This is a genomic window from Fluviispira sanaruensis (assembly GCF_004295685.1).
GTDB lineage: Bacteria > Bdellovibrionota_B > Oligoflexia > Silvanigrellales > Silvanigrellaceae > Silvanigrella > Silvanigrella sanaruensis.
Genome location: NZ_AP019368.1, coordinates 1,873,061 through 1,930,731 on the forward strand (window position 1 = coordinate 1,873,061; position 57,671 = coordinate 1,930,731).

A 57,671-nucleotide genomic window follows, 5' to 3' on the forward strand; every position below is an offset into this window, starting at 1 on the left:
CTAATTTCACTATGGACCGACCTTCTGGTGTGTCATCAAAAGTCGAAGCGATCAGTGCAGCAAGGCCAAGATCATCTACAGTGACCCCTTCGGCGGGGAAAAACTCACTGGCCATTCGATTCCCTACGGTTATGGTACCCGTCTTGTCGAGCAACAAAACATCAATATCACCCGCAGCTTCGACAGCTCTACCAGACATTGCAAGAACATTTCTTTGTAAAACCCGATCCATGCCAGCAATCCCAATGGCTGATAGCAGCCCACCAATTGTGGTTGGGATAAGACAAACAAGGAGAGCAACCAACACCACAACCGAAATATTGAGATTTTGATATATTGCAAAAGGCTTTAAGGTAACAACGGCCAATAGAAAAACTGCTGTTAATCCAAATAAAAGAATATTTAAAGCAATTTCATTGGGAGTTTTCTTACGTTCTGCACCTTCAACAAGGGCAATCATTTTATCTAGAAAAGATTTTCCTGGCTCTGCCGTGACTTGAATAACGATACGATCGGAGAGCACCATCGTACCACCTGTCACAGCGGAACGATCACCACCCGACTCGCGAATAACAGGCGCGGATTCACCTGTAATAGCCGATTCATCAATTGAAGCCATTCCTTCCACAACAGTGCCATCGGCAGGTATCACTTCACCTGCAACAACAACAACTCTGTCATCTTTTAATAAATTCGAGGCAGAGACAATTTCATATTCGTTACTTTGTTTATTGAGGCGTTTTGCTTGAGTATCTCTTCTGGTTTTTTTTAAATTTTCTGCCTGTGCTTTCCCCCTACCCTCTGCCAGTGCTTCAGCAAAGTTTGCAAAGAGAACGGTGAACCAGAGCCAGATAGATATTTGCAGAGAAAAATTTACTGAACTCATATCATTTAAAATAAAATCATTTGCTGTAGCAATTGTGGTGATAATGGCGCCCAAACCCACGATAAATAGCACAGGATTTTTATAAAGACTAAATGGATTTAACTTAACAAATGATTCTTTAATTGCCGAAAAAACAAGTTCATTTGAAACAAAAACATTATTTTCTTTCATAATTATTCACCACCTATTGAAAGAAATTTTCCATTGAGCATTTGCATATTTTCTATTATTGGCCCGACTGACAATGCAGGTAAATAAACTAAAAGGCCAAGAATAAGTATCGTCCCAATAAGTAACAATAAAAAAACGGAACCATATACTTGAAAATTATTTTCGGTTATGGGTTTCTTTATTTTCTGTGCGAGCGACCCTGCTATGGCAAGAAGTGGTATGAGATTTAAATAACGTCCTGCCAACATAGCAAATGAAGTTGTATAATTCCAAAAAGGTGTGTTGGTATTTAATGAGCCAAATGCACTGCCATTATTTTGCGCGGCAGAGGTATATGCGTAAAACATTTCTGTAAATCCATGGGATCCTGGATTCCCAATCGAAGAAAAACCTATTGCCAACGAGGAAGAGATTGCGAGCAAAAGCAAAATCACAGTGGAAACACCAATGATAGGAAACATGGCAATTTTTATTTCTCTTGCTTCTATCTTTTTCCCTAAATATTCAGGAGTTCTGCCTACCATAAGCCCCGCAATAAACACAGCAAGCAAAACAAATAAAATCATACCATATAAGCCAGAGCCAACACCGCCATAAATAACTTCATTTAAAAGCATATTAATAATTGCAAACATTCCACCCATTGGGGTCAAACTGCTGTGAGAATTTGCCACCGCACCACAAGAAGCAGCTGTTGTTACACTTGAAAAAAGAGAAGATGCAAAAATACCAAAACGTGTTTCTTTACCTTCCATATTGATTGAGCTTGCTAAGCCCAATTTATCTATAAAATTTGGATTCCCTTGGTATTCAAAATAAGCAATGAGCAAAACAGATGCTATAAATAAAATAGCCATACTCAGCCAAATTGTGACTGCATGTTTCATATAATTTGTCATTTTTCCAAAAGTAAAAACAAGTGCACTTGGCACTAAAAAAATTGAAATCATTTGAAAAAAATGCGACCAAGCGGTTGGATTTTCATAGGGGTGAGCAGCATTGGCATTGAAAAAACCACCGCCATTCACACCCAAAAGTTTAATCGCAACCTGTGAAGCGACTGGACCTTGAGGCAAAATTTGTTCACCGCCTTCCAAAGGTTTAATCTGAATATATGCTTGAAAATTTTGTATCATACCTTGGGAAATATAAAAAACTGCGAAAATAAAAGACAAAGGAAGAAGTACATAAAGAGAAGAACGAGTTAAATCAACCCAGAAATTACCAAGACCATTTGCTTTCTCTTGATTGAGTCCACGAATAATAGCGATACAGGCAGCAAAGCCGATTGCAGCTGATAAGAAATTGTTTGAAGCCAACGCCACCATTTGGGAGAAATAACTCATAGTTGTTTCGCCTGAATAAGCTTGCCAATTTGTATTTGTTAAAAAACTCACGGCGGTATTGATCGCAAGATCTGTCGGTAAACCCTGAAAGTTTTGTGGATTTAATGGTAAAATATGTTGAAATTTCAAAATTAAAAATGTGATTGAAAATAATAGAATGCTAAAGAGAACGACTTCAAGCGTATATTTCCGCCATGTTTGACTTTCATCCACATCCACTTTTGCAATTTTATAAATTTGTTTTTCGATGGGATAAAGAATGAAATGGAGAAATGTTTTTTCTCCTTGCATAATTTTCTTAATAAATATACCCAGAGGGTATGAAAGAATAAATAAGACAAACACAAAGAAAAATAAGAGATAGAAATCTTGAGCATTCATAAACAAAAATCCTTAACTTATTTAAAAGTTTAATTTCATGACTTATACATTTAAAAAATAAAATTCTCAATAGTTGAATACTTTATTTATAATAAATTGAAATAAGATCTTCTTATGGATTGTGAATTTTTAAAACCTTCGTGTTAATATAATACAAAGGAATGTGCAGCTCTAAAGTCGCACAGTGAATGGAGTTTAAAATGAATGAAACACAATTGAGCGAAAAAAGCTTCTACCAAAGTAAAATCAACTTAACAGACGATGAAAATCAAGAAAACATGGAGAGTTTTACTATCAGCGTAGAAGAAGCCGCTAAAATCCTCGGCGTCAATCGCTCCCGTCTGTCGCAATTGACGAGTAAGGGTGTATTTCCTTATGAAAAAAGAAAAATAGAAACCAGAAATCGGTTGTTCTATCGCTTAAATGATCTTTTACAACACCAACGAGCACAAATGCTTGGAAGTGCGTATGAGTTTATTCAAACACACGCTGCAGAAGAAGAGCTTCGAACACCAGCAATGCGTGAAATAAATATAGATTTTTTGCAGGAAAAGTCCGAACAAGAAAAAAAACAACTTCGCACTCCAATTAAACACAGCAAAAAAAATAAAACTCTTCTTAAACCATGCGCGACTGCGTTATTCGAACAAGAGAAAAAATTAGAGAATGATAAAAAAATATTGGCGGATGTTGAATTCATAAAGCAAAAAATATTAGCGCAAGGAGAAGAGTTAATTTGTCAAAAGGAGTTTTTCAAAAAAGAAGAATTTATTTTGCAACAAAAATTAACAGAAAATAATTGCTCAATAAATAAACTAAATTATGCTGTTTTTGCAATACAAAATAAATTAACAGAACTATCTTATGAAAATAAAAAATTAAAAGAACATATAGATAAATATATTATGAGCATGCAAAAATCTAAAAATTGGTCGCAAAAAAAACCAAAATACCGAGTTTCTCGTTCAACAGCGAGTCGCTAAATACAATTGTGTTCCCATTTGCCTTACAAGTTCAAGCTGCTGGCCTGTATAATTGATATGAGCTGTCTGCATAAGAACAATCTTTTCAGTTATCTGCCGAACGTCGATATTTTGATTTGCAATATTTGATAATTTAAGAGCAACTTCTTTACAACTATCGGCCATTTCACGATCACTCACAAATATCTCTTCGACAGTTTGTCCAATATTGAGTTTATTTATATTTTGTAAATCAAAATTGATTTCAGCACTGAGCATTCTTAAAATAAGAGAGTCTAAATGGTCAGAAACATCCTCTCGATGGGAAGAGATTTTATCAAATAATTTCTGATACCCCCACAGTTTACAAATATTTCTATGCACACGTAATTGCTGCAGTATTGTCGCATGCACTTGCACAAGAGCAGCCAAACCCATAGCCAACTCACCGGTGATTTTCATAACTATATTCTCCAAAAAAATAACTATACCTAATAGTGCGACTCAATCACTCTATCACACAGAAAAAAAAGCCACATACAATTTTAGATTGCATGTGGCCTTATCTTTAGAAAGTCAAGAGAATTACTTATTCTCAGCGGCTCTCTTTGCTTTATATTTAGCAACCATATCTTCTTGAACGTTGCGTGGAACAGCAGCGTACTTAGCAAATTCCATAGAGAATTCGCCTTTACCTTGAGTTCCCGAACGTAAGTCAGTTGAGAAACCAAACATTTCAGTGAGTGGAACTTCTGCTTCGATTTGACAGTAACCACCATTTCCAGCAGTTCCCATGATAACACCACGACGTTGGTTGATAAGACCCATCATTGTTCCTTGGAACTCTTCTGGCCCTTCAATACCAACCTTCATAATAGGTTCTAGAATAACAGGCTTAGCGCTCATATAAGATTCACGGAATCCTGTCATCGCACAAGTTTTGAAGGCCATTTCGTTTGAGTCAACTGGGTGATGTAAACCATCATTTACAACCAATTTCACACCAACAATTTGCGCTCCGATGAGCAGACCATTTTTCAACTGTTCAGCAAAACCTTTTTCACAAGCAGGAATAAACTGTCTTGGAATGGATCCACCAACGGTTTCATCTTCAAATTCATAGATTTTGTCGCCAGCATCCGCCAAAGGTTCCATATAACCAATAATACGTGCAAACTGCCCAGAACCACCGGATTGTTTTTTGTGAGTGTAGTTGATTTCTGCACGTGAAGTGAGAGCTTCGCGGAAGTTAACTTGTGGTTTTCCAACGATTGTTTCGCAACCGAATTCACGTTTCATACGTTCAACATAAATTTCAAGGTGAAGCTCACCCATCCCAGCAATGATAGTTTCACCGGATTCTTCATCACGGGAAACGCGGAAAGTTGGATCTTCTTTAGTAAACTTATTCAAAGCTTTCGAAAAGTTTGTTTGTGCTGTTTTGTCTTTTGGTGCGATTGCTAATGTAATAACGGCATTTGGAACGTACATAGAAGCCATTGTTACGTTTAACTTACCATCTGTGAATGTATCGCCAGAAGCACAGTCAACACCAAAGAGAGCAACGATGTCGCCTGCTGAAGCTTCTTCAATATCTTCCATGTCATCGGAGTGAAGACGAACGATGCGTGGAACTTTAACACGTTTTTCAGAAGACATATTGGTGATCATCTCACCTTTTTTAGCTGTCCCTTGATAAATACGCATAAATGTAAGCTGACCATAACGTGTTTCGTCAAGCTTGAATGCAAGCATAACAAGTGGAAGGTCTGGATCTGCTTTCAAAGGAACGCGTTCTTCGTTATTTGTCTGGTCAAGAGCTTCGTTAGAAACTTCATTTGGCGCAGGCAAATAAGCCGTAACAGCGTCTAAAAGCACTTGAACGCCTTTGTTTTTGAACGCAGAACCACAGAAAACAGGAGTAAACTGAAGGCTAATAACTGCCTTACGCATAGCCTTAGCACCTTCTTCCGCCGTAACGAATTCGTCAGAAAGGAATTTTTCAGCGACACCATCGTCAAAGTCAGCAAGAGCGCCAATGAGGTCGCTACGGCGTGATTTTGCTTCGTCCATCATGTCAACTGGAACGTCTTCTTCACGGACATTTTCACCGTTTGCGCCATCAAAATAGAAAGCTTTCATAGAAAGAAGATCAACAACACCTTGGAAACGATCTTCTGCGCCGATTGGCATTTGCGCCATCCAAGCATTGTGATTTAATTTTTCACGTAATTGTTGGCAAACACGGTATGGGTTTGCTCCAGGGCGGTCCATTTTGTTTACAAATGCAATGCGTGGAACGCGGTAACGACGCATTTGGCGGTCAACTGTGATGGACTGTGACTGAACGCCAGCAACAGAACAAAGCACAAGAATAGCACCGTCAAGAACGCGCAGAGAGCGCTCAACTTCAACTGTAAAGTCAACGTGGCCGGGGGTGTCGATAAGGTTAATCCAAGTATCTTTCCACTGGCAAAATGTAGCCGCAGACTGAATTGTAATGCCTTTTTCACGCTCAAGATCCATATGATCCATAGTCGCGCCAACGCCAGATTTGCCCTTTACTTCCTCAATTTTGTGAATTTTACCGGTATAAAAAAGAATACGCTCGGAAAGAGTGGTCTTTCCAGAGTCGATATGAGCAGAAATACCAATATTTCTAACGCGGGAGAGGTCTTTGATTGTCATATTTGATCCAACTCAACATAAAAATGGTTAAAACTTCAGTCCAAACCAGAGGACGGGAAACACGCTCTGTGCTATCTGATTTTGAATTGAATTTCAATAGCCTTTTTTATGCTTTTGTTGGGAGAAGCTTCTAAATTGAGGCTCTTATCCCATACTGACTTTTTGCCACCCATTTGCGTCGCTCATAAGCCTGCTCAATCACATCTTCGATCCAAACTTTTCCAACAATGCCTTCTTGCTCCCAGAGTTTTGGAAACATACTTATGGATGTTAAGCCTGGAAGTGTATTTATCTCATTGAAAACAAACCGATTGGGGTCTTGACAGTTCCAAAAGTCAATCCGACACAATCCAGAAATTCCAGTCACTTGCGCAACTTTTTTTGCAATATTTTTTAGCTCATTCATTCTGTCAGCGCTGATACTTGCTGGTATTTTGGTTGTTGCCTCAGAAACACTCGAATACTTTTCTTCATATGAATAGAAATCCTTCGTAACAATCTCCCCAGCTATCGTTATTTTTGGAAAGGCAGACGTTCCTAAAAAAGCGCATTCGACTTCAGTGCCTTGCATAGGTTCCTCAACCAATACTTTTTGATCGAAGGCAAGTGCCTCTTTTAAAAGAATTATCAGATCTTCCCGGTTTTTTGCCCGCCCTGTCCCTACAGCAGACCCCAAAGAGTTGGGTTTCACGAAGCAAGGATAACCTATTGATATTTCTACTCTCTCAAGAGTTTCATCGGGATTTTTCGTATAAGCCTCTCCTTCAATCAGCTCATATTTTGCAATCGAGATTCCTGCATCGCGTACAAGTCGCTTAGCGATATCTTTATCGATCCCCACTGCACTGGCACGAAGATCGCAACCAGCATAAGCCACCTCTGCCAACTCAAAAAGCCCTTGTAAACGTCCATCTTCTCCGTTTTGCCCATGCAAGATAGGAAAAAAACAGGATGCTTCTAAATTGAGAATACGATAAGGGAATGATTTAAAATCCTTTTCAATCTCATCGTGCAAATAAGGTAAAAGTACACATTTTAGATTTTTACGTTCAGGCATTTGCTTAAGAACCTGCCCATTTATAATTGCCGCAAGATCTTCAATCGTAATGTCAGAAAAATCCTTTGCTTTAAAGGTTCCTTCTAAACTAAAATAATTCCCTTTTTTATTGATCCCAACGGGAATAATATTATATTTTTCAGGAATATTTTTAAAAACATAAACTGCAGAGCGTAGAGATATTTCATGCTCACTTGAACGCCCACCAAAAAGAACAGCAATAGTATTTTCAGAACTTTGATTTTGAGTCATCTAACTTTCTCCAATAACGACCGGGTAGGAAAATACACGAGCTTCACTTGAATTGAAACTGAACAAGGGCTATGAAAGAATAGACAGTACAAATGTATGGTAGCTCTTCTATTTGGAAGAGTCTATATACGATTATGGGTTGCACGATTTCTGAACACATATCTTTATCTAACCACGTGCAACATATCTTTGCAATAAAAGGAGACTCTCATGTCAGCTGCAGATACAAACATCAATAAATTTAAAGCCCTAGAAACTCTTTTCCAATCTGTTGAAAAGCAATTTGGCAAGGGCACAATCATGCGCCTTTCCGATGATTCTAAAATTGCACAAGAAATTCAAGTTATTCCATCGGGCTCTATCAGTCTTGACGTTGCTTTAGGGGTAGGAGGTTTACCCAAAGGACGGGTGGTTGAAATTTATGGAACAGAATCAAGTGGTAAAACCACTTTAACTTTACACGCCATTGCGGAATGCCAGAAAAAAGGAGGCATTGCTGCCTTTATCGATGCTGAACACGCTCTCGATGTCAGCTATGCGCGTAAAATTGGGGTGAACACCTCAGACCTTCTTGTTTCCCAACCGGACAACGGCGAACAGGCACTTGAAATTGTAGACATGTTAGTACGAAGCGGCGCCGTGGACCTCATTGTTGTGGACTCCGTTGCGGCCCTCACGCCAAAGGCTGAAATTGAAGGGGAAATGGGTGACAGCCATATGGGTCTACAGGCACGCCTTATGAGCCAAGCTCTGCGCAAGCTGACAGGAAGCATTTCAAAAACCAATTGCTGTGTCATTTTTATCAACCAAGTGCGTATGAAAATTGGTATTGTTTTTGGCAATCCTGAAACCACAACAGGAGGGCAGGCTCTCAAGTTTTACTCTTCTGTGCGCCTTGAAGTGCGCAGGGCTGCCGCTATCAAAAACTCCAACGACACCATTGGTCATCGTACGAAAGTCAAAGTTGTTAAAAACAAAGTAGCAGCTCCCTTTAAGGAAGTAGAATTCGACATTATGTTTGGTCAGGGCATTAGCAAAGAAGGAGACATTCTCGATCTTGCTTCTGCCCCTGAAGCCGAAATCATTCAAAAAAGCGGAACATGGTTCACTTACAATGGCGAACGCCTTGGCCAAGGACGCGAAAATGCAAAAGAGTATTTGCGTGAGCATCCAGAAACCATGGCAAAGATCGAAGCGGCTGTGCGCGCCCGGGCTAATCTCATCCGCACTCCAGCTAACACAACAGATGAAGCCAGCGAAGACTCTATCAAGTCTTTGCCAGGTGCAAGCCAAGCTTTGCCAAGCACTCCAACTAAGCCAGGCCGGCGCAGCGCAGCCGCTTCGGTGTCTGCAGAATAAAAATTAAGAGAATACGGTTATTTGGAGTACATATCAGTATGGAAGAATGGGATCTCGTTGTCATTGGTGGCGGCGCAGCAGGATATTTTGGAGCAATTGCATGCGCTGAAGCTTTTCCAGGGGCACGCGTTCTTATACTCGAAGCCACAGCAAGAGTTTTAACAAAAGTCAAAGTTTCTGGTGGAGGGCGCTGCAACGTCACTCACAATCTTTATGAGCCTAAACAGCTTATTTCTTTTTACCCAAGAGGACAAAAAGAATTGATTGGATCCTTCCACAAATTTCAACCCAAAGACACTGTGGAATGGTTTCAGGCGCATGGCGTCGAGCTTAAAGCTGAGAGTGATGGACGCATGTTCCCGACAACCAATGATTCACAGACTGTTGTTGACTGCCTTTTGGGGGCAGCCCGTGACTCGGGCGTTGAACTTAGAAAAAACAAACTAGTCCAAAAAATTCTTCCCAGTGCAGAGGGCTTTGAAATTCACAGCAAAGCCTCTGACCCCGTCAAAGCGCGATTTATCCTGCTTGCTACAGGCAGTATGCCCTATGGTGTCAGTCTTGCGAGCAATGTGGGACACAAACTCATAGCACCTGTTCCATCCCTTTTTACCTTTGAAATTAAAAATCCACTGCTCAAAGATTTAGCCGGAATCAGTTTTACCGAGGTGACAGCAACCTTAAAAGTAGAAGGAGCCTCTCAGGATTTTATCCAAAAGGGTCCTTGTCTTATCACCCACTGGGGGCTCAGTGGGCCTGCAATCTTAAAACTCTCGGCATTTGCTGCAAGAGAACTGCACGCCAGCGCATATAAAGCAACTTTAATCCTGAACTGGACTCAATCCCTCAAACAACACGAAGCTCTCGCACTGCTTGAGACCTGCAAAACTCAATCTCCTAAGAAAAAAGTGAGTAATGAAAACCCTTTTCCCTGCGTAAAAAGATTTTGGGACGCAATTTTACGGGAATCGGGTCTGAACGAAGCCCTCACCTATGGCGAAGTGACAAAAAAGCAATTGCAAGAGATTGCGCAACGTATGACTCAATACGAATTCAACGTAAAAGGTAAAGGTGAATTTAAAGAAGAATTCGTCACAGCAGGCGGTATAGCGCGAGAAGAAATTGACTTCCGCACTATGGAAAGCAAACTCCACCCAGGCCTTTATTTTGCAGGCGAAGCGACTGATGTGGACGGTGTTACGGGTGGATTTAATTTTCAAAATGCTTGGACAGGGGCATGGCTTTGTGGACAAGATATTGCCAAAAAATTGAAACACTAAGCTAAAAATTTATAAAATCATTAAATTTAAAACAACTTATTGATTTTATAGATTTTTCTATTTTTAGACCACTCAAATCATTGATAAAAAGCAAAAATATTGATAGCAAAAAGCAAATAATAATTTAAGTAATTATTATTATTTGCTTTTTGAAAGGCCAAAATTTTGCATAATAATAATCAGTTAAAATATCGCTCCGATATCGATGGATTGAGAGCATTTGCCGTTCTATTTGTTGTTATTTATCATTTATTTCCCAATATCCTGCCTGGAGGATTTATTGGGGTGGATATTTTTTTTGTTATTTCTGGTTTTTTAATATCATCTATTATTTTCCAAAAAATAGAAAATCGTTCATTCAGTCTCAAAGAATTCTATGCACGCAGAGTCATACGAATTTTTCCAGCACTTTTAATTGTATTAGTATTCACTTACACGCTTGGTTGGTTGCTATTATTTGATCGCGAATTTATTTCTCTTGGCAAAGCCATAGCAGGTGGAATTGCATTTATAGCCAATGAGCTTTTTTGGAGAGCAGACATTGATTATTTCTCTTCGGAAAAAAGCCCCTTGCTCAATCTCTGGTCACTCGGCGTTGAGGAGCAATTCTATCTCTTTTGGCCTTTTCTTGCTCTTTTATGCTTTAAATTTAAAAAATATTATTTAAGAATAATCTTTTCACTGTTAATTATATCATTTGCAGCAAATATTATATTACTTTATCAGCTTGAAAGAGTCAGTGAAGCTTATCTTATGAGTATATCCCGCATATGGGAAATATCTGCAGGAACTTTATTAGGCTATTGTAAAATATATAAAAATAAAATTTTTCGTGAAAATATATATAGTGAAAATATACAATCCTTTGTTGGTTTTTTCCTTATTTTTTCCTCAATCATTATTATAAGCAGCGAAAAAATGTTCCCTGGATTTTGGGGGCTTATGCCCGTTATAGGTACTTTCCTGATTATAAACTCTGGGGAAAACTCATTTCTCAATCGCACACTATTATCAAATAAATTTTTAGTTTATATCGGTCTAATAAGCTATCCCATATATCTTTGGCATTGGCCTTTGCTGATATATAATAATTATTTGTCCTCAGGTAATCCCTCGCAAAAAAGTTTAATTACTGTTTTTATTTTGACAATCATTTTATCGATCCTGACTTACCATATACTAGAAAAACCAATTAAAAAAGCAAACCGAAGAATAATAATCTATTCATTATCTACCATAAGTATAATATTTTTTATAACAGGAATAATAACTTATAAAGGGTTATTAAAACCTTATTCAAATCAATTCAATTTACAAGAATTAAACTCTGCAGCGACTGACTGGGATTTTCCAACAAAGAATTTGCATAAAGAATTTTATAAAAATTCATCCCTATATATGAATAAAAAATCCGCGAATAAAATATTATTTATCGGTGATAGCAATATGATTCATTATGCGCCCAGAATCGAACAGGTCGTAAATGAGCATAAAAATCTCAAAATCAATACAATTTTTTATACGATGGGTGGCTGCATGCCTATAAAACATATTATCAGAAAAGGCCAAACAAAATGTCCAATATTTATGAATGATGCTTATTCTTATGCAGAGGATCCAGATATCAAAAAAATAGTGATAGCAGCAGATTGGCTTGGCTATTTGCAAAAAGACGCAAAAACTTATTATATCGGTGAAAGCTCAAAAGAATTTTTAAGTGAATCACCCACTGCTATTAGTAAAATACTAAACGAACTTTCTTCTGATATAAAGAAATTAGTGAGTTTAAATAAATCTATATATATTGTTTTAAATATACCAAGAGGAGACGAACTTTCTCCTTTAAAAAGTATTCAGCGTTCCTTGAGGCATGAAAAATTTATTTATCACGCTAAAAGTATCAATAAAAATAATCTGCTCAAGTCCAATGATTCCTTTTTACTTAAACTAAAGGAAACAGTCAGTCAAGCTGGCGCACATGTGATCGATCCTTTGGATTATTTATATGATAACAATTCAGTATGTCCAAGTTTATATCAAAATAAACCCATTTATACCGATGCAAATCACTTGCGCGCGACATTCTCCAGAGAGCATGTCAAATATCTAGATTTTTTATTACTCGAAATGGATCCGAATAGAGATTTAGTAACAAGTGATATGCATTGACGACGTTTAAGCTCACTTACACAAGAAACAGAACTATGAAAAGAATCATTGTTTTTATTGATGGAGATTGTACATTTTGCACGCGCTTCTCAATGCTCTGCTTAAAATTTGAACGCGATGGTGCAAATATCTATTTTTCTGATCTCAATTTAGAATTAAGTAAAGAGTTTTTAAACAAAATAAACTATTTTGGCGGAAATAAAAGCATTGTCTTATTTGAAGATGGAAAGCTATTCAGTCAATTCGATGCCATCATTGAATTGGCGAAATATTTAAAATTCCCACTCAGTCTATTTCATCTTTTAGTATACACTCCAAAAATAATACACAATTATATATATGATATATTCAGTAAAAATAGATATCTTTTCGGAAAGAAAGAAAGCTGTCAGCTTCTTCCAGATAAATTTCAAGAGAGATTTATAACAAAAAAAAGCGATTTTCATTTCTAATATTATATTACAAATTAATTAAACCCTCGTTCTAAAAAACTAAACACACTTGGAAAATCGTAGCAATTCAGACACAATTTATTTTTCAAATAAAACACAATTTATTCTTGCTTTAAAATTAAAATCGTAATAAATAAAAATGAAATCAATTAATTTTTACGAACTAAATCTTTGTATAAGAGAACGAAACATGACACCTTTAAAAGTTTCTCCATTTCAAAAAACTTTTTATTTTGAATGGAAATTAAATCCAAATAATTCTGATTATCATATGGTTATTGACCAAATTATTGATGGAGAACTTGACATCAATAGATTAAATCGATCACTTAAAAAAATGATTTCAGAACAATATATTTTCAATTCACATATCGAGGAAATAGACAATGAATATTACTGGATATTAAACAAATCATTAAAAGATTTAAAGATATATAAAAAAACATATAACCCAGATTCAATAAAAAAAGTAATAGCAGAACCTTTCGATCTTGAAATTGGTCCACTATTTAGATACAGCATATTTAAACTTTCCGAAAATAAGCATCGATTTATTTTTGTCATGCACCACGCCATTATTGATGGAGCTTCAGGCCCTGAAATTTATCTCGAACTCTCAAATTATTATAATAACCCATCATACGAATATAATCTCAGTTTAACAGAACAAATTAATAAATTTAATAATATGAGAGAGAAATTGGAAGATGAGATTGATAAAAATAATAGCGAAAATGAAATATTTTGGAATGAAAAACTTAAAAATCACTCTATTCTTGATACTTCTTTTCTAGAGGATCCTTTCTTCAAAAAATCTTACTTAACAAATAATTGCCAAGAACTCACCAATCAAGACTTGTTAGGAATTAATGAAATTTACATATCAATTAAAAGTGAAAATATAAATAGATTAAAGAAAAAATTCACTATAACTCCTTATCTATTTTCAAAAATCGTGTTTGCAGTAACTCTATTTAAGTTTTCAAGAACAGAAAAATTTTTAGTAGCTTATCCTATATCAATTAAAGAAGGTATGAGTTTGCACTTTGGAGCTAATGTTAATGTGAATTTGCTTCCATTTTATATACATGATGATATAATGATTGAAGAAATAATACTTAACACCAAAAATTTCTTAAAATCACTTAAAGAAGACAATAAAAGACGATCATATTTTCCCCTCTATAAAATAAATATAGAACCAAAAGAAAAATTAACTTCAATTAGCTTTACAAGTGCTTTCTTACAAAATATAAGTTTTGAATTTGAAAATATAAAATCCAAAACTATAACAAGATCAAATATAGCCTTGACCCATGACTTCATCTTTGAGTATCAACAAGCAGAAAATGAAATAAATATTAGAGTAGACTATAAAAGAGAAAAAATTTCTGAAGAGTTAATCAATAATTTTTGTCAATACTACAAAGATATATATCAAGAAATAACGACTTATCTTTTAAGTGATTCTCCTGATAAATCAAAAAAATTTATAAAAGATTTTCACACATTAAAAGTTAATAATTTTAGCGATAATGAAATTAAAAAAAATTCAGAAAATATAATAAAATTATTTGAAAATTCAGTAAAAAGAAATCCTGACAAAACAGCAGTAATTTTTAAAAACAAAATAATAACCTATAAGCAGCTTGATGAATATAGTAATAAGCTTGCTAATTATATTTTACAAAAATTTGCAATATCAGAAAATACACTCATTGGAATTTCTTTAAATAGAAGTGAAAAAATTATAATATCTATTTTAGCAATAATAAAAGCTGGTGCTGCATATATCCCAATAGACACTAAATTACCAATTGATAGAGTCAAATACATTTTAAATGATGCTAATCCTATAACTATTTTAACAGACAATCAAAATCTAAATACAATCAAAAATTTATTTAAAAAAGAAATTATTTACCTTGATTCTATAGACACAGAATATGAAATTATTGAGCAATCACAAACGAGCGTGCAAAAAACACGGTCACTAAATGATCTCATATATATACTTTATACATCAGGAACGACAGGGAAACCTAAGGGAGTTATGATGGATCACGCAAGCTGCGTGAACCGAATTCAATACATGATAGAGCAAAATGAAATGAGCAATGAAGATTCATATTTATTTAAAACAAATATAACGTTCGATGTTTCATTCTCAGATATATTTACCACGCTCCTTTCAGGAGCAAAATTAGTAATAACAGAAGAAATCTTTAATCTATCTGAAATAAAGCAATTATTAATCGAGCACAAAATAAGCATTTGCCATTTTGTACCCTCACAGTTTAAAATATTCTCTGAAGAACTGAATCTCGAAATGTTTAAAAATCTTAAAAAATTTCAATTCAGTGGTGAAGCACTTGATACCAGTATAATTGAACAATATGTAGATAATGAAAGAATATTTCTAAATTACTATGGACCTACCGAGACAGGAGAAGTAACCCTTAAAAAATATACTTCATCAATAGAACATAAATTAACTAAATCAATTATTGGAAAAAAATTTCCAAATACAAATTTATATATTTTAGATAAGAATCTAAAAGCTCTACCAACTGGTGCATCAGGAGAATTATTTGTAGGGGGAATCAGCTTATCGCGCGGCTATTTAAATATGCCTGAATTAACTCATGAAAAATTTATAAAGAATCCATATCAGACAGAATTTGAAAAAGAAAAAAGGATTAATGCGCATTTGTATAAAACAGGAGATTATGTCCGTTTACTTCCAAATAATGAACTTGAATATATTGGTCGAAATGACAATCAAATTAAGATTCGTGGACATAGGATAGAGCTCTCAGAAATTGAAAAGTCAATAAATGAGTTTAAAGGTATAAAACAATCATTAGTTATGGGAAAAATTCTTGAAAAATCTCAAGATCAAGTATTGATATGCTATTATATATCTTTACAAAAAATCGACCCGAATGAAATTATAGAATTTATATCTTCAAGCCTACCTGACTATATGATACCTGGTTTATTTATACATTTAACTGAAATACCATTAAACTCTAACGGTAAACTTGATCAAAATAAACTTCCGATGCCAACAATTGAAAAAAATATAAATCATATTAGTCCAAGAAATGAATTAGAAAATAATATGACTATTCTTTGGCAAAATATTTTGGGTATCTCATATGAAAATATAAGCATGAATGACAGTTTCTTTACATTAGGTGGAAACAGCATAAATGCTATAAAGCTTGTAAATAAGATAAAAAAAGATCTTAAATTAAATATTTCCCTTCAAGATGTTTTGAAATATAAAAGCATAGAAAAAATAATTGAAATTTCAAAGAAAAATAATTGCAATGAAAACTCCATAAAAAAATTATGCAGAGATCATACAACAAAATATTATCTTTCATTTGCGCAAGAACGCCTTTGGTTTATTGATAAAATAAATAGTGGATTAAATAGCTATAACATTCCCATGGTCTATAATCTAGATAAAAATTTCAACTCTGAATCGCTTAAAAAGTCCGCACAAAGGATAATTAATAGACATGAAATATTAAGAACTATAATAAAAGAAACCGAAAATGGCGATCCCTACCAAGAAGTTTTAAGTGAGTATGATTTATTAGTGCCGATAAAAAAGTGTACCTCAAAGACTGAGCTTGAAAAATTAATAGAAATCGAATTAAATTATACCTTTGAAATAAGCAGAGAAATACCAATTAGAATATCAATTTTACAACTAGAAAAATGCAATGAAATTGAAGACAGCTATTTGTGCATTGCAGCCCATCACATAGCATTTGATGGCTGGTCTAATGAAATATTTCTTAAAGAATTGAATACATATTATAATTATTTTGAAAACATAATTTCTAAAGAAGAACTTGACGAACTAATACCAACTCTCAATATCCAATATTTAGATTTCTCATATTGGCAGAAAGAAAATATTAATAAAAATATTTTAGACGATCAAAAAAACTATTGGAAAGGAAAACTTGATAACGCCGAGTCACTAGATATTCACCCAGATTTAGTTCGACCAAAATATTTCAATTATCAAGGAAAAAATTTATTCCATAAAATTGATCAAAAACTATCTGAAGATATTGCACTCGCTACTAAAAAGCTTGATGTGACTCAATTTAGTTTTTTCTTATCATCCTACTACATAATGCTCAGTCTAATCAGTGGACAAAAAGATATTTTAATAGGCACTCCTATATCAAATCGACACTATCATCAGATTTCGGATCTCATAGGATTTTTTGTAAACCTCATTCCCTTACGCTCCCAAATTGAAGCTGAAATGGAAATTGATCATTTTATAAAATCAGTCCATAGCGAATTGATTGAGGCTCAAAAAAACCAAGATATACCATTTGAAAAATTAGTAGAAGAAATCTCAACAAATAGAGACCAAAGTAAGCATCCAATATTTCAAGTAATCTTCGGTATGCAAGATTTTAGTGATAATAAAATAGAAGAAAATAGATCAAATTTATTTACAAAAGAACAAAACTCATTTTATCAATTCAATCATTTATTTTCTCCTGCAAAATTCGACTTAAGTCTATTTATAGAGAAAAGTAAAGATGGATTTTTAGTCTGTTTTAATTATCCTGTTAATTTATTCTATGATGCAACTATAAAAAATTATATCGAAATTTATATTCATATTCTTAAAGAATTATCAAACAATGAAATCAAAAATTTAAATAAGAATTTAAGACTTAAAGATCTTAATTGCGTCCCAAATGAACAGCAGAAAATAATATCTCAAATTTGGCACAAACCAGTCAAATTAGAATGCAAAAAAAATACAATTCAGAAAATATTTGAGTTAATAGCTCAAAATAATCCAGAAAGAATTGCTCTTATTTGTGGAGAAAATGCCTTAACTTATTCTGAATTGAATCAGCGCACAAATAAACTAGCAAATTTCTTAAGAGCTCATTATAAGATAGAAGCTGACTCTCTTATTGCACTTTGTTTAGATAGAGATGTAAATATGACCATATGCATCCTCGCAGTTCTTAAGGCAGGAGGTGCTTATGTCCCTATTGATCCAGAATCGCCAAAAGAGAGGATCAAATTTATATTGGAAGATACAAATACAAAATTATTATTAACAAATGAAATGCATAAAAATATTTTTACGAATGAAATTTTACCATCACTCGACAGTTCATTAGAGCAATTAAACACTGTTTACCTAGAATCATTTGAAGTAATAGAAAAACTATCCAGATGTGCATCCGATAATTTAGAAATAATTCAGGAAAGCAACAACTTAGCATATGTCATATATACATCTGGGACAACTGGAAAACCAAAAGGAGTTCTCATAGAGCACGCTGCAGTCATAAATTTAATTGTAAATCTAAACGATTTTTTATTTAATGAATTTGGCGTTAAAAATATTAATGTATTATCTATCATGAATTTTGCTTTTGATGGACATGTACTAGAATTATCATGTAGTATTTTCCAAGGAAACTGCTTACACCTTATTCCAAATGAATTGCGAAAAGACTATTATAATCTTAATAATTATGCAATGAATAACAATATAAATCTAGCTATATTTCCACCAGCATTTCTTATGAATACAGAATTATTCTCCTCTGATTTAATAATGATTGGGGGAGAGAAAATAAATAAAAACATTTTATCATATTATTTAAATAATAAAAGAAAATTGGTAAATGCTTATGGTCCAACAGAAATATGTGTTATGAATACATTTCATGAGTACACCAATCAAGATGAAATTAACTGCATAGGTTATCCATTTCTAAATACTACAGGATATGTATTAAATGATTCTTTACAGCTATTACCTATCGGGGCCGTAGGTGAGTTGTATATAGGCGGAAATGGAGTTGCAAGAGGATACTTAAATAGAGACTCAATGACTCAAGAGAAGTTCGTATCAAATCCATTCCAAACCAGCGTAGCAAATAAAAATTCTATAAATTCACGTCTCTATAAAACAGGAGATCTTGTTAAAATATTACCAAATTATGAACTTGAATACATTGGTAGAAATGATGCACAAGTAAAAATTCGTGGATATAGAATTGAATTAGGTGAAATTGAAAGTTCATTACTAGAGCTCAGTGAGATCGAACAAGCAGTTGTTATTATAAAAGAACTAAAAGATAATAAATTTTTATGCTGCTATTATAAATCTAGAACTCAAATATCAAGCGAAGAAATTATTAAACATTTATCTAAGAGACTTCCCGAGTACATGATTCCAATTAAATACTTGCGTTTAGAAGAGTTTCCTTTAAACACAAGTGGAAAGATCAATACAAAAGCGCTGCCATTTAACTTTACAGAAGATCGTTATATTACAGATAATACTTGTAAATACATTCCACCACAAAATGAGGTAGAAAAAAATATTTGTGAAATTTGGGAAGAAATATTAGGGTTAGATAGAAATACCATCGGCATAAAAGATGATTACTTTAACTTGGGCGGAAATAGTTTGACCGCTATAAAAATTATTAATAGAATCAATAATAAATACTCTGCAAATCTTAAAATTTCTGATTTGTTTACATATAAATGTATCGAAGAAATTGTTAAAGTTATAAATGATAAGACTGCTCAATCAGAAATTCTCATCGAATTAAACAATGCCATTAAAAAACCCGCACTCTTTATGATCCACCCCGCTCGTGCTGGATGCGAAGTTTATACAAAAATTGCAAAAAGTTTTAGCAACGATTTTCACTGTTTTGGTATAGACTCATATAACATGCTTCATTGCAAAAAAATTGAGAATTTAAATTCTCTTGCTACATATTATCTGGAGCAAATCAAAAAGAAATCGTTGCAAAATCCAAACCAAAGTTACTATTTATTTGGGTGGTCCTTGGGGGGTTATATTTGCCTAGAAATTGCTAGTATATTAGAAATGCAAGGTATTAAAAATATTTCTATATACCTATTGGATACTTTTTATCCTGATAATTTTATGTTAAATAATAGCATTGATATCCATATTTTTAAGAAAGAATTTATGAAAGAAATGTCTCAAAAAATTGATGATATACAGATGGATAAAATGTTAAGCAATTATCAAATAGAAAATAATATTCTAAAGCAAGAAATAAGTAATAAATTAGCTTATTCAAAAGTTCTCTTATTTAAGGCAAATCAGTTCCGCAAAAATACTGAGTACGATGCAATTAATAATTTAAACGAATACACAACAAGTCTTCCTAATAATAATATTTTAAATGCATTAATTTATAAAGAACAACTTAAGGTAATATATTGCGAAAATGATACTCATTTTTCAATCATAGAAAATGAAAAATTTATTATTAACGAGATTTACAATTTTGAGAGAAATAATCAAATTAGGAATAATTCAAATTCAAGAGCAATTTACAATCACTCTTGAATTTTTAGAGATTATTCTTTTCTATCTTACTCAATCGTTACGCTCAATGGCTCTATTTGACAATGCTTGGATAGGGCGAGCATTCATTTTAAAAATACTTTGGAATTTTTTGATTTGTTCTGCAGACACTTCTATTTGTTCTTTAAGCACATACCATGTCACAATTTGTGAACATGGGGGCGTTGTTAAAGAGCCTTTATAAGTAAAATATTTACTTCCTTTTGGGATGACATCTTCGGCTTCAAAGTTAACTAAGTTAACATTGACCGAGGTTCCTTCTTTTTTAGGCATATTGTCAAAAATTGAAGCGAGGGCATTATTTTTCTTACCTTTATTCATTAATACCCCAATAACAGCAAGGCTTCCATCTTCATTTTGATTCACAAAGTGAACTTCCATTGCAGATTTCTTCCCATCGAGTGCGTGTTCACTCGGTGTGTGAAAATGGAATTGAAGCAATCCATATTGCTTACGGCCAACTTCTAATTTGCTTCCCTTTGGATAATTTACTTGAATTGTGTGTCCATTGTTCAAAACAGTAAGAGGAATTCCTGAATAAGAGAAATCTAATTTTGCTAAAGACTCATTTTCTTTCGCTTGTGTCTTTTGGATATTAATTGGAGATTGATTTATCCCCATAGAACATATTTTATAAGACTCATCAAGTTTACCCCAATTTTCTGCTCCATTTTCTCCAGTATATCCCCAGTGTGGCTTCTTAGTAGAACCACTGTCTGAAAAAGCAGCATTGTTTTGGGATAAGAGCAATGATAAAAGAACTATTTTAAAAATAGTTTGCATAAAACTCATAAATCCTCCTGCATATTAGAACTTTTCTTCTAATACCAATCTTTTGATCGAGTTATTTTAATTTTTTCTTTAATATGCAATTATCTATCTATATATTCATATACTTATAAAATATTGTTTTTCATAATTGGAGCCCAAATGACGAAGAATTATGCTTTTTATTCAAACCTTTTAAGTAGATCAGAAACCTGCGAAACCGTTGGCATTTCTCGAAAAATAAAGCCAAAATCAGTAAAATATTGAGATTGCTCAACACATACCTGAATTTCCTTATCTTTTAGGAGGGATTTAACCACGCCAAGCATAAGATTGGACTGATTATTTTTTTCTAAACTGTGAATTCTTTGGATTAAAGCTTTCTTATGCCAAGGATGAAATAATTCAATATAAACTTTTCTATCGCACTTTTTAAATTCATAGTCAGGAAAATAATAATACAAACCATCAAAAAATATTTCATCTAAATAAAGAGAAATATTCCACTCTGTATTTTTTTTCGTAAAAAGATCGGAAAATAATTTAAACTCTTCTGGAACAAATGCACTAAAATTTTTATAATGGGATACTAAATTATTTTTATGTGATAATTTTAGTTCACCTTTACTCCACTCAGATTGACTTAATTCTATAAATGCAAATAAATCCCATTCTGTTAGAAGAACGAGAGAAGGAAAAAAAGAGGCTAAATTGAGGCCATATTTTTGTGTGTGGACAAAAAGTGATAGAGGTCCATCTAAAATAATTTCATAATAGTCTTTTACAATCTGGATATTAGCAACCAGTTGAAAAAATCGCATTTGTTTTAATAAGTATCTAATTTCTAATTTAGCTTGTTCTTTAATTGGAATTTTAATTTGAATACCTGCACTGTAAAATAATAAACCTTGTATGAGAGACAAATTATAAAAATTTAAAAACTCCCTTACAGCCATTGCTTTGAAATTAACCGCTACATGAAATTCTGGGAGATCAGAGTATAATTGAGTTTTAATATCAGAGATAGGAAGTTGCATTTCATGGGCAATACTTTCTAAGTATTCGTCCAAATCCAGAGGTTTTTTTGAATTAAAATAGTCACTGGATTTTTGAAATATTTTATTTCTTAATACAGAAGTTTCATCTCCAAGCGTGGATTTAAATTCAAGCTTATCAAATAAAAGTTTTGTAAAACCTTTTTGCAATTCAACTGGGAGATCATATGCTGTGTTTAAATGCGAAATTTCATCTTCAATTTCTTTTCTTTTTTTATCGACAGCGTTTAGAAAAATATTTATAAGATCCTCAGCATATTCATTTAACAAAATATCATTAACATCGATAAATTGAGGTATAATTTTACCTTTACTTTTCTTATAACGGAGTAGTTCTTTTTTCGTAAGCACTGTGCTGTTTCCTTCTTTGATTGACAAAATATTCTCCGGTGCCTTCGGAAATCAATTCATAAAGAATTGCTCTTTTCCCCTCTTTTGCCCGTAATATTCTTCCAAGCCTTTGTACATGCTCTCTAACAGTGCCGCTGCCTGACACAATAATTGCAACATTTGCATCTGGCACATCAACTCCTTCATTGAGAACTTTGGAAGTCACAAGAATATTATATTCGCCACTTTTAAATGCAGTTAAAAAATGCTCTCTTTCTTTCACTTTGGTATGATGAGTGATGACAGGTAAGAAAAATCTTGTTCCTAAATTATAAGCTGTTTCATTATCTTGAGTGAATATTAATATTCTATCGCTTCTATGTTTACTGAGTATTTCCCAAACTATGTGCGCTTTATTAGATGATGCTTGTGATAGTTTTTTCTGCTTTAAATACGCTTGAAAAGCCTCTTTTCCAGTGGGGGTTTTATGGGCGATTCTTAAAAACTGCTGCCAACCATTGCTTTGGGAAAATTGAATATTGTTCGCTCGTACAAACTCTAAATATTTTGCTCTGTTTTCGTCATAAAGAATTTTTTCTTCTTCTGATAAAGCAATTTCTTTAGTAACAATTTCATATGGAGATAACGTAACACCTTCAAGTTGACGAATTTCTGCTTGGTAGCAGATGGGACCACAGATATTATACAAAATATTTTCTTTGCCATCGGAGCGCTCAGGAGTTGCAGTCAAACCGAGACGAAAAGGAGCGATTGAGCTAATAGCCGTGAACTGCAATTGCTCACCAGGTAAATGATGACATTCGTCGAATATGATAAAACCAAAATCATTTCCCCTAAAAGGAACATGCAACAGAGCAGAATCATAAGTGGCTACGGTTATGGTTTGCAAATTGTGATAACCCCCTCCTAATAATCCGATTTCAATTTTAAAAAAACGAGTTAAAACTTGGTACCATTGATGCATAAGGTCGATTGTAGGAACATGAATTAACGTTGGTCTGCCAATTCTTTCGATTGCTAAAATCGCTAAAATAGTTTTCCCTGCTCCGGTTGGTAAAGTAACAACTCCACGAGAACCGCATTGAATCCAATTTTCCAAAGCTTCGACTTGATAATCTCGTGGTATAATCTTTTCGTGCAAAATAAATGAACACGGAAAAAAATTTTTCGCATGGTCGATATATGAGATCTTCTTCTCCCGCAATGATAAGATCAACTCACGGTAGTGATATGCGCATGCTCGATACTTCTGAATGCGTTCGTCCCACTTGAAAAATTTAAAATATTTGTTAAATTCACCAATGCATTGTTCAGCAATCAGAGTTCCTTTGTCAAAAAAAATTTCTAACAAGACATATCCTCCTAGTAAGATGTGTTAATATACATAAAAGTAATAATCTTTCAAAAAGGCAGATCAAATGATCGAGTTTAAAGGTGTTCACAAATGGTTTAAAAAACTCCACGTCTTAAACAACATCGATCTTCTTGTAAAAAAAGGAGAAGTTGTTGTGGTCTGTGGTCCGTCTGGTTCTGGAAAATCGACTCTCATTCGTACAGTGAATGCACTAGAGCCAATTAGTGATGGAATCCTTACTGTTGATGGAGTCAAAGTTTCAGATCCAAAAACAGATATCAACAAGCTTCGTACCGAAGTTGGTTTTGTTTTTCAACAGTTTAATCTTTATCCACACTTAAATGTACTTGACAATGTTACCTTAGCGCCGCGTAAAGTTAAAAATATTCCAAAAAAACAAGCTGAAGACTTTGCAATGGAACTTTTAACAAAAGTTGGGATGGAAAATAAAAAAAATTCTCACCCCTCACAACTTTCAGGAGGTCAACAGCAACGCGTAGCAATTGCAAGAGGACTTGCCATGCAACCTAAAATCATGTTGTTTGATGAACCAACATCAGCACTTGACCCTGAAATGATTGGTGAAGTCTTAAAAGTAATGAAGGATTTAGCTGTGGGTGACATCACTATGATGGTCGTGACTCATGAAATGGGTTTTGCCCGTGAAGTTGCTGATCGCGTTATTTTTATTGATCAAGGGAGCATAGTTGAAGAAGCTCCACCTGAAGATTTTTTCAATCATCCAAAGTCAGATCGCGCACAAAAATTCTTGAAACAAGTTCTTACCCCCATGCAGTTCGAATGAAAGGATTCACATATGAAAATGAACAGAAGGTTTTTTTTACTTGCACTTTCTTCTCTCGCATTTCTTAACTTTACAAATTCAGCGCAAGCAGATGTTGCGGAGATTAAGAAAAAAGGAACAATAGTAATTGGTGTTAAAGATTCATTGTACCCGTTTGGCTTTGTCGATGAAAAGTCTCGCAAGCTCAAAGGCTATGATATTGATTTCGGTAACGAAATTGCCAAAAAACTCGGTGTAAAAGTAGAACTCAAAGCTGTTACTTCTGCCAATCGCATACCTTTATTAACTGAACAAAATGTAGATTTATTAATCTGCACAATGACAATCACCCCAGAAAGAGCAAAAGAAATTGATTTCAGTTATCCATATTTTATTTCTAAGCAAAAGTTTATTGTTAAAAAAGGATCTGTAAAAGATTTAAAGGATTTAGATAATAAAAAAATCGGTACCACTAAGGGATCAACTTCTGAAAAAAATGCGGCAGCAGCGCTGCCAAATGCAAAAATAATTTCATATGATGATTATCCTCAAGCATTTTTAGCAATGCAGCAAGATAAAGTCTTTGCCATCACAACAGATGAATCTATCCTTGCAGGAATATTATCGAGATCAACCAAAAAGAAAGAATTTGAATTATCTTCTTTCGATATTTCGAAAGAGCCATATGGGATAGGCGTGAATAAAAAGAATCCTGAATTACTTAAAGTAGTAAATACCACTCTGCTGGAAATGGAAAAAAATGGCAAAGCTAAAGAAGCTTTTAGCAATTGGTTTGGCCCAAAATCACAAGTGCCTCTCGTACGTGATTTTAAAATTGCACCTTAATTTTGCTAAATAGAGATCCATTCAGGAGAATTGAATGTCTGCAACTCAATTTGACCTTTCCGTTGTTCTGCAAGGTAAATATGCAGAATGGTTATTGGAAGGTTTAAAAACAACCATTGAGCTTTCGAGTATATCATGTGTATTGGCATTTTTTTTGGGTCTTAATATTGCCATTATGAGAATGTCAGGTTTTTCTCCTGTGCGTTGGTTTGCGCAGTGTTACCTTGAGTTTTTTAGAAACACTCCACTCATAGTCCAACTTTTCTTTTGGTACTTCGGCTCATATCAAATACTCCCAAAACCTGTGAACGCTTTTTTGAACAATTATAATTTTGAATTTGTTGCTGCAGTGATAGCTTTGACATTTTATACATCGGCTTTTATTGCTGAAGATATTCGCTCTGGCATCACTGCCATTCCAAAAGAGCAGATGGAAGCGTCACGCAGCAGTGGTTTTTCATACATACGTTCCATGCATTATATTATTTTGCCGCAAGCAGTGCGTCATACGATCCCCCCCCTCATCAATCAATTTCTGAACTTAACAAAAAACTCATCCATGGCCATGGTGATTGGGGTCGGTGAACTCACTTATCAGGCTCGCCAGATTGAAAGTCAGGCATTTAAAAGTTTCGAAGCATTCTTTGCCGCCACTTTTATTTATGTTTGTATTTCATTTTTTATAACAATTCTTGTGACTTGGTATGATAGAAAAGTTCTTAATCCACTCGGAAAAGGAACACATTAAAATGGATAATCTTTTTGATTTCTCAGTTATTTCTAACAACTTTTTACAACTCTTAATCGGGCGTTATCCCCACGGCCCCTTAGGCGGTCTTGCTCTCACACTTATTTTAGCTTTTATTTCAGTGATTCTATCCATTTTTGGCGGCCTTATTCTTGGATTACTTTGTATCTCAAGAAATAAATTGATAAGTTTACCAGTTACAGCCGTTGTGAACACTGTTCGTGCCATGCCTCTTTTAATGGTGATCTTTTGGATGTTTTTTATTCTTCCCTCCCTCTCAGGAGGGAAAGTTCCTGAAAATACCACTGTGATCTGTGCTCTCAGTATTTTCACCTCCTGTTATATTTCACAAATCGTTGTGGCCGGGATAGCGAGTATCCCAAAAGGGCAGTCGGAAGCCTCCATGTCGACAGGACTGACCTACTGGCAAAGTATGCGTTACATCATATTGCCCCAAGGTTTGCGCAATATGATCCCATCATTCGTGAATCAATTCGTTTCATTGATTAAAGATACCTCACTTGGGTACATTGTTGGTGTGTCGGAAATCACGCAAGTTGCCATGCAAATAAACAACCGCACGCAAATATACTCTGCAGAAATATTTATATTTTTAGCCTTTATTTATTTTATTATTTGCTTTGCATTTACAAGTTTAAGCCGATGGTTGGAGAGCAGCTTATCTTGGCGGAAGTCAATCTAAGTAACGTCACATCTTAAACTCTCCGGAATCGATTTTTTTCTGCCAAATTTCTAAACATTGTTTAATTTTGTCGACTGTCGGAACAAGTGCTAAGCGGAAATTCCGTTCACATGAGTTACCAAATGCTTCCCCAGGTGTCGCCATTATTCCTGTAGTGCTCATAAGTGTATGAATGAAATCACGTCCCGATTGATAAATTTCGGGTATTTCTCCCCAAACATAAAAAGTGGCATTACTGGGAAGCACTTTGATCTTATTTTTATGCAAAAAGGCATCGACCCATTTTCTTTTTTCAGCAAATATTCGGTTTCTTTCATAAACATGCTCTGTGTCTCCCCACGCAGCAATAGCTGCCGATTGGACAAAATCGGGAGTACCAAGACCTACATTGAGGCGATATTTTGCAAATTGAGCAATGAAATCAGCCTGTCCTGCAACAAATCCGGAACGATATCCTGTCATACCACTGCGTTTGCTCAATGAGAAAAAGGCAAGAACATTTTTGAATTGATTGTCTTTGGCTATTTCTAAAAACGAAATTGGCACCTCTTTACCTTCATAATACATATCCATATAGCATTCATCGGAGAGAAGCATGATGTCATATTTGAGAGCCCATTCGTATATCTTTTGCATTTCATTGCGCTTTATGACTGCCCCCGTGGGGTTGTGAGGGTAACACAACCAAACGGCTGCCACTTGAGAGAGTAGTTCAGTTGGAATTTCTTGAGGATCGAAGACATAATTTTTTTCGATCTTCAAAGGGTTTTCATACGGAATGCCTCCTGCTAACTGAGTTCCAGCTTTGTAAACAGGATAACCAGGTTCGGGAAATATAACAATTCTTCTGGAAGATGAAGAATTTAGCAGCACTTGAGGAATATGAAAAACAGCTTCTTTGCTACCATTTGAAGATATGATCTCTGTTTGAAAGTCTAATTCAACGTTGAGCCGCTTTTTAGCCCATGTGGCACAAGCTCTGCGCAATGTAGGTGAGCCAGGATTTTGCGGGTATTGACTGACATCAGCGACACCCTTTATAAGCGCCTGCTTAATAAATTCAGGGGTGGGTTCTTTTGGATCCCCTAATGTGAAATCGAAAACCTCAATCCCCTGAGCGGTAAGCTTTTCAATAATGTCTTCATTTTTTGTCAAAGCAAATGGTTTAAGTGTAAGTAACCAGGAGTTTAATTCAGTATTTTTCATTTATAAGACCTCACAAAGAATACACTTTTTGGAACATTTAGGTATAGCTTGAGAGATTATGTGAGACAAGAATGAAGTAGGGGTTATTTTTTCCGCTTTTTTGAAAGTTTGCTTAAAAAAAAGAGATAACTATCTGGGTTATGATTAAATTCAAGCTTGTTTTTGCATTTTTGACAGAATTTTTCCGGCCCATCAAGATAACTCTTTAAGCCCGGTTCTATATCATAACCGACAACTAATGTGAAAATTTGTGTATTGTTGCACGTTTCACATACATATTCAGCATCAAAAGATTCTACAGAGCACTTTTTCCCAATAAACTCTGGAACCATTGAGAGCTGATCCACCACGGGACAGGCACAGTTGATATAATGCAATTCCACATCTTCAAGTTTTTCGATTGCATTCACCCATTTACGCACACCACTGCTATTAATCCGATTAATATCTTTTAAATCAATATAAAGAATGTCTGTTCTTCTACTGAGTAAAGCATCAAAATTTGCATGTTCATCAATAGTTCCCGAAATAGATACGTAATCATCTCGTTTCCACTGTATTGATAAATCTTTTGTCATGCAGGTTCACCTGTTTCGCGTCTTGAATTCATTCTTTCAATAATATGGCAACAAAACTCGGAGAGTTCAACCGACTTATCGGAACATGAGATGAGAGTTCCCAGTCTGTGGGCAAGAATTGCAGCAATTTCATCGGGAGGGAGGGAGTCATTAATAGCACCTTTGGTGATTAAATCATCAATTTCCATAGAGAAACGCCAAAGTTTTACTGTGAGCGCATCAGGCTTATTTAATAGTTCTTGCTCTTTCTTCTTTTGCATCTGTATCTTTTTATGAGATAAATTTACTACATTATTCATAAAGACCTCTTATGGTTTATCTATCTCTATTCTACCATAGTAATTTATCGACTTCTTTCTCGATATTCTTATAAATCCATGCTTGAGCGGATTCTTTAGCAAATTTATCCTTTGCCTCTTTGGCAATTTTCTGATAAATTCCTTGAACTTCAACATCTTGAGCACTTCGCACCCTTTCTAAGCGCTGTACATAGCGCAACCACTCTTCCGATCCATTCGCAACCCCTTTTTTTTCGAGATAAGGTAAAAAGATTGATTTATCTCGTAAAAGTGTTGGGCGCGTGATGGAGACGGCTAAAAGTGTTTTGGCAAAGGTTGCGTCACACAAATGACTTTTTTGCTCTTTTTCATTAAAAATTAGATTAATCCATTGTTCCGTAGTCTTAGCTGTTGCAATAGTGTCCCATTCCTCATCGTTGAACTGATCTTTCATTCTCAACATCCAATTGCAAAAAACTTGAGTCTCAAATATTTTATCGGGTCGACTCAATAAATCACGTGAAATAACAGAATTAATAATAGTTTTTACCGAAACAGACGAGACAAATTCATATTTTAATAATTTTTGTAACGTTAAAAGTTCCCAAAAATCCTTTCTTTCCGTCATTTCAAAGGCGGATCCTTCATAAAACTTCACTTTTTTACCCCAATCCGCACTGGTAGATTTGAGCATTTGGTATCCTTCAATTGCTTTTTCAACCGAAGGATGGGTGGTTAAACTGTAAAATATTTCATGCATTGCATTTCCATCATGACCAATATTTGTCTTGCGCATTTCTTTCCATATTTTTAAATCTGCTAAAAATGCGCTACAACGTAACAATTTTGTTTTATCCAGATCATCCCATTTTAAACCAGAGACATATTCGTGATTATTTTTTTCTAAAGCGAGGAGTTTTTTTCTATTTTTATTATAATAATCAATAAGTTTTATACACTCGTTTTTTTCTGCCAGAAGTGTACCTTCTGCGAGTTCAAGCTCTTTTAAACGTTGAGAGAAAAGAATTAAAAATTCACTATCTGGAAATTCATTTCGATAGATATCTATTCTATCTTTCTGTTCCTTGGCCTTTTCTACCACAGTTTTTTTCTTTTCCTCCTTCGACTTTTCCGTCATATCAACTAAATCTGAATTTAATAAACAAGCTTTCGCCTGTTTTTTTAAGACATCTCTACCATCTTTTATTTTGTCTAAAACTTTTTTGTACTCTACTTTTTTAACATTGCGCGTAAGTTTCTTTTCATACATACAAAAAAGTCTCACCTGCGCATCTTGAGAAGCGGGATGTCGATCAAAATTTTTTAAAATAACTTCATAAATAGTTCTTGCTAAATCCATATTTTTATTTAATTCAGCAATTTCTGCAATTCTCAAACGTGCCCAAGGTCCAAATTCAGGATCACCGACGGATTTGATAAACCGCTCATATCCTCTTTTTGCTATATCATATTGACCTTGCCAATACGCACTTTCTGCACCAAAAAATATTGAAGCTGGAGCTTTTTCAATAAAATCTTTATTATAAAGTTCAGACCAAGAATAGGATCTTCTTGCCCATCTCAATATATCTAAATCAAAATAAATATCTCCTGATAACGTAAACAATAACGAAACAAGATCAGGGTGACATTTTCTAGAAATACCACTGGCAATATATTCGATAGCTTTTGTAGGATCTTTAGAAGAAACCATTGCAACTGCTCTGAATAAATCGATCGTTGCTAAAAGATCGGTATTATTCTTAGGAGCCATAAAGATTTCTGTTTTCGCTGTCACATTTTTTGCCACCACGAGAGGGGATGATATATCAGGGGAGGGATAATTAAATTTTTTAATAAATTCTTCCATTTTTCCAGCGGAAGTGAAGGCTCTTTGCCATATTAACCAACCTTGATTCATGGCCATTGCATCGGCATAAACAACCGGCATAACAGTTCGGATCCAAGCAAGCGGCTCCACGGGTTCAGGCAATAAAGAAACTGTTACCTTTTCTCCAGAAATTTTTGCCAAAAGTTTAAAATAAGTTGGAGAATCAAAAATACTTTTATAGATTGGATCAATCACATCTTCTTTGTTTTTTGGAAAGTAAATTGTATCGTCTAATCGTGTTGTTATATAAGAAAATAAATTACGTGCAATGGAATAATGATCTCCATCGGTGTATTCTCTTTCCGATGGAGGAACTGTGTTTGCATTCCATATATGAAGATTTGTTTCGTCATTTGATGATAAAAATATGAGAAAAAAACCATGCAAGATATTTACATTTATACGTATAATCGATTCAATCGAAACTTTATCTGTTGCCAGTTCCATTTGCAAAAAGAAAAAACAATCATAAGCATTTTGCAAACGATTTTGTAGCCAAAATTCTTGGCACATATTCAATTTTGAAGTATATTTATCATCGGCTTTAAAATATGCCAATTTAGTTAAATTATAAACTGGAAAATGAATTTTTACAGTGGGTCTTTTTATAGTGGGCGGAAATCCAACAATCAGCGATTGAGCAGGATTTTTATGCGAATCAAACCAATTTCTTGGTTCTTCAGCTTTAATACTACTTGAAAAATCAGCAATAAAATAAAATGAATCGAATATTTTTTTCCGTACATCGGCTTCTTCCATTTTTTTAAAATCATACGGAGTTATATTTTTATTTTTTTTCAAATCTGCTGCATTTAATGGAATGAAATCTTCGTTATCGAAAAGACTAGGCCATTTCTGGGCAAATCCCATGAAATGATATGTTATAATAAATAAAATGAATAAATATTTTAATTTTAATAAATGATTCAGACTTAAATATTTGAACACACTTTGCCTCCTTTTAAACTTATCGACCTAAGTTTAAAAGGAGAAAGTGCAAAAAATGGTTATAATTTACCTGACATTTCATTAAAATTTGATTGGGGTTCTATTCGTAGATCATTTTTTAGTTTGAGTTCCATTTTTTCCACAATATCAACGATGCGTTCGCGCACAAGCAAGCGTGCACCGTTCAAAAACGTGATTGTGGTATCTGGTAAATTCTCCATCCATTGGATATTATTTTCATTTATATAAACATCTGAACCATCAAGCCGAGTCACTCGTATCATAACAAGAACCTCCGCAAAAACCAAAGCTATATTGCATGGCTGAGAATTTAGATCTATTGTGCACAGCATAGATTGTAACAGCTTTTTTCAACCTATAACAATCCGAGTTTTTTGGAATATTTATATGTCACAAAATATTGAATCCGTTCGAAAGAAAATATTGCTTTCTGTTTTCTTAATTATTTTTATCGATCTGCTCGGATTTGGTATGTTCATTCCAATCATGCCGCAAATTGCGCGCACTTTTCATGCATCCGACTCACAGATAACATTGCTTTCCACTTGGTTTTCTTTGGCGACAGTTCTTTCTGTTGTTTTTATTGGTCATCTTTCGGATCGCTATGGTCGGAGAAAAGTTCTTATCTCTACAGTAGCTATCTCATCTATTGCTCAATTGCTCACTGGTTTTTCCACTTCATACCTCCTATTGGTCGGAGCAAGGGTTTTAGCAGGTTTCGCCAGTGGTAATTTGTCTGCAGCCCAAGCATGTATCGCGGACATCACAGAGAAAAAGGAAAGAGCTAAGTTCATGGTCATTATTGGTTTGGCTTTCGGCGGCGGATTTTCTTTTGGACCGGCTATAGGTACACTTGTAATTTTTTTGTGCGATACACTCCAGATTTTTGCCAACAGTCACTTTAAGGCGATTGGAATCGCAGCGTGTGCTTTAAATTGTCTCAATTTGATTTTACTTCTGAAACTTCAACCTGAAACTCACCCAAACTTTGCTAAAAATAACATTCGCAACCTTTTTGCAATGATTCATAAATCTTCTGCCCAAAAAGAACCCGCAATTGAACAAGTTCTCACAATTAAGCAAAACTTAAAAATTTATGCGCAAAATCGACCTTTTATAGGAGTTATGGTTTGTATGTTGTTACAAATATTTGCCTTTGCGGGTGTGGAAACACTTCTCCCTATACTTTTAAATGATGCTTATCATTTTAAAGAAACAATGATTTATAAAAGTTACATATTCATTGGTATTATTACATTGTTAGGCAATGCATTTTTAGCACGCTTTGTACTCAAACGATTTGGGGAAATTGTTACTTTACAATTTGGCCAACTCAGTCTGACACTTGGCATCATATTGATACCTATCCTAGCTCCCAACCCTTATGTTCTCTTTATGGCCCTCACTTTTTTATGTATTGGCACAAGCATCTCTAATCCCTCAATAAATGCTCTCGTAAGCCGTCTTTCACCCACTTCTTCACAGGGATTTGCCTTTGGTTTATCACAATCTATAGGTGCATTTTCAAGAATTATTGGACCGGCATTTATGGGCATTGCCTATGAGAGTGGTTTTTTTATTCCCGCATTAAAAGGTGAAAAATCTCTTTACATCTCTGCCTTTATTCTTTTTACTGGAATCATTGTGAGTTTTGAAGCTCTCCGTAAAATTCGCCGATCATTCATTTTACCTAAAGAAAACAAGGTATAAAGAGGAAAAGGAAAAGAAAAGGATGAAAAAATCCATTGCAATCAACATTGCAAAAATTGGACAAAATTTAAATATTACGTTTGGTAGACCTCCATCTAACAACCTAAATTCAATACATTTTAATGACATTTTAACTGAGTGGACCCAAGAGTTTCTTAAATCGACATCTTTGACAACTCTAGAAGAACAATGCGCAAATATCAAAGCACAACTGAAAATCTCAAAAGAACATAATATGTACAGGGTCGAAGGGGAAATTGAATTTTCCCCATTGCTTGAATGTGTTCGTTCCCTTACATTATTTAGAGAAAAAATCACGACTCAGGTCAATGCTTTTTTTGTCCAAGATACTTCTTCTGCATATAAAAATTCAAATATTTCTAGATACTTAAACAATTCTGAACCAAATGATGAAGTTGAATTATCGGAAAGCGATTTGGAAACATACTCTTTTAGTAATAATTTTATTGAGCTCGATGAGTTTATTATTGATTCTCTCTATTTAGCTCTTCCTGAACTTCCACTCTGCCGCGAAGACTGCAAAGGCCTATGCCCAAGCTGTGGTACAGAATTAAACGAAGTTCAGATAGAAGGCCAACTCATCCGTCCAAATCATGCGCAAAAGTGTACATATAGCAGTCACTAAATTGCTCACAAATTCCCTTTATACATTTGATATAGTAGGGAATTTTTTAATTCAGCAGAAATCCAAAATCTTTTAACAAATCAATTTTAAATAATTTTTAATATTTAGTTAATAAACTCTAAAAATCAATCCGAAAGAATGACAGATACATTCATGGTTATGAAGGAGATCGACCTAAATGAGGGTTATTCAGTCTTCCTTCTTGAGAACAATAGTCAAACTATTTGTTGTAACGATTTGTTTAATTAAAAGTTTTTCACTGTTTTCTCAAGAACTCAAATTTGATGAATATAAAGTGCAAGCCAATGACACCCTCATTCACATCCTAAAGAGGCATTCTTTACGTCCTGTTTTCGGGCCAAATGGTTCACTTGCAGAAACGCTTGAGTTAAATCCTGAAAAAAAGAAGCACAATGGTGATTTAATATACATTGGAGAGATTATAAAGCTGCCCAATTTTGATAATTGGAAAAACACAAAGATCATAAAAGAGCAAAAAAATGTAAACGAAGAGTATACAAATAACGATCCAACTCATAAAAAACCAAAGAGTCCACCTGAGGGTCTTGCTGCAGACACTCTAAAAGAGAGAAAACCTGAAGAACAAAAAAAGAAAAGGACTGTTGACAAGCCTGCGGTGCAAAAACCAGAGCAATCAACACCAATAAAAACAATACCGCCTCCACAAAAAACAAAACCTGTGGTAGAAACACCAACTCCACAAAAAACAAAACCTGTGGTAGAAACACCAACTCCACAAAAAACAAAACCTGTGGTAGAAACACCAACTCCACAAAAAACAAAACCTGTGGTAGAAACACCAATTCCACAAAAAAGTAACGAAACACAAAACACCTTTATTGATAAAAATAATTCAACAAAAGTTGAAAAAAAAGAGCAAAGTAATTTTCTAAGTGAAAGCAGAGTTCCTCAAAAGCCAGAAACAATTCCTACTACTGAAAATAAAGCCTCCGTCACTCCTGAAACTCAAGAAAAAGTTAACATAATTGTACAAAGTGATAGTCAAGCAGATAATAATTTAAGTCCATTTATTACTTATAAAGATAATTTTTCTGAAATGCCAAGTTTTGAATTCTTTAAAGAATCTTTAAAATATTGCATCACGGTTCCTGCATGTAAAATTGGCTTTCAAGAGCCTGATTTAAAATGTTGCAAAAAACCTAAACCACTTTTTTATGCAAACCCTCCTGATTCTTTCTAAAAACTTATTGGTTTTATAGAACAAAAATTACATTAATGATACAAAAAGAATAATTCTTAATTCTGATTCTTGCTAAAACCTTTCTATTAAATATAAAATGAGATATATTGTCACCGTCTTTGTTTTATGTTTCACTCTAGCAAAAAATGGCCACAATATGCTGCAAACCAAGAAAATATCCACACTTTTATTTTTTATTTTACTAATAATATCCTGTAAAACTGTTCAAGAAAAAGATAAATATTATTTTAAAAAAGAAGATTGGGAAGACGTTCCTATCAATGAAGGAGAAAATAAAAAAGAAACTCTCATCACTTCACTTGAAAATAATATAAAATGGCTTTCTAAAAAAAGTAACAACTCTTATTTTCAATTAAAAGATATTAAATTCACTACTGAAAGTTATTTATGCTCAAGCAAAAAGCTACTTGAGTCACTCCAAAATAGTGAAAATATACTTATCTCTCTAAAAAATAATTTTGATATCTATAAAGTTTATTCTAATGATAACCAAGATATTTTATACACTGGTTATTATATTCCAATTGCTGAAGCCTCAGAAAAGCATTCAAAAATATATCAAACGCCTGTGTATAAAACACCACAGGATTTAGTTTCAGTCTACTTGCAAGATTTTAACCCTATTTATAAAGGAAAAATATTAAGAGGGCGCGTTCTTAAAAATCAACTTATTCCCTATTGGACGAGAGAAGAAATTGTTGATAAGCAAGTTTTGTCACGAAAAAATCTAGAAATTGCATGGGTTAAAAACAAAGTTGATCTATTTTTTATAGAAATCCAAGGTTCAGGCTTATTGACGTACGAGAATGGCAAGAAAAAATACATTCATTATTCATCACAAAATGGAAGAGACTACAGCCCTATTGGGGCTTTATTATTTAAAGAAGGGCATTTAGAAAAATCTAAAATTACTATGCAGAGCATTCGAGAATGGCTTGAAAGAAATCCAAACGAAAAAAGCCGTGTGCTAAATTATAATAAATCTTTTGTCTTTTTTAATTTAGAAAATGATGGACCATTTGGCAATATCAATGTAAAACTCACAGAAGAAAGAAGCATAGCAGCTGATCAAAGCATTTTCCCTGCTGGTACTTTAACTTTGCTCGATTTTAAAATGCCACCATCATTAAAAGCGGAAACAAACTTACAAGATCTCCAACCAGAGCAATTTAGACAATTAGCATTTGTTCAAGATACCGGCGGAGCGATTAAAGGAGCTCAACGAATTGATGTCTTCTGGGGGGAAGGCAGCAGTGCAGGAGAAATTGCAGGAGTTACTCAACAAAATGGAAATATGTTTATTTTAGTACCGAAAAATGTATGCAATCCATAATAGAGAAATTAAGTTTTAAATTACTATTAGTGCAAGCGCTGTGTAATAAAACCAAACCATCCCTGAATTTGTTCCCACATCGTTAAAGAATTCTCTTTAGAAGTAATATGTAATCCAATAAAAATAGCTAATAAAATAAGACACCAGAATAATATAAAGTTACTATATTTTTTAAGTAAAGAAAATAAAAATTTCTTTCGTACCTTTTGAAACTCAAGTTCAAGCCAATTATTAAGAGATGACCAGCCCGCAATATAGTCAACAAAAACTTTTTGTTCGAGTGTATTAAAATAATGTTGTGCAGCTTTGGAATCTAAACCAGAAAGATCAGCAACATTGCACTGTGTGAGCAACCAGCCCGTTCTTAAAAGCTTCACTTCACAGATGGCTTGCGGGACAAATCTTTTTTTAAAATAATGAAAAGAAAGTAAGGTAAAGAATCTTTGATATGAAATTTTAGAACTTTGAGTCAGTGATTTTTTTAAAATATCGAGAAAAACATCATCGACATCAGATGAACCAGAAGGAACACCTACATATAAAGCAATTTTAAAAAGTGCATTGGTACCAATGTCAAAAGCCTCAACCTCACTTCCCAATATGTCAGAAGTGATCGTTGCTTGCATTTGACTTTTTTTGCTATTTATATCGAAAGATGTGTTCACAAAAGATCTATCTCACTAAAGTTACCCATTCCACTCACTTCAGGCAAATACTCTATATCATTCTTAGGCACAAGCACTTGCCGCTCACCACCTCTAGTATGTGCAAGATACCTTGGACAAGTTTTATGCGAACTTTCTGTAAATGGGGCAAAGGGGCAAGCTGCACCACATGCTGATTTTACACCACAGACTTCGCTCAGAACGAGTTTCCCATGCGCATCGACCAAACCTTGTTTGACATGATAAGGACAACGACTCTCCTTCATTCTTTACCCTCCTTAGCTAAAAAACACAAACAGAAGCTAAATGTGTAAATTTTTTAAACACATAGAAAATGACAGTTATTTAAGCTTTCATGGCTTTAAACAGAGTAAATCATATTGCATATCACCAGTCAAATATTTTCCTACGTAATTTGGGAAGCTTATCTTATTACTTATATGTCATATTTTTGAAAGAGTCAAAATTATGGATTCTTTCAGAAAAAATTAATTTTTTATATTTTTATAAATTATAAAATAATTAAAATGAAATTTAAAAATATGAATGCTTTATAATATTCTCAGTTTTGTAAGAGCACTTTCATCCTCTTGTCACTTTTTAGTGCACTTTTTTAAAGTAATTTCAATGAATTAAAAACCAAAAGCGCAAATATAATATAAAGATATAATATTACTAAATATATTAAGATTATTTATGAATTGATGCAATGCATTGATTCCTCTAAATTCTAATGAATATGGAACTGCGGTTCTATATTAAATAAACACGTAAATGCAAGATAAGAGAATTTACACATTTATTAATCTGCATTTTCCAAGGTTTGAGGATCAAATTATATTTTTTTGTTTTATTTTTATCAACACTGATTATTGCTTTTTCGCTTTTATATGAGTCAAAGCTTGAAGCAGATTTAACCATGAACTTAAACAACGATATTGTTTAGACAACAGAACTTGATAACAAAACTAGTAATTCCATTATTTTTAAATGTGACTTAACGGAAAAGAAATGTATAAAATTAAAGACAAAAATGAATTTTGCTGGCCTTCTAATTCATCCAATTCGATTGCAAAAACGAAAAAGTCTCTATATAGGTGCACGTTTATCAAATTATAATGGTTATGGTAATGTTTATATTTGTGACCTATATGCTGACAATTGTAAAGCAATAGAGCTTACAAATAGCCCAAAAGGATTTGATACTTCAATAAAGAACTTGGTAGCTCAATCTTTGCAACAAAAAACTATTTATATGTAAGTGCAAAAAACAAAGAGAACAGAGGAGTGATTTATAAATGTACATTAGACTTAGAAAACAGTATTTTAAAAATTGATCCGAATGAAATTGGTTTTACAAATATAAGCCGTTTTGCGAACTCAATAATATTTGCATCTTAAAATAGTTTAAAAGAAGTGAGCCTATTTTAGTACAATTTATGATCACTTCTTTTAAAAAATTGATCCATTTTTTCAATCCCTTTTTTTTAAAAATATAAAGATTATAAGAAAAATGTCTGATTTCATGTCTCTATATTATAAAAAAGGTCTGATTACATGGAAAAAATCTCTGCAAAAAAAGCAATAGGCTCACAAGAGCTGTGGCTATTACAAGTCAATTTATCTCCCTTGGAACGCGCCCAAGCTTTAGACTTTCTGCTCAATAAATCGATTCCTATCGATTTCACATCCCTTGTCTCACATTGTTGCGCCAGTATAGAGAAACAAAAAAAACTTATACAAAACTATCAATTGCTAACTCATATTTCTTCTGCCGCAGAACCTAAATTACTTACCCGGGCACAATTTGAAAGTGCATTATCTAAGAAAATTCCTCACCCCAATTTACTAGCATTACAGTATTTAGGAAATCCTAAGATCCTAAATAAACCAAAAATTGCTATCATAGGTTCACGCAGACCGACATTATATGGAAGAGAGCAAGCTTACCGTTTTGCTAAAGAACTTGCGCTGGCAGGCTGTACAATCATATCTGGCGGAGCCATTGGTATAGACACAACAGCTCAAGCAGTCGGCCTTCAATATGGAAAATCATGTTGCGTCTTAGGTAATGGGCTTATAAATCCCTACCCGCCAAGCAATACCCAACTTTTTCTCAATTTAAAAAAATCTCCTCATGGACTTATCTTAAGCGAATTTTGCCTCAACGAAAGTGCTCAGAAATGGAATTTTCCGCAAAGAAACATTACTATTGCTTCTATGGCCGACTTTGTTCTCGTGGTTGAAGCCACCCTTACGAGTGGAAGCCTCATTACAGCACATGCAGCCTGTGAACTCGGCATAGACGTTGGAGCCTTACCAGGAAGCATTGACAGTATAAACAGCGTTGGCTGTCATGAGCTCATAAAAAATGGTGCTTTTTGTATACAAAAGCCAGAGGATATTTTACAAAGAATCAAAATAAATGTCTAAATTAATAAAAAAGACTCTGTCTTTTTATTGTCAAGTCATAGCTATTCTATTAGCTTTCTTAGATATGCGCATATAACCTGTGCATTTATTAATTAAGGGTAATCAGAGTGAAGAAAAATTTTTTTGAAGATTCGATGTTTCTGTGCCAACATAAAAGCATAAAAGAATTTGCTAAAAATTTTTGTGCGAAACAACAAATTGATGAGAATATAAATTGGTCTGTTGTCTGTGAAAGAAAAGAAGATCTCATAGCCATTCGCAATCAATTATTTCATGAAATTGAAAAACACAATCCAGCTTGTGAGCCATCTAATTCCGTGATGGGTATTTCGATGTACACACTTGACAGCTTAGCAAGAAATTTTTGTGCTACTCTGGCCTCAACAACTGACAAAAAAATCTTATCTGAACTTCCAGAATTTATTAATAAACCATACTTAGATGTAATAACTCAAGAGCATTTCCTTGAAATTATATTACAATTATTTGGTTATACCAGCAGTGACTCACTTCCCCTCGCTAAACAAATTCTTTCCCTTATCGATACAAGTTGGCCAGAAGATTTAAATTTTATTCAATTGATTATCAACACCCAAGAAAAAGAACATATTCACTCAATTCAAGAAATCAACGAACTTGCTCTCCGCCAAATCATGGCGGTCTATCAATATGCATCTTTAGAATTAAAAAATTACTCACGATTACAAAGTTTCGTAAATGAATACTTACAGATTTCTTTCCGTTCACATCTGCTGAATAAAGAAAAACAAGCTGAATTGGAATTGCCTATTCAGTTTTTAAAGGGCCATATTTTATGGGTCTCAGCTCCTGAATACACAAATATAGTAAAGAGAAATATAGAGGAAATTCTTGAACATGAATGCATTAAGCCAGGAAATTTTCAAAGTATTGTTGTCCAAGAATTTAAAAATGCTATCCTTGAGGCTCGTGAAATTTTAAATTTTACTTCAAACGTTTTTTATTACTCAAGGACAATAATAAATCAGAATAAAAATGCGCACGATTCAGCTATTCAAAAAAGTTTTGATATAAATTTGTCCAACATTTCATATTGGGTTGCTGATAATAAACACAGCTATTTTGAAATGTTAACCTCAACTCTTGCAAATAAAAATAACCTCACACTGTTAGCAGATTTTGACCCTGGAAGTTTTAAAGAAACACGTTCTGATGCAGGAGGTTCCTATGCTATTACAAGCAATGACATTGATGCATGGCAAAATAATAATATAAATTATACTGATGCTGATAAATTTTTTCCCAAAATAGATGATTTATTTAAAAATTATTTAAATGCTATTTCACTTATTTCCAAAGAAGATACTCTAAGTCATATTTCTGAAAGTTATGGCTTAAAATATAGAAAGCTTGATAAAAACTCTCTTTTCTATTTTTTCAAAAAAAATATTGAAAGCGAAACAATCTTCTTAGAAAATCCTCACCCTATTTCAGAATGCCCGAGAGCTCTCTCCTTTCTTAATGGTGAAAATCTACCAATTAAAATTATAGCTGCTGGACGAGCTCATGCCCCTACTTCTTCAAGTTTTCATGTCAAAGTCCTCAACAATGCCATTTCAATTTTAAGACGGAAAGGCGTTATTATCGATCTCCCAGCAAGTGAAATCATGTATCGAGGTTTTTGGCAAAATCTATGCACGCACAAAATTCCTATCGAATTTTGGCTTGAAAATAGCGAAGAACTCGAAAATTTTCCGAGTTATTTAAAACCCGAACAAAATATTTTTTCTTTGGGTGAAAAGCTTCCTGTTTTTTCTCACTCGCATTTATACACACGCTTATATTTACCGAGTCAAAACCCAAACTTTGTAATACCCGATTGGAAAACGCGTTTTTTTCAAGCAAAAGATTTTATTTCAATTACTGAGTTTGAACGATATATATTATGTCCTTTTCAATACTTTCTCTCAGATTTATTGGCAATTAAAAAATTAAAAAATGAGAGTTTGAATATAGATAATATGGCCATAGGAAGTAAAATGCATAGTATTGCTGAGCAGATAATTACAAAATTAGTTATCACTCTAGGCAATATAAATTATAGCTCTGTAATGTCTGTAATCTATAAGAATATTCTTGAAAATTTGAAGGATGAAAAGCACTTTATAAGTTCAGAAAAAGAAATATGGTACAATTTATTCATATCCGCAATAGATAAAGCCAATAGTGAATATGGAAAACAAATTATTGCCATTTTTAAAGAAAATATAGATCTTCTCTGGCAATTACCAGACACCGATAAAAGTTTATTTGAAAAAGATATTGAAAGAGAAACAGTAAAACGAACATTTTATCGCTTTCTTATGCTCGAAAAAATATTCACTGAAAATATTCCTAATAAAAAAACAGGTGTGGAGAGAGAACGCAATATCAAACTCAACCTTGAAGATTTAACTTTTATTGGCAAAATTGATAGAATCGATGCAACACCCGATGGCTTGCATATTATCGATTATAAAACCTCGAAAGCCTCAAAGCAAAAGCAAAAATTAACTTTGCTGCCCTCAAAAATTAAGTACACACAATCAGGCTATAAATTAAGTGTGCAAGGTGGACTTTATTCTTTGGCATGGGCCGCACAAAAACTTTTAAATGAAGAAGACGATTATTATCATTGTATAAAATCTTTTTCTCTTTTTCAACTTAAAAATTTAGATGAAGAAAAAAATATTATTCTTGAATATGATTTTTCTCCACCAATGGTAAAAGACGGAGCATTTTATAATCAACTTTATGAAGAATATAGCGAATATGCAAGAAATCTAAGAGAAGGTAATTTCTTCCCTAATCCTATCAATTCTGCACAATGTACGTTTTGTGATTATAAAAATATCTGCCCCGTTTCAAATAAATATATTGCGGAAAATGAAGAAAGCGAAAACGATGGCTGAACTTACTTTAGAACAAAAAAGTTGTATAGAATTTTTTCCAAAAAAATCAGAGCCACAGCGACATCTCATTATTGAAGCAGGAGCGGGAGCGGGCAAAACGCAAGTGCTAACGGAACGGATTTTTTGGTTATTAAACCATAAAAACCCTTCTATAACAGTCAATCCAAGTAAGCTCTTTGTAGTTACTTTTTCCAAGGATGCGGCAAAAGAAATTGCTGAAAGAGTTGAAAAAAAATTACTCCGGGAACAGAAGTCAGAGGACTTATATCCACTCATCCATATTTCCACTATCGATAGTTTTTTTGCAGAACTTGTGCAGTGTATTTACCCAACTTGGTGGGGAAATTATAATACATTGCAAAATATTAACTCCATGCCCCCTAAACTTCAACTTATTAATGAAAATATAGTCTGCCAAGAGCTTGATAGAGCACTTACAATTTATTTTAAAAATAATTCCTTGAGCGAATTTCAAAAATTTTCCGCTATTGATTTCATTTTATCTGGCGGTTTTAAAAAAGGGTATCAAAAAAGTAAAGGAACTTTAGAAAATTTATTATCAACAATGTGCAGTGAAAATTTTCTTTCCGCTAGTGAAAAAGATATCCGAATTTCTGCACAAAATGTCCATCCTGCAACTATGTTTCTTTTATTTGATATGCATAAAATTGCTCGAGATCAATACGAAAAAAGATTGTTGAAAGGCGAATTGACCTATGCAGACAAAACCGTTTTCTTAAAAGAAAATTTAAAAAGTAATATTCCTATTCAAATTCAAGAACTGATTGTAGATGAGTATCAAGACACTAATCACATCCAACATGCAATTTTATCGCACCTAGTAAAAGAGTGCCAAGCACGTATGGTGGTTGTAGGAGATCCTAAACAAAGTATTTATGGTTTTCGCAGTGCAAGCGTCGATGTCTTCCAAAATTTAAAAAAGAATGAAGTTTGGAAACACATTGAGCTGAAAAAGAATTTCCGATCAACTGCAACCCTTTTAAACGAAATTAACAAGCTTGCAAATATTACATTTTCTTGGAATAATCCAACGCTTCCCAGTGCATTTATAAACTCATATTTTTTTAAAGAATCATTAAATAAATACATTGATGACAATCCACTTGAAGTTGGTAATTTTTCTCTACAAGCTCATGAACCCAAAGTAAATTTTCTAAATAATTCATTTGAAAATTATACTATAGATTATTCCACTTCGATTTTCTTAGTTTCAGCTTCGCTTAATAGTGAACGCTTAAGTAACTCAGAGCTTATAGCTTTATTAAATGCAGAAAAAACTTCACTAAAAGATTATGCAATCACTTATTACGCTCATTATTTAAAATCCTTCAAAGATAATTCACTCTATAATTGGTCAGATTTTGTTTTTTTATGTGAAACAAATAAAGATGCTCTCTATATAACTGAAAAGTTGAAGGCATTTAATATACCCATTAAATGCAGTGCAAAAAATGCAGAATTAAAAATAGATCTGCAAGAATTAAATGTTGCTTTGGCCTTGGCAAAATCGCTCGCGTTTGAAAGTGACTCTTATGATTTATATGAAATCATGCAAAGCTCACTCTCTCCTTATTCACATACAGAAACAGAAAATTACTTCGTACAACTTAAAAATGGCCAAAATCCTGAAAATAATATTTTAAAATTAATTCATTTTTATCAAAATATTGCAAAAGATAATTTTTACAAGGCCTGGCAACTTTTAAGGTGGAGCATCGTTGATTTACATGTTAATCAAGATTCTAAATTACAAGCGTCTGTCTTTTGTGCAAAGATGGATCCATTTGCCAAAACACTCATATCCAAACTTTCTTCCCCCTCTTTCAATTGCGCACTCCTAAAAAAGATAGATGAAAAAATAAAGAAAAATACGGCTCAAATTTTCGATTATTTTTTTCCAGATTCCATTGAAAATTGGGATATTCACGCACTCAAAAACGAAATTGATCAAACAATAGATGCACTCGAAGTCAAAACAGTCCACGCCTCTAAAGGTTTGCAATGGAAAATTGTTTGCTTTTTACCCAATAGTTCTAACGATAAAAGCGGTGGGAAATTTACTGTCGCACAGTCATCACAAACTCTCGATATTTCTTGGTTACAGGATGATGATAATTCACTCTCAGTTCTGAAAAGAATTAAAAATATTTATTTCACAGATGAAGATCACGCAATTGAATATAAAAAAGATGGTAGCTTAAGTAAAGTTCATTGGTTTGCAAAATTAAGAAATAAAGTTGAAAAAGATTTCGAACGTCAAAGAGTTTTTTACACAGCATTCACGCGTGCACAGTCTCATCTTATTTTATTTCAACCCATTCGGGGAAAGAAGAAAGGCATTCGCGATAATATCCATGAATTAAAAAGCGATGAAAAATCTATGCAAAAATTTTTGGAAATAGAGGTTTTTTTAAAATATTTAGACAGTCATTTTATGCTTAGGACTCCTGAAAAAATCAAAGGAAAAGGTTCAAGAAGTTTACCCACACCCATTCCGCCTGAACCTTGGTTTCAAGAAGATGAAAATATAGCAAAGTTATATTTATCAAAATGTCATAATATATCATACTATGAATTTGGCCCAAAATTCTACTCTTTTTATAAAAACAATTTAAAGTTACAAACTGAAATTTCAACCGACAACAAAAAAAACGAAGTTGAACAAACGTTCAAATGTATTTTAGGTCCTAAAATCGAAGCACAATCCGAAAATATTGCTTTAACAAATCCCTCAGATTCATTTTATTCACCTGAGAAAGAAGATATTCATATAATTTTGGCTCAATTAAAATTGCAAAGAATGCAAATAACGAAAGGAATTCTTTATCATGCAGCAGCTGAAAATAGAAAATCACGCAAATCTTCTGTGCTAAACTTATTAGAAAGAAACTCCTACCAAACTTTTCATGAGCTTGAAATTTGGTCTAAACGGGAAGCTAAGTTGCATTTTCTAAACTCATCGAGAAATATCCTCGATTTTCTCTCTTTTTATGACCTATCGGATTTTCTCAAGACAGGCTTTGAGTATGCTTATGATTTTGCACAAGAAAAAAGTATAAAAGTGCAGGAAGCAATCTGTGATACCTCTCCTGAGACCACACTTGCTCTGATCGTCGATTTTAAAACAGGAAAAAAAGACCTAGAGCATCTTCACCAAATTCGTAACTACATGAATATAATAAATAAAAACTCTCTTGCCCGCATTGATGTCAAATCTAAAAAAGACCGCCATTACCTTATCATGAGCGCTCTTTGCTACAATAAAAATGTCGATGAAAATGGAGATTCAAGTTGGGAGGATTTAAATTTGCCAAAGCGTCAATTGGCGACAGGAGAGACACTTTATTTGTTTAAATAGTAAACTTTTCTCTCAATAAGACCGACATATCACTTTGACCAAGGGTATAAAAAGAGTCACAATTTTGTAAAACTAGTTTTATAAGGCTTATGATGACATCAACCACTCTCTATATAGCTGAAAACCTGAATAAGCGGATTACGCCGGCACAGATGAATGCTTTTCAAAGTGTGTGTGATGAATCAAAAATTCCCCTACTGCAAAATCTTAGCAACCATGAAATCATGAACCAGCTCAAATCGAATCCTCAAGCCTTTCTTATTCTAGATGTGGATGACTTTATTTGTTTTATTAAAAAAAATAATACTTTAGTAAATGAAAACTTTATCTTAATGCCACAGGAAAAGGAGTCTTTTGAACTCGAAAGCCATAAAGATGAATTAAAGAAGATCCGTTTTATCATTGGAAATCCTCCTAACGATCTCCTTAAAATCTTTTTGACCCATATTTTTGTTTTTAAAAATTCTCCAGATAAAAAAGGAATCTGTTCCTATTTTGATAAAGAAAATAACGTTTGCTTTAAGCATGACGTTATTCACTCATCCGAAAGAAGCACACTTCAGCAAAAAGTAACAGATTTTTTCCAAGAAGAAATACAAAAAAATAAAGATAAACTTGTAGCCGGCACCAGCTCCTATGCAAAGAGCATGGGGGATATTCTAGATGAGTTTTTGATGAATGCGATATGGGATGCAAACCCCAAACGTGCTTCAACCGACAGAAGTATTCCCATAGCCTTGAGTGAAGAAGAAAAAGTAAATTTACTTTGTATTTTTGATACCTTAAACTTTATCCTCTCAGTTAGCGATCAATTTGGCACATTTTACGGTGGTGTGATCGAAAAATACATCTGTCATGCTCTCGGTTTAAAAGAACCAAGAGTCGGTATAAGCCAAAATACGGCCGGTGCTGGTCTCGGTATTTTTATGGTGATGCAAAAAATCGGGGTCCTAATCTTCGAAGTTGAAAAAGGGAAAATCACCCGAGCAACCGCTATAGCTCGCGGCGATCAAACCATGCGCGATCTGCAAAAAAAGCCAAAAACAATTTTATTTTTCGAACGGAATTAACAGAATACATTAGCAATTCACAGGTGCGCATATTTCAACTTGAGTTCCATCTGGACATCTTACATAAGCAACGACTTGATCCCAGGGTTTTGATATTGGCTTCTTAACTGCTAATGCTCAAGCTTTTATAGAGCTTTTAGAGGAAATTCTTACATTTTCAGTAACTAAATATGCAAAGAAACTTAGAGCCCCTCCTTGTCTTCCATTTGCATGACTTTTGTTCCTTTTCCAATCTTAGTTTTCCCGATCATTGCTCCACCCTTAACAACTTTTACAAAAAGCCAACTACTGAAACTGGTTTTAAATTTACACCAAAATATTTTTTATAGCTTGCAAAAAAACTGTGTATAGTTTCTTTCCATGCATCCAACTTTGAGAGGCTTTTAAACCAGTATTAGCAAGTACTTTTCGGCGGATTTTCTCTGCTTAAATTCCTCCATAGAATACTAGTAATTAATTTATAAAATATTGCAGAAAGAATTTCTGCTGGATCGTGCTTCCTTGATCGGATCTCTGGTAAAAATAGAATCATGATTTGAGAAGCACTTAAAAATTCTTTATATTCCATGATGGTACCTTTTTTGTTTTTTTTGTCGAAAACTAAGGTATCATCCTCTTAAAAATAATTAATCTCCTTTAAAAATTATGTTGGACAGCTTCTAGTACTACTTCGTTAAATCTAAGAAGTATTTAAAATAAGCTTAGGAAAGCAAGGAAAAGTATTATCACAAAATGGACAAAAAATAGTTTGAAAAATACGATTTATATATCGCCTTACAGCAGAAAATGAGATCTCAAGTTTTTTTTTATCGAATTCATTTATAAAATAATATGCTAAAAAGCATAAAGCTATATGGTGATGCAATCCTAACCACGAACGCCCTTCATAATGATCAAGACCCAATTCTTCTTTTAAAATCTGGTATCCCTGTTCAATTTTCCATCTTTTATGCATGAGTTCTATTATTTCATCTTTTGGATAAGTTTTTGAATAATTTGAAATATAATATTTTAAAACTCCATCTTTTCTTTTTTCAACTAGAAGCCATCTTTCTTTTCCAACTTTTTGCCAAGGTCTTGAAATACATTCCATAACTCTTGTAGCAACATATTCTACTTTTATATTTTCATTTTTCCGTCGGATTTGAATTATTTTGATATTACTTCCTTTTGAAAATAACTCTTCTGCTATCCTTAAAGCAGAGCGGGGCTTATATCTATTATCTACAGGATTGTCATAATCTCTAAGTTTTGTTTGTAAATTGCGTTTTCTCGGAACTACACTTTTTATTGGAATATTCTTTGACCAAAATTTCTCGTTATTTCTAATATGTCCTACAAAATTTATTTTTCTCTTATCAAGTTCATTTAGAAAATTTCTATTACACCCATAAGCTGCGTCAAAAACTAATGATTTTATTTTGAATAACTGGATGCTTTCATCAATCAAATCAAGTGCTATTCTCCACTTTTCTTTGAAGTTTCTTTCCTCTAAAGGTACTTTTACTTTATCTAATTTTTTTGAATTTTTAATCCATCCATCTGGCAAATATAGCCTTGCAGTAACTGGAAAATATATTTTATTAGAAATCGCATGTAAGGTAACAATTACTTGACAGTTAGAAATCTTACCTTGAACTCCACAATATTGTCTTGATACACCAACACTCTCATCCCCCTTTTTTGGAAGACTTGTATCATCGAGAGAAAAAATAAATTCATTCATTTTCAGTCTATTAATCATATATTTATTTAAACTTATAATAAGCTCATGAAAAGACCATTGACTTTGATTAACAAATTGCTGTAAAGACTGTTCATTTGCATTTGAAATTCTTGATGCCATTGCTCCTATAGATTTTCTCTCGCCATCTAATATCAATCCATATATGTAAGTTTTACACCAATGTACTCTATCATTTCTTTTAAAAACCGATCTAAAACCATCGATAAATTGTGAAACTTTTAATGAAAGATCTTTTATATTTGCTATTTTCATGATTCAACCTCAAAAAAATATTTCGAGGACTTAAATATAACATATTTTTAATTAACGAAGTAGTACTAGTATAATTTCATCATCACTCCATATTATGACTCATAAAAATAATAATCATGCGCAATAAGAAATCAGAATTTTAAAATATATAAAAAGCATATTGACCATTAATAATTGCATTATATTAAAAATTAGTACTGCAAATTTTGCCTTAAAATTTAATAGATAATATGTGCCACGATAATAAAAAAAAATGTCTATTTGATATTAATCAGTTTTAAAAAATGCCGACATACCAAATTAAATAAATCATGGAGGTTTTTTTGAAAACTAAAAATATTGTCATCCTTCTATCAATAACAGCGGTTATTATAATCAGTATTTTTATTTTTTTAAAAAAAGAGAAGAGAGAGCAACAATCTCAGCAAAATAATATGAACGCTATACAGAATGAGAAAAAAGTTGAAAAGGAAATCATAGACAAAGAAAAACATAAAGTTCAAGAATTCAAACAAAAAAAGTCTAATTTAAAAATCTTGTATGAAGAAAAAGGTTTTAAAAACGTTTTAATGAATGCTTCTCAACAAAAAGTTCCAAGTGAATCTCAATGGTACTTTGCAGAAAATATTTTAGCAATTGATAAAAATCATTTTAATAATTTAATGAAAGAAGTACTTTGGGAAGATGAAAATTTTTATTATGTTTCAAGTAAATCTGACAAAATTCATAATTCACCTGAACATTTCAATCCAAATTATTCTCTCGTCGTTTATGATAAAAATACTTTAACTGTTGGGGTCATAAATGGATATTTTATTATTGTTTTAAATGACAATATAACCGATAAAAAACGTTTTGAGAATCAGTATGATATTCAAATAATTTCGTCATATCCAAAAGATAGAATTCTTGTTGCGCGCGCTGTGAAAAATTCAAATATAATGAACACATTTAAAAACTTAAAAGCTCATCTGAAGGTTAAAAACATAAATATTGAGATTATAACTCAATTTCCAAAAGCAGAATAGTAATATCGAAGGAATATTGTTATGTTTAAATTTAAAGAAATATCTCTTTTTTTTATAGCATGCTTTTTAATTGCTGGCTGTGGTGATATATTTGAAAAAAATAAAACTCCAAGTTATATTCCACCAGCTCAAAAGCAACCATTAATTATTTCTTCTCTGTTCGAGCAACAATGGTATTTAAAAAATACGGGCCAAACAATGTTAAACTTTAGAGTGGCAAAAACAGGATATGATATAAATATTACTTTGCCTAACACGATCACAGGCAATAATGTAAAAGTTTTAGTTGCAGACAGTGGTGTGGATTTTAATCACCCAAATTTGCAAGATAGTATATTAGCTAACAGCTCAATTGATTTTTTAAAAAATCCAGCAGCTGAAAATATAAATCCAGTAATACAAATTGGCAAAACAGAAAAAGACACAGAATCGAATCATGGCACTAATGTTGCTGGTATTATAGCAGCGAGACCTCTTGCAAATAGTTTTACAGGAATAGCACCTAAAGCAAAAATAGGCTCTGCAAATATAGTGAGTGATTTGGAAAATAAAAATAAAGTTTCATTATTTGATCAGAGAATTAAATTATATGATTATGCTTTGAAAAAAAAGTTCAATTTCATTAATGAAAGCTTTGGTAGTTCAGGTTTATTTTATTACAACGATAGTGACAGAAGAGAAAAATATATAATAAATAATAAAATAAAAGACAATTATAAAATTGCAAATAATCCTGACGGTTTTATAATCGTAAAATCTGGCGGAAATTCCACTTGCGATTCAGAAAAAGCTTTAAATTCCAAAAATATAGATGAAGATCTTATTTATAATGGAATTGCAACTTTGACTGAACAACAGAAGCTCTATTATAAATCTTTACGCCCTGTTATGTCTCAAGTGGATTTAATCAGTTCAAACCCATATACTATTACTATTGCGAATGCTATGTCTCATGGTATCATCAATAGGTCTTCTAGTATAGGTGCTAACCTTTGGATCACTGCTTTTGGTGGCAACAACCAAAGTGCGCAAAAAAATGACCATCTCCTATCAGCAGTGCCAAAAACGGATGTCTATGAGCAAAAATATCTACCTGCAATCTTCACAACGCGCATTCATAATAATCCTTTTGATTATGATTCCATTTTTGAAACGCGTGCATTACCAGATGAAATGAAAAATAATTATACAATAAGTTTTTCAGGAACCTCTGCAGCTGCACCAATGGTCAGTGGAGTGATTGCACTTATATTAGAGACAAATCCAAACCTATCTTTGCGAGATGTAAAGTATATTTTAGCGAAGACAGCTAATTATTCTAAAGTATCCTCATTTCAACCAAAGCCATATTGTATAAAAATTCTAGAGGAAATGGCCCATTTTAATAATAATTTTAAAGATTTTTGGGATGAAGATCAATGGATAGTGAATCATTCCGCAGAAAAATTTCATTATAATAATTATTATGGTTTTGGTCTGATTGATGCAAATAAAGCGCTAGAGGAAGCGCGTAAAACAGAATATCCTAAATTTATCGGAAGAGCTGAGGAATATATTGTTGATCAAGTGTTTAATGAAGTAATCGAACCAAATAAAAGTAAAGTTTTTGAAATAAAAGTAAATAAAAATTTCAAGATAGAATCTATCCAAGTTACGCCTGTTCTTGATACTTTTCAATCCGATGGTATTGGTATCAAAATAGAATCACCATTACATACAAAAAATATATTATGATACCCTGGAAATTCATTAGTTAGCCATAATGATACTGAACTAACCTCCAAAATCTATCCATTATTTAGATATGATGAATTAATAAAGAATAATGAATTTAATTTTTCCTATTTGTCGAATGCTTTTTTTCAGGAGTCCTCCCAAGGTACATGGAAGGTGACTATTTTAAATAGCACTAAAGAAAGATACACTATTAATGCAAATCCAGATAATTATTATTTGAATGTCGAAATGAAAGGATTAAGATTTAAAATTATAGGGCAAGAAATTAAATAACACTTTGAACTTAATTAATGCTTACATCCCATACCACAGACATGCCGCATAGCTAAACGCGCAGCTTTTGCAGCAGGAGAGTCTCCCTTTGTCTTGTCAAAAGCAGAGTAATTATTTGCTATAGCACTTGCTGACTGAGCTTGAGAGTTAATGTTAAAAGCAGCGACAGCCCGATGAACAGCACGTCCACAAGTCGGGCACGTTTTTAATAGCTCGGCATTAAGTGACTGCAATGTATCGAAAAAACAACAGTCATTGACGGATTCATTTTCGGACCAAATTGTTGGTTCGTATACATAAATTGGCAAGGCTAACCTCTTTAATAAATATTTATAAATTAAAAAATGCATATGATCTCAAAATAAAATTAAAATCATAAACATGCAAAAAAATATAAATACAGAATGAATAGATGTCAATTCGTATTCTATTTTATTACATTTTTTATTTTGTTAATATCTAAAAAATTCAGATTTCAAGAATTGCTTTTCAAATAAATAAAATATAGTATACAAAGGTTATTTGTTCATTCTTTATTAACTATAAGGAAACCCTGTGCTGTATTCTAAAAAAGAAAAACTAGATCTTTATTTAAATGAGTTTATGCAATTAGAAAAAAAATTAAATAGCAATTTGTCAAACACTCTCACCTTAAATTTTAATAAGCATAGAGGTCATATTGTCTTTGCTGGACTTATCCATGGTAACGAAACAGGCTCTCTGCCCGCAATTATTAAATGTATAAATAAACTTTTACAAAAAGAACTCAGCTTTGGCGGAAAAGTTTCTTTTCTTCTAGGCAATATCGAAGCGGCTAAAAAAGACTTACGCTATGTTGAAAGCGATCTCAATCGTAGTTTTGGTGAGAGTTATAAAGGCAAATTAACACTTGAAAGGAAACGCGCTGTTGAACTCATGCCTCTCTTAAAAAGTGCAGATGTCTTTATCGATTTCCATCAAACCATAATGCCAAGCCTCAAGCCATTCTATATATTTGAAATGAATCATGACAGTTACCACTGGGCCCGTGCCGTGGGAGGAGCTTCCACTCTTGTCACACGTAAAAAAGGAGCTCCCTTTTCCCAAGCTGGAATGTGCAGCGATGAATATGTACGCAGCTTGCAAAAAATAGGCATCACCCTCGAACTTGGCGAACAAGGTTTTTCTGACTCTGCAGAAACTCTTGCTTTTTCAGTCTTAAAAAGAGCACTTAAATGTATCGATAAGGTATTTAGCAGTGGTATCTCCATTGAAAAACTCAGTCGAAAAAACAATGACTTTGAGTTCTTAACAATTTCGCATAGAGAGCCATTTGATTCACCTAAGAAATGTTTAAATGCTGGGTTTAGTAATTTTCACAAGCTTACTAAAAACATGATCGTAGGAGCCGATGAAAGACAAAATCCCTTAGAAAGCCCTAAAGATGGCTATATTTTGTTCCCAAAATACCCCAAAAGAAACAGCACTGGTGAGGCATCGATGCCCTTACCAGGGGAGATTTTCGTCATTGCAGAACCAACTCTAGAACATCCCCTCAATTGGTTAAAAGCTTAATGAGCTTGGCAAACCATGTTAAAGCTTGCAAAAAATCTATCGAAATTTAAGATGGATCGTGAAATTATTATCACTGACTGTTTTCAGATATTCTAATGTTTTATTTGAGACTTAAAGTATGTCGAATAAAATACTACGATTTCTTATCATATTTCTTTGTACTTTAGTAATTATATCATGCGGAAACAAAAGCACTTCGGTCGCACCTCAAAACCTAATTCCTTATGGCATAGAGCTCTATCATTTCTTTTCTACAGACGGCCTCAAAAATACAGGTCGTGATTTAAACTATTATGTGATAAAATTTGATATTAACTGCGATGGAAAATCTTTCACAGAAATTATTTTCAGCAAAGGATCATAAATTCTCAAAGTTGTAAAAGCTAAACTCTGCATTGTTAAAATTGAATAAATTGATTTGGGTAGTCACAGCACTGCAAAAAACAAATATTAACCTGAAATTGGAAAAGAATTAATTCTAAATGTTTCTAAAAATCTTGATTTTATTTTACCTACGAGCCCTCTGCAATATAAAACTACATTTGGCTTTCATTTCTTTATCAATACTATTTCGTTAAAACCCGGATTTTTTTTATTTTATTTTCAAACGATAAAACAGAAGTACAAGAGCTATTATTTAAATTAAATTCAATGGATATATTTGAAAAAATAAAATTCAATGGCTTTCAAAAAAATAAAGTAATCTGAATCAATCCATATTCAATTCCTTTATATTTTTAAAAAAAGTAAGACACTCTGGATTTGCCATGGATTCCTTATTTTTTATTTCAATATTATGAATTATATTACGCACGGCTATTTCTACAATTTTTCCTGATTTTGTTTTAGGAATATCAGGGATTGCAATAATTTTTGCAGGCACATGACGTGGTGAACAGTTATTTCGTAAAGAATTTTTAATATCTAAAATTAATTTTTCCGTTAACGAAAAAGATTCTCGTAATCGCAAAAATAAAATAATTCGATTATCATTTTTCCAGTTTTGATCTACAGCAATACACTCTAAAACTTCTTCAAATTGCTCTACTTGTCGATAAATTTCAGCTGTGCCAATTCGCACTCCACCGGGATTTAGAGTAGCATCAGAACGACCATAAATAATGATTCCATTGTGCTGCGTAATTTCAACCCAATCTCCATGATGCCATGTATTTTTAAAACGCTCAAAATAACTTGCTCTGTATTTTACTTTTTCATGATCATTCCAAAAATAAACCGGCTGAGAAGGAAATGGAAAAGTGCAAACCATTTCTCCTTTTTGTTGAAAAACACTTTCTCCACTTTCATCATAAACTTCTATTTTCATACCAAGCCCACGGGTCTGAATCTCACCCCGATAAACTTTGCCAATAGGATTTCCTAATACAAAGCAAGAAATAATATCTGTCCCACCGGAAAGTGAGGAAAGACAGACATCTTTCTTAATACTTTCATAGACAAAATCAAAACTTTCCGCTAGTAACGGCGAACCTGTTGAACCAATAGTTTTTAATGATTTAAATCCAAAAGTTTTGTTTGGTTGACAATGCAATTTCTTAAGGGAATCGATATATTTTGCAGAGGTTCCAAAAAATTGAGCTTTTTCTTCATCAATGAATTTTAATAAAACTTGAGGATCGGGAGAAAACGGCGACCCATCATAAAGTAACAAAGAACATTCAGAAGCCAAAGCAGAGACCAACCATTGCCACATCATCCACCCGCAAGTCGAATAATAAAATATTTTGTCATTGGCTTTAAAGTCACAGTGAAGAATATGTTCCTTTAAATGCTGTAAAAGCGTTCCTCCAGCTCCATGGACGATACATTTTGGAATACCAGTCGTACCTGACGAATACATAATATAAAGTGGATGATTAAAAGGCAGTTGTTTAAAAATAATTTCTTTTTCATCATACTTTTCTAAAATTTCAGAATATACGTATGAAGAAATATTTTGAAAATTTTTCATATTTTCTAGAGAAATTTTTACGTTAAAATAAGAAACGCAGATAATATTTTTAAGTGAAGGAATTTTTTTAATAATCTCATTTACTTTTTCTTGGTTGTCTAATACTTTCCCATTATAGACGCATTTATCTGTGTAGATAAATAAAATAGGTTCAATTTGACCAAAGCGATCAACAACTCCTTGCACTCCGAAATCAGGTGAACAAAAAGAGCAAATCGCTCCTAAACTTGCTGATGCTAATAAAAAAATAACGGCTTCGATTGAGTTGGGTACAAACAAAGCAACTCGATCATTTTCCTTTATGCCTATTTCAACTAAAAATTGTTGAAGTTTAGAAACTTGACTGTTAAGATCTTGAAAAGAAATATTACGAGTAAAAATATTTTCAGCCCGAAAATACAAGGCTGTGTCATTGTTTTTTTTTCTGAGCAAATTTTCTGCAAAATTGAGTCGCGCTTGAGAAAACCATTGGGCATTTAAAAAATCATCGCCATGCTGCAGAATACACTCTCCTTTTATTTCTGCTTTTATTTGACAAAAATCCCATAGACTGGACCAAAATTTTTCACACCCTTTATCATTTGTATTTATAGAGACAGACCAATTATAAAGTTCTTCATAGTTTGTAAGATTTAGTGAATATTTATTGTTAAGATATTTGATAAATCGGACAATGTTTGAAGATTCTATTCTTTCTTTCGAAGGTTCCCATAGACAAGTGGATTCATCACTGGACAAATAATAAAATGCTTTTCTCAAGAGCATACGCTAATTATCCTCTAAAATAAAATTATGCGGGGAGGGCTTCCCAAATTTATCTATTTTTACAAAGACTAAATCACAGTTAAGAATAATACGGAGACGGTCATCACTGTCAATCTGTTTCGCTCTTGCCACGCACTCTACTGTTATAGAGGTCTTACCCACTTTTTTTATGCGACATAAAAGCTCAAGCACATCACCTAAACGTGAAGGCTCATTGTATAAAACCTCAGATATTTTTTTTGTTACGATAAGATGGGTTTTTAATTTTTCCATCACAAATATACCAGCGCATTCATCGACCCATTGAATAAGCAATCCACCAAAAAGCGTATTTGCAGCATTTAAATGCGCACTCAAAACCAAATGCGATGTTACGCGTGTGTACTTGTTTTCATTGATTTTAATTTCACTTTGTTTTTTGACTTCGATTTGTTCTATAGTTGACATAAAAAATCCTCTTTCGTTAGGATAGTTGTACTAAAAGATAAAAATAGAGCTAGAATGTAGAAAAATCAATTTTTTTAGAAAGCAGAGAAATGACTCCAGAGCAAAAAGCTGCCGCAATTCTTGCCCTAGCAGGAGAAGAAAATGCCAGTCAACTTGTACAAAACATACCAAAACATGAAATAAAAAGAATTTTTAGAGCATTTAGCCGTTTGCCACAAATGGCAGGCAGTGACATCGATAAAATTGCTAAGGAATTTTTAGAGATTATAAAAAAATTAAATATGGAAAAACATGATTTTTCTATAGAAAAAGTTAAAAAAATATTAAAATCAGCAAATAGCACATTAAAAGATGACAATTGGTTTGACAGTATTTCCGATTCTTTTATCGTTGATGACATTCGGAGATTTCTAGAAATAATTGACAATCGATCTTTGTCAAATTGGCTCAAAAATGAACTTCCGCAAACAATGTCGCTTGTTTTGTCCATCTGCACGCCTGAAAAATCATCTGCACTTTTTAAATTA

Annotated in this window: 42 protein-coding genes (2 of these 42 running past the window's edge); 23 read left to right on the forward strand and 19 right to left on the reverse strand. The window is 33.3% G+C overall.

Annotated features, from left to right (window positions below):
- Nucleotides 1-1,057, reverse strand: the 5' portion of a protein-coding gene (kdpB, locus tag EZS29_RS07900) for a potassium-transporting ATPase subunit KdpB (protein WP_130608508.1). It extends 974 nt beyond the left edge of the window; only the first 1,057 of its 2,031 coding nucleotides appear in the window; its start codon is at nucleotides 1,055-1,057; the stop codon falls past the left edge of the window.
- 2 nt (nucleotides 1,058-1,059) lie between these two features.
- On the reverse strand, nucleotides 1,060-2,784 hold the full coding sequence (gene kdpA, locus EZS29_RS07905; RefSeq protein ID WP_130608511.1) for a potassium-transporting ATPase subunit KdpA: 1,725 nt from the start codon (nucleotides 2,782-2,784) through the stop codon (nucleotides 1,060-1,062).
- Nucleotides 2,785-2,984: 200 nt separating this feature from the next.
- Here kdpA and EZS29_RS07910 point away from each other — a divergent pair, with 200 nt between their 5' ends.
- On the forward strand, nucleotides 2,985-3,767 hold the full coding sequence (locus EZS29_RS07910; protein WP_130608514.1) for a helix-turn-helix domain-containing protein: 783 nt from the start codon (nucleotides 2,985-2,987) through the stop codon (nucleotides 3,765-3,767).
- Here the strand turns inward: EZS29_RS07910 and EZS29_RS07915 are convergent.
- From EZS29_RS07915 to EZS29_RS07925, 3 genes are all read right to left on the reverse strand, one after another.
- A complete protein-coding gene (locus EZS29_RS07915; protein WP_130608517.1) occupies nucleotides 3,750-4,208 on the reverse strand; it encodes a ferritin-like domain-containing protein in 459 nt (152 codons plus the stop codon). The two genes, EZS29_RS07910 and EZS29_RS07915, sit on opposite strands and share 18 nt — an antisense overlap.
- 123 nt (nucleotides 4,209-4,331) lie before the next feature.
- Complete coding sequence (fusA, locus tag EZS29_RS07920) at nucleotides 4,332-6,434, reverse strand: elongation factor G (RefSeq protein WP_130608520.1); 2,103 nt, start codon at nucleotides 6,432-6,434, stop codon at nucleotides 4,332-4,334.
- 130 nt (nucleotides 6,435-6,564) lie between these two features.
- The gene (locus EZS29_RS07925) at nucleotides 6,565-7,743 is read right to left on the reverse strand and encodes a D-alanine--D-alanine ligase family protein (RefSeq protein ID WP_130608523.1); all 1,179 of its coding nucleotides are present in this window, start codon (nucleotides 7,741-7,743) and stop codon (nucleotides 6,565-6,567) included.
- A 210-nt stretch (nucleotides 7,744-7,953) separates the two neighbouring features.
- Here EZS29_RS07925 and recA point away from each other — a divergent pair, with 210 nt between their 5' ends.
- From recA to EZS29_RS07950, 5 genes are all read left to right on the forward strand, one after another.
- Nucleotides 7,954-9,102, forward strand: a complete 1,149-nt coding sequence (gene recA / locus EZS29_RS07930; RefSeq protein WP_130608526.1) for a recombinase RecA — start codon at nucleotides 7,954-7,956, stop codon at nucleotides 9,100-9,102.
- A gap of 38 nt (nucleotides 9,103-9,140) precedes the next feature.
- On the forward strand, nucleotides 9,141-10,382 hold the full coding sequence (locus tag EZS29_RS07935) for a BaiN/RdsA family NAD(P)/FAD-dependent oxidoreductase (RefSeq protein WP_130608530.1): 1,242 nt from the start codon (nucleotides 9,141-9,143) through the stop codon (nucleotides 10,380-10,382).
- 165 nt (nucleotides 10,383-10,547) lie between these two features.
- Complete coding sequence (locus EZS29_RS07940) at nucleotides 10,548-12,551, forward strand: acyltransferase family protein (protein ID WP_172603842.1); 2,004 nt, start codon at nucleotides 10,548-10,550, stop codon at nucleotides 12,549-12,551.
- 35 nt (nucleotides 12,552-12,586) lie between these two features.
- Entirely contained in the window at nucleotides 12,587-13,003 is a 417-nt protein-coding gene (locus EZS29_RS07945; protein ID WP_130608537.1) for a thiol-disulfide oxidoreductase DCC family protein, read from the forward strand.
- Between the two features lie 190 nt (nucleotides 13,004-13,193).
- Nucleotides 13,194-20,411 (forward strand): non-ribosomal peptide synthetase, encoded by a 7,218-nt coding sequence (locus EZS29_RS07950; protein WP_172603843.1) that lies wholly within the window; start codon nucleotides 13,194-13,196, stop codon nucleotides 20,409-20,411.
- Between the two features lie 30 nt (nucleotides 20,412-20,441).
- Here EZS29_RS07950 and EZS29_RS07955 read toward each other — a convergent pair whose 3' ends face one another.
- The 3 genes from EZS29_RS07955 to EZS29_RS07965 all read right to left on the reverse strand — a co-directional run bounded on the left by EZS29_RS07955 (nucleotide 20,442) and on the right by EZS29_RS07965 (nucleotide 23,954).
- Nucleotides 20,442-21,221: a carbonic anhydrase gene (locus EZS29_RS07955; protein WP_130608543.1), complete on the reverse strand. Its 780-nt coding sequence runs from the start codon at nucleotides 21,219-21,221 to the stop codon at nucleotides 20,442-20,444.
- 158 nt (nucleotides 21,222-21,379) lie between these two features.
- Nucleotides 21,380-22,630 carry a DUF790 family protein gene (locus EZS29_RS07960; protein WP_172603844.1) on the reverse strand — a complete coding sequence of 417 codons (1,251 nt, stop codon included), beginning with the start codon at nucleotides 22,628-22,630 and terminating at the stop codon, nucleotides 21,380-21,382.
- Nucleotides 22,572-23,954 (reverse strand): DEAD/DEAH box helicase family protein, encoded by a 1,383-nt coding sequence (locus EZS29_RS07965; protein ID WP_130608549.1) that lies wholly within the window; start codon nucleotides 23,952-23,954, stop codon nucleotides 22,572-22,574. The genes EZS29_RS07960 and EZS29_RS07965 overlap by 59 nt, the downstream gene beginning before the upstream one ends.
- 67 nt (nucleotides 23,955-24,021) lie before the next feature.
- Here EZS29_RS07965 and EZS29_RS07970 point away from each other — a divergent pair, with 67 nt between their 5' ends.
- The 4 genes from EZS29_RS07970 to EZS29_RS07985 are packed head-to-tail and all read left to right on the forward strand — an operon-like array spanning nucleotide 24,022 to nucleotide 27,038.
- Complete coding sequence (locus EZS29_RS07970; RefSeq protein WP_130608552.1) at nucleotides 24,022-24,762, forward strand: amino acid ABC transporter ATP-binding protein; 741 nt, start codon at nucleotides 24,022-24,024, stop codon at nucleotides 24,760-24,762.
- A 12-nt stretch (nucleotides 24,763-24,774) separates the two neighbouring features.
- Nucleotides 24,775-25,587, forward strand: coding sequence for an ABC transporter substrate-binding protein (locus EZS29_RS07975; protein ID WP_216678653.1), 813 nt, complete (start codon nucleotides 24,775-24,777; stop codon nucleotides 25,585-25,587).
- A gap of 34 nt (nucleotides 25,588-25,621) precedes the next feature.
- A complete protein-coding gene (locus tag EZS29_RS07980; RefSeq protein WP_130608555.1) occupies nucleotides 25,622-26,335 on the forward strand; it encodes an amino acid ABC transporter permease in 714 nt (237 codons plus the stop codon).
- Between the two features lies 1 nt (nucleotide 26,336).
- Nucleotides 26,337-27,038 carry an amino acid ABC transporter permease gene (locus EZS29_RS07985; RefSeq protein ID WP_130608559.1) on the forward strand — a complete coding sequence of 234 codons (702 nt, stop codon included), beginning with the start codon at nucleotides 26,337-26,339 and terminating at the stop codon, nucleotides 27,036-27,038.
- Between the two features lie 6 nt (nucleotides 27,039-27,044).
- On the opposite strand, the gene EZS29_RS07990 is transcribed toward EZS29_RS07985, so the two are convergent.
- The 5 genes from EZS29_RS07990 to EZS29_RS08010 form a co-directional block, all read right to left on the reverse strand.
- Nucleotides 27,045-28,244 carry an aminotransferase class I/II-fold pyridoxal phosphate-dependent enzyme gene (locus tag EZS29_RS07990; RefSeq protein WP_130608562.1) on the reverse strand — a complete coding sequence of 400 codons (1,200 nt, stop codon included), beginning with the start codon at nucleotides 28,242-28,244 and terminating at the stop codon, nucleotides 27,045-27,047.
- Nucleotides 28,245-28,327: 83 nt separating this feature from the next.
- Nucleotides 28,328-28,822 (reverse strand): hypothetical protein, encoded by a 495-nt coding sequence (locus tag EZS29_RS07995; protein WP_130608565.1) that lies wholly within the window; start codon nucleotides 28,820-28,822, stop codon nucleotides 28,328-28,330.
- Nucleotides 28,819-29,121, reverse strand: coding sequence for a hypothetical protein (locus EZS29_RS08000; RefSeq protein ID WP_130608568.1), 303 nt, complete (start codon nucleotides 29,119-29,121; stop codon nucleotides 28,819-28,821). The genes EZS29_RS07995 and EZS29_RS08000 overlap by 4 nt, the downstream gene beginning before the upstream one ends.
- Before the next feature lie 31 nt (nucleotides 29,122-29,152).
- On the reverse strand, nucleotides 29,153-31,939 hold the full coding sequence (locus EZS29_RS08005) for a tetratricopeptide repeat protein (RefSeq protein ID WP_130608571.1): 2,787 nt from the start codon (nucleotides 31,937-31,939) through the stop codon (nucleotides 29,153-29,155).
- A gap of 59 nt (nucleotides 31,940-31,998) precedes the next feature.
- Nucleotides 31,999-32,223, reverse strand: a complete 225-nt coding sequence (locus tag EZS29_RS08010) for a flagellar FlbD family protein (RefSeq protein ID WP_172603845.1) — start codon at nucleotides 32,221-32,223, stop codon at nucleotides 31,999-32,001.
- A 124-nt stretch (nucleotides 32,224-32,347) separates the two neighbouring features.
- On the opposite strand from EZS29_RS08010, the gene EZS29_RS08015 reads away from it, so the two are divergent.
- The 4 genes from EZS29_RS08015 (at nucleotide 32,348) to EZS29_RS08030 (ending at nucleotide 36,892) form a co-directional block, all read left to right on the forward strand.
- Nucleotides 32,348-33,670, forward strand: a complete 1,323-nt coding sequence (locus EZS29_RS08015) for an MFS transporter (RefSeq protein ID WP_130608577.1) — start codon at nucleotides 32,348-32,350, stop codon at nucleotides 33,668-33,670.
- A gap of 22 nt (nucleotides 33,671-33,692) precedes the next feature.
- Nucleotides 33,693-34,316, forward strand: a complete 624-nt coding sequence (locus EZS29_RS08020) for a YceD family protein (RefSeq protein ID WP_130608580.1) — start codon at nucleotides 33,693-33,695, stop codon at nucleotides 34,314-34,316.
- Nucleotides 34,317-34,494: 178 nt separating this feature from the next.
- Nucleotides 34,495-35,538 (forward strand): LysM peptidoglycan-binding domain-containing protein, encoded by a 1,044-nt coding sequence (locus EZS29_RS08025; protein ID WP_130608583.1) that lies wholly within the window; start codon nucleotides 34,495-34,497, stop codon nucleotides 35,536-35,538.
- Nucleotides 35,539-35,695: 157 nt separating this feature from the next.
- The gene (locus tag EZS29_RS08030; protein ID WP_172603846.1) at nucleotides 35,696-36,892 is read left to right on the forward strand and encodes an MltA domain-containing protein; all 1,197 of its coding nucleotides are present in this window, start codon (nucleotides 35,696-35,698) and stop codon (nucleotides 36,890-36,892) included.
- Between the two features lie 26 nt (nucleotides 36,893-36,918).
- Here the strand turns inward: EZS29_RS08030 and EZS29_RS08035 are convergent, their stop codons facing one another.
- Together EZS29_RS08035 and EZS29_RS08040 are read right to left on the reverse strand one after the other, a co-directional pair.
- Nucleotides 36,919-37,557, reverse strand: coding sequence for a hypothetical protein (locus tag EZS29_RS08035; protein WP_130608589.1), 639 nt, complete (start codon nucleotides 37,555-37,557; stop codon nucleotides 36,919-36,921).
- Nucleotides 37,554-37,823, reverse strand: coding sequence for a hypothetical protein (locus EZS29_RS08040; protein ID WP_130608592.1), 270 nt, complete (start codon nucleotides 37,821-37,823; stop codon nucleotides 37,554-37,556). The genes EZS29_RS08035 and EZS29_RS08040 overlap by 4 nt, the downstream gene beginning before the upstream one ends.
- Nucleotides 37,824-38,590: 767 nt before the next feature.
- Between EZS29_RS08040 and EZS29_RS15915 the strand changes: the two genes are divergently transcribed.
- The 5 genes from EZS29_RS15915 to EZS29_RS08065 all read left to right on the forward strand — a co-directional run bounded on the left by EZS29_RS15915 (nucleotide 38,591) and on the right by EZS29_RS08065 (nucleotide 47,369).
- Nucleotides 38,591-38,818 carry a hypothetical protein gene (locus tag EZS29_RS15915; protein ID WP_130608595.1) on the forward strand — a complete coding sequence of 76 codons (228 nt, stop codon included), beginning with the start codon at nucleotides 38,591-38,593 and terminating at the stop codon, nucleotides 38,816-38,818.
- A gap of 296 nt (nucleotides 38,819-39,114) precedes the next feature.
- Nucleotides 39,115-39,990, forward strand: coding sequence for a DNA-processing protein DprA (locus EZS29_RS08050; RefSeq protein ID WP_130608598.1), 876 nt, complete (start codon nucleotides 39,115-39,117; stop codon nucleotides 39,988-39,990).
- A gap of 107 nt (nucleotides 39,991-40,097) precedes the next feature.
- Entirely contained in the window at nucleotides 40,098-42,920 is a 2,823-nt protein-coding gene (locus EZS29_RS08055) for a PD-(D/E)XK nuclease family protein (RefSeq protein ID WP_130608601.1), read from the forward strand.
- A complete protein-coding gene (locus EZS29_RS08060) occupies nucleotides 42,913-46,299 on the forward strand; it encodes a UvrD-helicase domain-containing protein (RefSeq protein WP_172603847.1) in 3,387 nt (1,128 codons plus the stop codon). The genes EZS29_RS08055 and EZS29_RS08060 overlap by 8 nt, the downstream gene beginning before the upstream one ends.
- Nucleotides 46,300-46,388: 89 nt before the next feature.
- Nucleotides 46,389-47,369, forward strand: a complete 981-nt coding sequence (locus tag EZS29_RS08065; RefSeq protein ID WP_145987938.1) for a hypothetical protein — start codon at nucleotides 46,389-46,391, stop codon at nucleotides 47,367-47,369.
- 679 nt (nucleotides 47,370-48,048) lie between these two features.
- Here the strand turns inward: EZS29_RS08065 and EZS29_RS08080 are convergent.
- A complete protein-coding gene (locus EZS29_RS08080; protein WP_130608613.1) occupies nucleotides 48,049-49,368 on the reverse strand; it encodes an IS701 family transposase in 1,320 nt (439 codons plus the stop codon).
- A gap of 323 nt (nucleotides 49,369-49,691) precedes the next feature.
- Between EZS29_RS08080 and EZS29_RS08085 the strand changes: the two genes are divergently transcribed.
- Together EZS29_RS08085 and EZS29_RS08090 are read left to right on the forward strand one after the other, a co-directional pair.
- Nucleotides 49,692-50,396 carry a hypothetical protein gene (locus tag EZS29_RS08085; protein WP_130608616.1) on the forward strand — a complete coding sequence of 235 codons (705 nt, stop codon included), beginning with the start codon at nucleotides 49,692-49,694 and terminating at the stop codon, nucleotides 50,394-50,396.
- 21 nt (nucleotides 50,397-50,417) lie between these two features.
- On the forward strand, nucleotides 50,418-52,130 hold the full coding sequence (locus EZS29_RS08090; RefSeq protein ID WP_130608619.1) for a S8 family serine peptidase: 1,713 nt from the start codon (nucleotides 50,418-50,420) through the stop codon (nucleotides 52,128-52,130).
- Between the two features lie 290 nt (nucleotides 52,131-52,420).
- On the opposite strand, the gene EZS29_RS08095 is transcribed toward EZS29_RS08090, so the two are convergent.
- A complete protein-coding gene (locus tag EZS29_RS08095) occupies nucleotides 52,421-52,714 on the reverse strand; it encodes an FmdB family zinc ribbon protein (protein ID WP_130608622.1) in 294 nt (97 codons plus the stop codon).
- A 247-nt stretch (nucleotides 52,715-52,961) separates the two neighbouring features.
- On the opposite strand from EZS29_RS08095, the gene EZS29_RS08100 reads away from it, so the two are divergent.
- Nucleotides 52,962-53,960 (forward strand): succinylglutamate desuccinylase/aspartoacylase domain-containing protein, encoded by a 999-nt coding sequence (locus EZS29_RS08100; protein WP_130608625.1) that lies wholly within the window; start codon nucleotides 52,962-52,964, stop codon nucleotides 53,958-53,960.
- A gap of 709 nt (nucleotides 53,961-54,669) precedes the next feature.
- Here the strand turns inward: EZS29_RS08100 and EZS29_RS08105 are convergent.
- Together EZS29_RS08105 and EZS29_RS08110 are read right to left on the reverse strand one after the other, a co-directional pair.
- The gene (locus EZS29_RS08105) at nucleotides 54,670-56,697 is read right to left on the reverse strand and encodes an acetoacetate--CoA ligase (protein ID WP_130608628.1); all 2,028 of its coding nucleotides are present in this window, start codon (nucleotides 56,695-56,697) and stop codon (nucleotides 54,670-54,672) included.
- Between the two features lie 3 nt (nucleotides 56,698-56,700).
- On the reverse strand, nucleotides 56,701-57,144 hold the full coding sequence (locus EZS29_RS08110; protein WP_130608631.1) for an acyl-CoA thioesterase: 444 nt from the start codon (nucleotides 57,142-57,144) through the stop codon (nucleotides 56,701-56,703).
- An 89-nt stretch (nucleotides 57,145-57,233) separates the two neighbouring features.
- Between EZS29_RS08110 and EZS29_RS08115 the strand changes: the two genes are divergently transcribed.
- On the forward strand, nucleotides 57,234-57,671 hold the start of the coding sequence (locus EZS29_RS08115; protein WP_130608634.1) for a FliG C-terminal domain-containing protein. Its footprint extends 546 nt past the window's final position; only the first 438 of its 984 coding nucleotides appear in the window; the start codon lies at nucleotides 57,234-57,236; its stop codon lies beyond the right edge, outside the window.

What these genes read in the sequence shown, in the direction of transcription:
- EZS29_RS08020 (WP_130608580.1), top strand. Translation starts at nt 33,693, where the DNA reads ATGAAAAAATCCATTGCAATCAACATTGCAAAAATTGGACAAAATTTA.
- EZS29_RS08090 (WP_130608619.1), top strand. Translation starts at nt 50,418, where the DNA reads ATGTTTAAATTTAAAGAAATATCTCTTTTTTTTATAGCATGCTTTTTA.
- EZS29_RS08050 (WP_130608598.1), top strand. Translation starts at nt 39,115, where the DNA reads ATGGAAAAAATCTCTGCAAAAAAAGCAATAGGCTCACAAGAGCTGTGG.
- EZS29_RS07950 (WP_172603843.1), top strand. Translation starts at nt 13,194, where the DNA reads ATGACACCTTTAAAAGTTTCTCCATTTCAAAAAACTTTTTATTTTGAA.
- recA (WP_130608526.1), top strand. Translation starts at nt 7,954, where the DNA reads ATGTCAGCTGCAGATACAAACATCAATAAATTTAAAGCCCTAGAAACT.
- EZS29_RS08110 (WP_130608631.1), bottom strand. Translation starts at nt 57,144, where the DNA reads ATGTCAACTATAGAACAAATCGAAGTCAAAAAACAAAGTGAAATTAAA.
- EZS29_RS08025 (WP_130608583.1), top strand. Translation starts at nt 34,495, where the DNA reads ATGAGGGTTATTCAGTCTTCCTTCTTGAGAACAATAGTCAAACTATTT.
- EZS29_RS07980 (WP_130608555.1), top strand. Translation starts at nt 25,622, where the DNA reads ATGTCTGCAACTCAATTTGACCTTTCCGTTGTTCTGCAAGGTAAATAT.
- EZS29_RS07975 (WP_216678653.1), top strand. Translation starts at nt 24,775, where the DNA reads ATGAAAATGAACAGAAGGTTTTTTTTACTTGCACTTTCTTCTCTCGCA.
- EZS29_RS07970 (WP_130608552.1), top strand. Translation starts at nt 24,022, where the DNA reads ATGATCGAGTTTAAAGGTGTTCACAAATGGTTTAAAAAACTCCACGTC.
- EZS29_RS15915 (WP_130608595.1), top strand. Translation starts at nt 38,591, where the DNA reads ATGAATTTTGCTGGCCTTCTAATTCATCCAATTCGATTGCAAAAACGA.
- EZS29_RS07915 (WP_130608517.1), bottom strand. Translation starts at nt 4,208, where the DNA reads ATGAAAATCACCGGTGAGTTGGCTATGGGTTTGGCTGCTCTTGTGCAA.
- EZS29_RS08105 (WP_130608628.1), bottom strand. Translation starts at nt 56,697, where the DNA reads ATGCTCTTGAGAAAAGCATTTTATTATTTGTCCAGTGATGAATCCACT.
- kdpA (WP_130608511.1), bottom strand. Translation starts at nt 2,784, where the DNA reads ATGAATGCTCAAGATTTCTATCTCTTATTTTTCTTTGTGTTTGTCTTA.
- EZS29_RS08000 (WP_130608568.1), bottom strand. Translation starts at nt 29,121, where the DNA reads ATGAATAATGTAGTAAATTTATCTCATAAAAAGATACAGATGCAAAAG.
- EZS29_RS07935 (WP_130608530.1), top strand. Translation starts at nt 9,141, where the DNA reads ATGGAAGAATGGGATCTCGTTGTCATTGGTGGCGGCGCAGCAGGATAT.
- EZS29_RS07925 (WP_130608523.1), bottom strand. Translation starts at nt 7,743, where the DNA reads ATGACTCAAAATCAAAGTTCTGAAAATACTATTGCTGTTCTTTTTGGT.
- EZS29_RS08040 (WP_130608592.1), bottom strand. Translation starts at nt 37,823, where the DNA reads ATGAAGGAGAGTCGTTGTCCTTATCATGTCAAACAAGGTTTGGTCGAT.
- EZS29_RS08065 (WP_145987938.1), top strand. Translation starts at nt 46,389, where the DNA reads ATGATGACATCAACCACTCTCTATATAGCTGAAAACCTGAATAAGCGG.
- EZS29_RS07945 (WP_130608537.1), top strand. Translation starts at nt 12,587, where the DNA reads ATGAAAAGAATCATTGTTTTTATTGATGGAGATTGTACATTTTGCACG.
- EZS29_RS08060 (WP_172603847.1), top strand. Translation starts at nt 42,913, where the DNA reads ATGGCTGAACTTACTTTAGAACAAAAAAGTTGTATAGAATTTTTTCCA.
- EZS29_RS07955 (WP_130608543.1), bottom strand. Translation starts at nt 21,221, where the DNA reads ATGAGTTTTATGCAAACTATTTTTAAAATAGTTCTTTTATCATTGCTC.
- EZS29_RS08030 (WP_172603846.1), top strand. Translation starts at nt 35,696, where the DNA reads ATGCTGCAAACCAAGAAAATATCCACACTTTTATTTTTTATTTTACTA.
- EZS29_RS08015 (WP_130608577.1), top strand. Translation starts at nt 32,348, where the DNA reads ATGTCACAAAATATTGAATCCGTTCGAAAGAAAATATTGCTTTCTGTT.
- EZS29_RS08080 (WP_130608613.1), bottom strand. Translation starts at nt 49,368, where the DNA reads ATGAAAATAGCAAATATAAAAGATCTTTCATTAAAAGTTTCACAATTT.
- EZS29_RS07985 (WP_130608559.1), top strand. Translation starts at nt 26,337, where the DNA reads ATGGATAATCTTTTTGATTTCTCAGTTATTTCTAACAACTTTTTACAA.
- EZS29_RS07990 (WP_130608562.1), bottom strand. Translation starts at nt 28,244, where the DNA reads ATGAAAAATACTGAATTAAACTCCTGGTTACTTACACTTAAACCATTT.
- fusA (WP_130608520.1), bottom strand. Translation starts at nt 6,434, where the DNA reads ATGACAATCAAAGACCTCTCCCGCGTTAGAAATATTGGTATTTCTGCT.
- EZS29_RS07995 (WP_130608565.1), bottom strand. Translation starts at nt 28,822, where the DNA reads ATGACAAAAGATTTATCAATACAGTGGAAACGAGATGATTACGTATCT.
- EZS29_RS08010 (WP_172603845.1), bottom strand. Translation starts at nt 32,223, where the DNA reads ATGATACGAGTGACTCGGCTTGATGGTTCAGATGTTTATATAAATGAA.
- EZS29_RS07910 (WP_130608514.1), top strand. Translation starts at nt 2,985, where the DNA reads ATGAATGAAACACAATTGAGCGAAAAAAGCTTCTACCAAAGTAAAATC.